Here is a 57,671-nt window from a genome sequence, read left to right on the forward strand (position 1 = left end):
TGATCAGGCGCTTTTTCATATCGTCGTCCACCTGCCCCTGGATTCGCACCAGGTATTCCCGGTCGATGACTGAGGAGGGGTGCATCAGTTTGTTGGCCAGCTCACCACTGTTGGTAAACAGCAGCAGGCCGCTGGTGTTGAAGTCCAGGCGACCGACCGAGATCCAGCGGCCGGTTTTCAGGCGCGGCAAGCGATCGTAGACCGTAGGGCGTCCTTCGGGGTCGTGGCGGGAGCAGATTTCACCTGTCGGCTTGTTATAGAGAATCACGCGCACACGATGTCCGTCGCTTCCGGTGATACGCTTGCCGTCAAATTCAATCTGGTCGTCTTCACTGACCCGCTCACCCAGGCCGGCCACTTCGCCGTTCACAGTGACACGGCCAGCCTCGATGGCACGCTCCATTTCCCGACGCGAACCAAGGCCGGCGCGCGCCAATACTTTTTGCAGTTTTTCGCCCATTGGCGCTGCGTCATCACTCATGGGTGGAGGTTTTCCGGGGATTGCTGTTCATCTTCTTCCTGTTCGTCGTGCGGCGCCTCATTGGCCGCGACGTCTTCTTTACCAGCTTGCACTGGGGCATCTTCTTGCTCTGCTGACCATTCGCCCTCTTCCGGTACAGGTGCTTCTTCAGGGTAGTCCTGGTCACCGCCGCTGTCCGTGATTTCGCGGTGAGGGACTGCGGGGTCTGCGGGTTCTTCCGCCGCCGCGGCAGGGGGCTCCCCCTCCTCGACCGGTTCCACGCCATCCGGGTCGCGGGTCGCTTCCGCGGCCGCCTCGCCCTCGTCACCCGCGTCGTCGGCGGACTCAGCCGTATCCTGCGCCGGACTGGTGGCTTCCGCCGCTTCACCCGTCCCGTCAGTATCGCTGTCGGTGGACGTCGCGCCTTCCGCTGGTGCCGGCGCGCCATCGCCCAGATCCAGCGCGGCATTCAGACTTTCGATATCGCGAATTTCCGCCAGCGTGGGCAGATCGTCCAGGCTCTTCAGATTGAAGTAGTCGAGAAACTCCCGCGTGGTTGCATAAAGCGAGGGCTTGCCAGGGACATCCCGCTGCCCAACCACCTTGATCCAGCCCCGCTCCGACAGGCTTTTCACAATGTGGGAACTCACCGCCACACCGCGGATTTCCTCAATATCACCCCGGGTAATCGGCTGTCGATAGGCGATGATGGCCAGGGTTTCCAGGGTCGCACGGGAGTATTTCTGCGGCTTTTCTTCCCACAGCTTGTTCACCCAGGGGGCCAGGTCTTCCGGTACCTGAAAGCGCCAGCCGCTGGCCACCTGCTTCAACTCAAAGCCGCGCTCTGCACAGTTTTCGGCAATCTCTTCCAGAACCTGTCTGAGCGCCGCTTTTTCCGGGCGCTCCCCCTCGTCGATCAATGACAGAAGTTTGTCTTCCGACAGCGGTTGTGCCGCCGCCAGCAGGGCTCCTTCGATTATCCGGCGCAGTAATTCCGGGGCGATACTCATGTTGTTGGATTCACTCACTCTTCACTGAACTCCGGTGCCGTGCGCGGTGGATACTCCGCACTGGGTGCGGATTGAGGCGCATCGTCAAGCGCCAGCTCCCTACTGGACTGAGACATTTCCGCCTCCCGGGACTGTTCCGGCGCCATCCCGCGTGCAGGGACTTCCTCATCCGCAGGCACTTCATCACCTGCGGGCACTCCGCCATCGGGATGGTCGTGTTCGCCAGACGCATCTTCCTGCGCGGAAACTTCCTCCTCAGAGGCTTCCGACACCTCGCCACGGGCGCGCACATGAATGGGTCCGAAGGCGTCGTTCTGAACCAGTTCCAGCAGGGATTCTTTCACCAGTTCCATCACTGCGAGGAAGGTCACCACCACTCCGAGGCGCCCCTCTTCCGCACGGAACAGGCTGACAAATGGTACGAACTGGCGGTGTTTGATCTTGTCGAGAACCTGGGTCATACGCTCCCGGGTAGACAGCTTCTCTTTTTCCACCTGGTGGCTTTCGAACATATCGGCGCGGCGCAGCACATCCGCCAGGGCGACCAGCACTTCTTTCAGGTCGACTTCCGGTTCGGGCCGGGTCAGCTTGCGGTCTGGACCGCTGGCATTGGCCTGATGGATATCCCGGCCCATCCGCGGTAATTCGTCCATATCTTCCGCGGCGGTTTTAAATCGCTCGTATTCCTGCAGGCGGCGAATCAGGGCGGCGCGCGGGTCTTCCCCTTCCTCTTCCTCCGCTTCCGGTGGGCGCGGCAACAGCATGCGGGACTTGATCTCCGCCAGCATGGCCGCCATCACCAGGTATTCAGCGGCCAGCTCGAAGCGCATGGAGGTCATCATCTCCACGTAAGCCATGTACTGGCGGGTAATATCCGCCACATTGATCTCGAGAATGTCCAGGTTCTGCCGGCGGATCAGATACAGCAGTAAGTCGAGGGGGCCTTCGAATGCCTCGAGGATCACCTCCAGGGCATCCGGGGGGATGTACAGGTCGCTGGGAAGGTCGGTGAAGGCCTTGCCTTCCACCACCGCAAAAGGCATTTCTCCCTGACGGGGGCCCGCGGAGGCGTCAGCCACGGCTTGTCCGACGCTGGCATCCGGGGCATCTTGGTCCTGCGCAGGCGCGATTTCCGGAGCCTCTGTGACTCCGGCACCTGCGTCGGGCGCCCCCGCGGCCAGCGCATCTTCCGCCACCGCCGGTTCCGACGCAGTGGACTCATCGGCCACAGCCCCGGTCTCAGCCACGTGGGAATCGGCCGCCACGACTTCTTCTAATTCTTCACTGGACACACAATCACCGGACATCTGAGGAAAAGCGCACCCCGCAGGCTGCGCCAAACGCGCGATTATACATCAGCGTCAGCCGAGAATTTCATCAATTGCACCACATCCCTGACGCACCAGTACTGGTTCGTCACCGGTGAGGTCGACGACGGTGGTGGCCTCCAAACCACAGAAACCGCCATCGATCACCAGCTCCACCTGATGCTCTAGGGTGTCGCGAATATCGTAGGGGTCCGTGAGGGGCTGATCTTCGCCGGGCATAATCAGGCTGCAGCTCATCAAGGGTTCGCCGAGCGCGCTGATGATCCCCTGCACGATCGGATTGTCCGGCACGCGCAGGCCGATGGTTTTGCGCTTGGCGTGGGCCAGGCGACGGGGCACCTCGGAGGTGGCCGGCATAATAAAGGTGTAGGGCCCCGGGGTGTGATTCTTCAGCAGGCGGAACATCTGATTGTCCACCTTGGCGTAACTGGCGAGCTCTGACAGGTCCCGGCACATCAGCGTGAAGTTGTGATTCTTGTCCAGCTGGCGCAAGGCACGGATACGTTCCACCGCCATTTTTTCACCCAGCCGGCAACCAATGGCGTAGGCCGAGTCGGTGGGAAAGACGATAACACCGCCGGAAGCCACGATATCGGCCGCCTGACTGATCAGACGCGCCTGCGGGTTTTCCGGATGGATCTGGAAGAATTGCGCCACTGCTACCCCCTGGTTCAGAAAGCGCAGGAATCACCTGCGCGAGTATTCATTGTTGGCGTCAGTTTGCCATAAACACCTCTGGTGAGCAGCCACCCCCGCCGCCCTACCCCTGCCACAAGCTCCAGACCGGGTCCGCCCCCGCCGGCAGATGCACACTGCCGAGAGCGCGCCATGGCTGCTCGGGCTGGTGAAAATCACTGCCCAGGGAGGCTAGGAGTCGGGGTTTGTGGGCCGGGTCCGGCGCAGCCACCTGGGCCATCAGTGACTGTATTTCCCGCGTCTGTACCGGGTTCTGCTGTCCGCAGACCACTTCCGCCGCATCTCCGCCAACCCCGTGAAAGTCTTTGAGCAGAGCGAGCAGGCGGGTGCGGGTCAGGCCGTATTTCAACGGGTGGGCAAGCACCGCTGCGCCGCCGGCCCCGTGGATGGCGGCAACGGTCGCCCCGAGCTCCGGCCAGGGCACCGAGGCATCGCCAATTTTTCCCTGGCCGAGATAGCGCTTGAACGCTTTCGCCGTATCACTCACATGGCCCTCGGCCACCATCCAGCGGGCAAAGTGAGGGCGCCCTATTTCATCGCCCCCGGCGAGGGCGCGCGCTCCCTCATAAGCGCCGCGGAAGCCCCGTTTTTCCAGTCGTTGCGCGATCTCCCGGGCCCGCTGGCGCCGCAGCCCGGCACGTGCGGAAATGGCCGTCGCGAGCGCATCGGACGCACAGTCAACGTTGAGCCCGACAATATGAACCACCCGTCGCCCCCAGCGTGCAGTCAACTCAATACCGGGCAACAGGGTGATCCCGGCCTCCGCCGCGGCGGCGCTGGCCGCGTCGATTCCGGCTACGGTATCGTGATCGGTGAGCGCCAACAGTGTCACACCTGCGGATTTCGCCCTCGACACCAGCGCCGCAGGGCTTAAAATACCGTCGGATGCGGTGCTGTGGCAGTGCAGGTCAACCTGACCTGACAATGCATTGTCAGTCACGAGGAGGCGGGCAGTGTCCATATCACAGTCCATAACGCATGCTAACTTGATTTGCGAAGGGCCCACCCAAACCGCTCTCGCGCAAGTGAAGCCACAACGGAACCGACCCGCGCGGCGACTGTCTCAGTAACTCGCAGGTAAAACCGCCAATGCCGCTGTGGCCGTGGTGCGGTTTCAACCGGTTCACCGGTTTCAGGGATAAGGCCCCGCACGGGGGAAAGTAACTTCGCCACTGACAGCTGTAGGGTCAGCCAGCGGGCATTATCACCGGAACAGAAGATGACTGATAGCAACCAGACAAATTCAGCGGCGGCTACGCCCGAGACCACCACTGAGATCCCCGCCGACAAGCCCCACAAGGAAAGCCTGCTGGGCAACCTGCTCCTCAATATCGTCATACCCACACTGATCCTCACCAAACTCTCTGGCGATGACTGGCTGGGCACCAAATGGGCGATCGTGGTAGCGCTGGCCTTCCCTCTGGGATACGGCCTGCGCGACCTGCAGCGCTCCGGCAAGATCAACTTTTTCTCGGCACTGGGCGTGATCAGTATTCTGCTGACCGGCGGCATGAGCCTGCTGGAGCTGGATGCGAAATACATCGCCATCAAGGAGGCCGCCATCCCCGGCCTCCTCGGCATACTCACCATCGCCAGCCTGTACACCCGCTGGCCACTGGTGCGCACCCTGATTTACAACGACCGAATTCTCGATACAGCCAAAATTGCCAACCGTCTCGCAGCCAAGAACAACGAGACCGCGTTTAATCGCACCCTGCAGCAGGCTTCGTGGATGATTGCCGGGTCTTTCTTTCTCTCGTCGACCCTCAATTACATTCTTGCGGAAGTTCTGCTGCAGAGCCCCCCGGGCACCGCAGCGTTTAACGAAGAGCTGGGCAAAATGACTGCGCTCAGTTTCCCGGTAATCGCCCTGCCTGCCACCATCATTCTGATGCTGGTGCTGGTGTTTCTGTTTCGCCGTATCGGCAAACTGACCGGGCTGACGCTGGAAGAGATCATGGTGCAGCAGTAACGCGCCCCACAGCGCCCGCTGCACCGGAAATACGACGATCGCCAAAACGATAACAGACCAGGATTCCAATACAGAATATGTGGTACGCCATCATCAGCCAGGATGTCGAAAACAGCCTGCCGCTGCGCAAGACCGCGCGCGCCGAACACATTGCGCGCCTGAACACCCTGAAAGACCAGGGCCGCCTGCTGATCGCCGGCCCGCACCCGGCCATCGACAGCGAAGATCCCGGCGAGGCGGGATTTACCGGCAGCCTCGTGGTGGCAGAATTTGCATCACTGGCCGGCGCGCAACGCTGGGCGGACGCCGACCCGTACATGGCCGCGGGCGTGTATGCCTCAGTCACCGTCAAACCGTACAAGCTGGTTCTGCCCTGAGGCGACCGCGACACCATAACAATTTGAGCTCCCGATTTTTCTGACCATGAAGAAACTGATTTCCACACTCACCGCCTCCGTGCTCGCGCTGGCTGCCAGCCACAGCCTGGCCATCAGCTCGGAACGCTATATCACCGATGAACTGCACGTCCCCATGCGCTCCGGCCAGGGCAATGAATTTCGCATCCTGCATCGCGGCCTGCCCAGTGGCACCAAGTTGACCCTCCTGCAGGACTCGCCGGATACCGGTTGGGCCCAGGTCCGCACTCCTGGTGGTGAAGAAGGCTGGGTACGCCGCCAGTACCTCGAGTCTGAGCCCGTGGCGAAAATCAAACTGGCACAGGCAGAGCAGCGCCTGCAACATATCGAGAGTATGCAGGGAGACCTTGGGGGGGAAGTACGACGCCTTGAGGAAGACAACACCAAGCTCACCACCGCGCTGAAAATCGAACAGGAGCGGGCACAGGCGCTGGCCAAAGAACTGAAGGAACTGAAGGCCCTGTCGGCCGATGCGGTTGCCCTCAACCAGCGCCACCAGAAGCTGCTCAACCAGCACGAACTCCTGAAACAGAAGCAGTCCATGAGCCAGGCAGAAATTCAGCGCCTGTCCTCCAGCGAATCCCAGAAGTGGTACATGTACGGTGCGATTTCCGTATTGCTGGGGGCAATTCTGGCCATGGTCGCTCCGCACTTCAAACCGCGCAAACGCAATTCCGAGTGGGCGAACTAGCGTTCCATTTTCCCTATACGGAAAGCTGCGGTTAGAATCTAAAGGCCCGGTCATCACCGGGCCTTTTTATGTTCGCCCTTTGTATTCGCCACTGGAAGAGAATATGAAACACCTCCCCTCCTTTCCCCTTCTGCTGAAAGCCGCTGTCACGGCGCTGATACTGGGCTTTTCCAGCCTCGCACTGGCGGCGACCAGCAACCCGCGCGTCGAACTGGAAACAGATCTCGGTACCATTGAGCTGATTCTGTATGCCGACAAAGCACCTGCTACGGTGGAAAACTTCCTGAACTACGTGGACAGCGGATTTTACAACGGCACGATTTTTCACCGGGTAATTCCCGGGTTTATGGCCCAGGGGGGCGGCTTCACATTCGATTTTCAGGAAAAGCCCACCAACGACCCGGTCAAGAATGAATCGGACAACGGCCTGTCGAACCAGCGAGGCACCATTGCCATGGCGCGCACCAGCGATCCCGACAGCGCCACCTCGCAGTTTTTTATCAACCTGGTGGACAATAGCCGCCTCGACGGCAGCGCCAGCAAGCCCGGCTACACCGTATTCGGCAAAGTGCTGCTGGGTATGAGCGTGGTACAGCAGATCGCCGCCGAGCCCCGGGGTCAGCACAAGGCCTTCCGCGATGCACCGAACATGGCCGTGCGTATACTGAGAGCAAAACGCAAGGGCTCGAGTGCAAAAGCGCCTTCCGCGGCCCCCCACAACAGTGGAGAACAAACCCAGTGATTGATCTCAGCGTCAACCTGAACAAAATTGCCCTGATTCGCAATTCCCGCGAAGGCAACTACCCGGATGTCGTCGCGCACGGACGTACCTGTCTGGATGCCGGCGCCAATGGCATTACTGTGCACCCGCGCCCGGACCAGCGGCATATCCGCCCCGGTGATGTGCGCGACCTGGCAGCGCTGTGCGCTGCACGAAATGTCGAATTCAACGTGGAAGGCAATCCTTTTGCCGGTGCTACCGGTACCTATCCCGGCTTACTGCCGCTGGTACTGGAGACCCAGCCGCAACAGTGCACCCTGGTGCCAGACAGCAATGACCAGCTCACCTCCGACCACGGTTTTGACCTGACCCGCGATGGCGCGCGCCTGGAACCGATCATCCAACAGCTCAAGGACGCCGGTATCCGCGTGAGCCTGTTTATGGATCCGGACAAGGCGCAGATCACCCTGGCAAAGGCGGTGGGTGCCGACCGCATCGAACTCTATACCGGCCCCTTCGCCGAGGCTGTCACACAGCAAAGCAGCGAGGTCGAGCGCATTTTTGCCGAGCATTGCGCCGCCGCAGAGCACGCCCTGCATCTGGGGCTCGGAGTCAATGCCGGGCACGACCTCAATCTGATCAATCTGCGCCGCTACCGCACCCTGCCCGGCCTGCAGGAGGTGTCCATCGGTCACGCACTGACCGTCGACGCCATCAGCATGGGGTTGTCCAACGCAGTGGCCGCCTATGTGACCTGTCTGGCGGGCGAATAATTGCATACCCTGAATATCATCGGTGCCGGCAAGCTGGGACAAACCCTTGCGGCGCTGTGGCACCGGCGCGGGACCTTCACCATCGGCGGTATTCTCAACCGCCGGCGAGAAAGCGCCGCGCGGGCGCAGGCGTTTATTGGCGCGGGCACCGTCATTGATACTCTGGCGCAAATGCCTGCCGCAGACCTCTGGTTACTGGCCGTGCCCGACGACCAGATCGCCGCGACCGCGGCGGCACTTGCACCGGTTCTCCGTGGGCAGAATACGCCACCACTGGTATTCCACTGCAGTGGGGCCCTGCCGGCGTCGATACTCTCGCCCTGCGGTACCCCCCGTGTAGCCAGCGCACACCCGGTACACAGCTTTGCGGATCCGCAACGCTCGTTGCGCGACATGCCCGGTGCCACAGTGGCACTGGAGGGTGCGCCGGAAGCCCTGGCCACACTGGCGCCCGCCTTTCAGGCACTGGACTGCAGTTGCCTACACCTCGACGCGGAACAGAAAGTGCTGTATCACACCGGCTCGGTCATCGCGTGCAATTACCTTACGGTGTTACTGGAGCAGAGCCTGCAGGTGTTTGCCGCGGCGGGAATCGATCGGCAAACTGCCGCGCAGATGCTGCAGCCGATCGTCCTGCAAACGGCGCGCAACAATTTTGCACTGGGCCCTGAGCAGGCACTGACCGGACCGTTGGTTCGCGGTGACAGGGCCACCGTAGCGCGACAGATCGAGGCCCTGGACAAAACCCTTCCAGACACCGCCGCGGTCTATCGGACACTGGGGCTGGCGGCACTACCACTGGCGAAACGGGCCGGCTTGAGCGAAGATGCGCGCCGCCAAATACAATCCCTTCTTGATGAACCGCTATCGTGACCGATTCCCCCGAATATCTGAAAAAGCGCGCCTTTTTCGACAGCCTGCTTACCATCTACGGTCGCAAACCGGTACTGGAGGCGCTGCAAGACCACTCCCTGCCGGTGCACAAGCTGCACCTGGCAGACAGCAACCGCAAGGATCAGCTGATCTCCCGTATCGAGCAGCTGGCAGCGGACCGGGATATCGAAGTGGCCCATTGGGACCGCAAAGGCCTGTCCCGAATCTCAAAAAATGCCCGCCAGGATCAGGGCGTGGCACTGGATCTGGCGCTGCCCAAGTACGGCAGTGCCGACCGCTTTCTGCAGGAAAATAGCGGCGCCCACTACGAGTTGCTGGCACTGGACGGAATCACCAATCCCCAGAACCTGGGCATGATCATCCGTTCCGCCTGCGCCGGCGGTATCGACGGCATCCTGCTGCCGAAAAAAGGCTGCGCCCAGATTGATCCGCTGGTGATCAAGGCCAGCGTCGGCACCCTGTTCAAAACCCCGATCCTGCGCTGTGATCAACTGGGGGCGACCCTGGCAAAGTTTTCGGAACACGGGGCGCGTGTGTGTGCCCTCTCCTCCCACGCAAAAGATACCCTGGGCACCCTGGACGCCAGCACTGCAACCATTTTTGTACTGGGCAACGAAACCCACGGTGTCAGTCCGGCGGTGGCAAAATCCTGCACCCATCGCATTCGCATCCCGATGCAGAATGATGTTGAAAGCCTCAATGTCGCCGTCACCGCGGCACTGATCAGTTTCCGCCACCAGTTCTGAAGATCGTCATATTCCCCCCGGGGTTTCACGCAGGAAACCCCCGCCCTTGGGCGCTATGCCGGCCCACCAATATCAACACGCCATTTTTCACGCCAATAATTGCCCTCCACCGCGTCCCCGCACTGGCAAAGTCGCCAAGATCAACTAAAAGTAACGGGAAGAAGTAAAAGTGCGCGATACCGCAACCAGCTTCTAATTTTCTTCTGACATGGAGTGCGTTCGATCTCAAGAAATCTGGCTGCGCACCCCATTAACCAACGCCTCTGACACCAGCGTAAAAAAAACGATCTCTGCTAATGACAATGCCAAGGAAGACTCCTATGCCTTTCAAATTCTTTACTCCCAAACTATCCGCGGGGATCACGCTCGCCGCCGCCATGATTGCCGGCAGCCAGGTGACCGCACAGGAAACCAGTTATATCGATATCATGGCCGTGGGCACACGGGTGGATAAGGACCGCCATACCGAGCGCCAGGGCGCCGGAGCCCGGGCCACTTACGGCTTCCAGACCAGTGGCAACTGGTTTACCGAAGTGCAACTGTTTGGCGTCAAACTGGATGAGGACGACAGCCTGTTCGAGCCCGAGGTACAACCAACCGACAATCCCTACATTTTTACCGGCAGCCTTACTCCCTCTGGTGATGTAGAGCTCGCAGGCCTGGGCATGGATGTGGTGTATCACTTCAACGGTCGCCAGGGGTACTCGCCATTCCTGCTCGGTGGTGTCGGTGTGTCTCACAACAACACCAAGTTCGATTACGGAATTCAGGAAACCAACGCCTTCGTCAACATCGGTGCCGGTATCGTCAGTGGCCCGATCAGTGATAACGGGGTCAAAGTGCGTGCGGAAGTGCGCTACCTGCGCGACTTCTTCGCCGGTGATATGAACGACTATCAGTTTGGTATCGGCATCAGCATTCCGCTGAACTGCCCGCCACCACCCGCGCCCACCGTGGCCTACGCACCGCCGCCCAAGGAAGAACCGGTCGAGCAGATCAACCTGGACGACGACGGTGATGGCGTGCTCAACCAGAACGACCGCTGTCCAAACACGCTGCCCGGCGCCAAAGTGGATGAATTTGGCTGCGTGGTGGCCGACCAGACCATCACCCTGGATAACATCCAGTTTGAATTCAATTCCGCCAGGCTCACCCCCCGCGCGGAAGCCTCGCTGGACATGGTGGTGCAGTCCCTGCGCAGCCAGCCCAACACGCTGGTCGAAGTGGCCGGACACACAGACAGCCAGGGCAACGACGGTTACAACCTGCGCCTTTCCGGACAGCGCGCAGAGTCTGTGCGCAAGTACCTGGTCTCCCGCGGGGTGAATACCTCACGTATTACCGCCAAGGGTTACGGCGAGACCAAACCCGTCGCGTCCAACGCGACAGAGGCCGGTCGCGCGCAAAACCGCCGGGTAGAACTGAACTTCCGTTGATTTGACCAACTGGTCCGGCAATGGGCATCCCCGGCACTCTCCCGGGGCCAATGCAGGGCAATAGCACAAAAGCCGGCATTCGCCGGCTTTTTTTATGCACAATCCACAGAAACTGTGGATATGTCTGTGAGCAACGTACGGGAAAACGCCGCCAGCCCGCATGACTCCGTTGTAACCACTTTGTGAAGAAAATTTAACCAAATTAAATTTTCATTACAAATCAGTCACTTACAAATGCTTTCAAAACAGGCTTGACAAATTTCCGCTGTAACTAAACCCCCGTTTCGGTTCACCCCACACTGTGGAAAGCTTTTTCGGCTAGCCCGAAAGAGCTATCAAAATTCAAGGTTTTTTTGCTACAGGAGACGCCAATCCGGCATCTGCCCACACAGCGGGCACAAATTGGACACTGGTCAACCAGTGGCACCAGATAGTCGCTAAGGGGAAGGGAGCAGGCGCCGCAGACCACGGCGCCACAGAATTGGCGTTGCGCTTGCCTCCCGCACCGTTAACGGGAGAAAGCGGCCAGTGGGTGGGTGGTGGTAATGGCCATCTGTACACGGGCACCCGGCTCCGCCTGCACTTCATGGCTGGTGCGCACTTTGAGTTGCACGCCGTCGGCAATCTGTACTGCAAACAGGCGCGAGCACCCCTCGTAGCGTACCCAGTCCACCACGCCATTGCCCATCTGCGACGGGATCAGAGACAGGTCATCCGGGCGCAACAGTAAATCCACCGGGCCGCTGGCACCGTCGATCGGAATACCGGGAGCAGGCCCCAGCGCGGTGGTTACCTGATGCCCCTGCAACTCGCCGGGAAGAAAGCTGGCCTCCCCAAGAAAGCGCGCCACAAATCGGCTCGCGGGCTCGGCGAAACAGGTTTCCGGGGTATCCAACTGCTCCAGCTTTCCGCCATTCAGGATTCCCACCCGGTCGCCAACCGACAGCGCCTCCTCCTGATCGTGCGTTACCCAGATAGCAGGAATACCCGCCGCCTTGAGCGCTTCGCGGATTTCCCAGCGCAGACTGTCTTTCAGCGCTGCATCCAGATTGGAAAGGGGTTCATCCAGCAAAATAAACGCGGGTTGGTGCGCAATGGTCCGCGCCAGCGCTACCCGCTGCTTTTGCCCGCCGGACAGGCTCGCGGGTTTGGCCTGACGGAAGTTTTCCAGCCCCAGCAGCTCCAGCCAATGGTCCGCCAGCGCGGTATCCTTCAGTCGAAAACACACATTTTCCTGAACCGTCAGATGGGGAAACAGCGCGAAATCCTGAAATACCATCCCCACATTGCGCTTCTCCGGGGGAACCGGCTGCTTCGCCGTGGACCGCCAGCCACCCAGGGCAATCTCCCCTGCGGATACGGGAATCAACCCGGCAAGCGCCTGCAGGATTGTGGTTTTACCGCAACCGGTGGGACCCACCAGCATCAACACCTCGTCCTTACCCAGGGCGAGATTGAGATCGTCCACCACACGGATGGAACCATAGTCGACAGACAGGTGGCTTACGTTCAGCATTACCGCAGTTACTTTCCTGAAACTTCAAGTTCGGCCCGGCGCTCTCCGGACAACATCAACGCCAGCCCCAGGGCCGACATCAATACAAGCAGCAATCCGGGGATGGCTGCGCGGCCAAAATACCCCGCTTCGTACACACGCCACAAGTAGGTTGCCAACGTTTCAAATCCGGTGGGCCCCAGCATCAGCGTGGCGGGCAGCTCGCGCATGGCCTCGAGAAACACCAGCGCCGCACCGGCGATCATGCCGCGCAGGGTCAATGGCAATGTCACCCGCTGAAACGCCTCCCGCGGGCTTGCCCCCAGTACCCGCGCGGCCTTTACCAGGCTGGAGTCCAGACCTTCTGCCGTCGAGCGCACGGAACCTACCGCCAGGGGCAGGAACCGCAGTACATAACACAGCACCAGTAACCCCAGGGTCTGGTACAGAAATGGCAGCTTGAGTCCCACATATACCAGCGCAGTCCCCATGACGATTCCCGGCACGCCGAACCCGAAGTAGGTCACCCGCTCCATAAAACGCCCGGCACGGCCGGCAATGGCCGCGTGGGCCACGGGAATTGCCAGCACCACCGCACACAGCGCTGCCAGAAAGGACGCATGGGCAGAATTCCAGGCATAACGGAGGTCAAACCCGGCACTGCCCTCACGTGCCAGCCAGACCGCAAAGATCGCCAGCGGCAGCACTACCGCCAGGAGAATGACCGGTGACACCAGCAGCGCGATCAGCAGGCGCTGAGGGCGGTCGGGCCACAGAGTCAGGTGGCGCCCCGGCTTCTCGCGACTGCCGCGGACCCGGGACTCAAGGAACAGCACCAGCCCCACAATCACCAGCAATTGCAGCGACAGCATCGCCGCCTGGCTCAGCCCGAACGCGTTGTATTCCACAAAAATCACCCGGGTAAAGGTGTCCAGACGCATGATTGCGGGAGTGCCAAAATCTGAAAGCGTGTACAGCGCCACCAGCAGGCCACCGGCGGCAATCCCCGTAGCCACCCGCGGCAGCACCACCTTCCAGAGGCTCATCCCCAGGGACATGCCCAGCGTACGCGCTGCGTTGACCAGGCTTGCATCCAGGCTCAATAGGGAGGCGCGGGTGGTCAACATGACGAATGGGTAGGAATACAGAATCATCACCAGAGACGCGCCGGGCAGCCCGTCCATCGCGGGCAGTGGCACCCCCAGCAGATTATCGATTTCCCCTCCCCGGCCAAAAGCCGCGTAGAGGGTAAAAGCGCCGATATAACTGGGAATCGCCAGCGGCGCCGCAAGGATGACCAGCCATAAACGCCGCCAGGGAAACTGCACGTACGCGGTGACCAGCGCCAGTGGAACTCCGATCAGCACCGACCCCAACACCGTAAACGCCATCAGCAACAGCGTATTCGAGAGTACGCGCAGGTTGTGGGCATCGAACAGCGCCGCCTCATCCGCGGCCAGGTCGATCAATACCCCAATAGGCAGAATGGCCAGCAGCGCAATCAGCGCTGCCAGCGGGTAGGAACTGGGCCAGCGGGTCATAAAACCCCGACGCGGCGCATCAGATTGAGGGTGGGACGTAAATCCGCCAGCTGGGTGAGATCCAGTTTGGGGGGAGAAATGGCACTGAGCGCTGGCAGCCCCTGTGGCGGCTGAACACCATTCACCAGCGGGATTTCATAGGCTTCCCGGGCCAGGTAGGACTGCACCTCACGGGTCAGCAGATAGCGAATGAAGTTGATCGGCAGATCGCCCTCACTCAGTGCGAGAATTCCAGACGCATTCACCAGGCAACCCGCGTCATTGTTGGTGAATGCCAGATCCACCTTCGCCTCGGGTTTACCGCTTTTCAGTCGCAGGGTGTAGTAGTGATTGGCGAAGCCAATATCCACTTCACCGCGCTCTACCCCCATCACAACCCCCAGCTCACCGGCGTAACTCTTGGCCCGTTCACTGACGCCCTTGAGCCAGTCGGCAGTGGCCTGCTCGCCCTCAAGCAGGCGCATCGCGGTCACAAATGATTGGAACGATGCATAGGCCGGGGCCCAGCCGATACTCAGGTCGCTGTCCGCCAGGGCCATGACACTGTCGGGAATCCGGTCGGGAGTTACCCGCTCGGTGTTGTACGGCAGGGTTCGAATGCGGCCGGTGACGGGCGCCCACTGAGGATACTGGAAACCGGGTTTCAGCTGGCCGGTCAACGCGGCCGGCAGTGGCCGCGCCAGCCCCGCATCGGCAACCAGGCCGATAGCCCCGGAATCCACCGCCCAGAAAACATCCGCACGACGCACCCCGGCCTTGGATTCCGCAACGATGGTGTTGGCCAGCGCGGCGGTAACCCCACGGCGCACCTGGAGATTGAATTTGGGGTTGCGCTTGCGAATGGCCTCGAGAACATTTTCGTAAAGCCCACCCTCGCCGCGCCCCAGGTAGAGAGTGAGATCTCCCTCCAGCGGCGGCAGCTGCTCCACGGAAAGCGCCATATTTTCCGTATCCGACGCCCAGGCGGAAACGGGCAGACACCCCACGGCGCCAGCCACGGCAAGACTGTTTAGACAGGCACTACGTAAAAAAGCTCTGCGCTGCACGGATGGTCCTTATTCGAATCTCTCTGGGCTTGGGTATCGGCGAAAACGTTCGTTAGAAAACGTCCTTGCGTTTTTTCTCGGCGGCAACCAGCAATTCTTTGGCGCGGTCGATTTTCACCTGCATGGACTCCACGACTTTTCGCACATCATCCACGCTGGCATTACCGTTGATTGCCTGCGGCAGGGTTACGTTGAAATCCTTCTCCAGATCTTCGACCAGCGCAGCGTCCTGCTCGATCAGCGCACCTTCCACACCTTCAAAACGGTGCAGGTAGGTGTCGTGCACGATGGTGGTGGCCGCTTCCGGCAATTGCTCGGCGTATTTGGCAACTACCCGGTCCAGGCGGAGCTTAATGTCTTCCAGGGTCTCAGGCATGGTGGTGGGCTCGGATTCCGTGGTCTGAATCTTTGCCAGTAATCCCCGCTCCTGAAACTGCGAGGCAAGCTTCACCGCGCCCAGTGCCTGCCAGAAAGCGCTGTTCAGCTTTTCCTGCTCGGCGCGCACTTCGGCCACCGGCTTGCCCGCTTCGATGGCCTGCTTGATGCCATAGATACCCTGCCAGATGTTCGCGTAGACAGGGACATAGTTGGTTTCGATCGCGGAATGGAAATCCACCTCTTCCCAGAAATCGATCAGTTGCTGGGTCTCCACCGCCTTCCGCCCCTTGGCTTCATAGCTATCTACCACACCGTCGTATTTACCAACCAGCCAATCCACCTCTTCGGAATACTGCCCCAGGTGACCTTTCAGATCATTCACGTGGTCGCCAATTTCGCCGTTAGCCGAGGCCTGAACGGCCGCCAGCATGGCGAGCAGGCCAAACACCAGCCCTTTTCCGCGGCTTATCCGAATTTGTTGTTGAGATTGCATGGTCACTCCTGAAGTTCTATTTCCGCAAATGATACTTATTATCAAAAACAAGATAAAGCGTCAAAGTTGGCTTTGCATCGCGCGCGGAAGGTTACAGCCAGGGATGTGGAGACTTTCTTGAGACTGATGGTGGAATCGAGAATCTGTTCGCACTCCTGTGCCGCGGAATGCTACCAGCCCGGGCGGGGTATTTCACCTACTTCATCGGGCCGGCGGCAGGCACCGGACTACCCCCGGCTTGCACGAAGCACGCGGAAACCGATAAATGAAAAGAGTACGGTCAACAGCGGGTTTAACAGGTTGAAGAAACAGAAAGGCGCAAACGCAATGGTCGAGCTGCCGAGGGCAGCGGCCATATAGGCACCACAGCTGTTCCAGGGTATCAGTGGCGAAGTAACCGTGGCGGAATCCCCCACCACCCGCGACAGCATGACCGGCGCATAACCGCGCTTCTCAAACGTCGGACGGAAAAGCCGTGCCGGCAGAACAATGGCAATGTATTGATCCGACGCGAGCACATTGGTTCCGAAACTCGTGGCCACCACGGAGGACACCAGTGCGCCAGCCGAGCGCGCCCTGGCGATGAGCGGCCCCACAAGACGCTGCAACAGCCCCGCGTGCTCAACCACCGCCCCGAACGCGAGTGCGGTGATGATCAGCCACACCGTATTCAACATACTTGCCATGCCGCCCCGGGACAGCAATTCGTCGACACGTGCATTGCCACTGTCCGCGGTAAAACCGGTGGCAATGGCGGCCCAGACACCTTTTACGTAGGCCAGCACGGTGGGGATATCGCTGTCGCCCGCCAGCGCCAGCACACTGTCCGGCGCGGTGATCACCGCCTGGCCACCCCCTACCAGCGCACCGATAAAGATCGTTACAAAAGGCGGGAAACGCAACAGCGCCAACACCACCACAACCGCCAGGGGTAACAGTGTCCAGAGGGATACGGTGGCGTGGGCACGCATGGTTGCGAGTACCGGACTGGCATCGAGATTCCCGGGTTCACCGAGCAGAGCGAACAGCGCCACCGCGAGCATCAGCGAGGGAACCGAGGTCCACAGGGACTCACGAATATGATCGAACAGATTTGCTCCCGCCGCGGCACTGGCCAGGTTGGCCGTATCCGACAGGGGGGATGCCTTATCGCCAAAGTAGGCGCCGGAAATCACCGCCCCGGCAGTAATGGCCGGCGACAGCTGCATACTGTGAGCGATGCCCATCATGCCGATGCCAATCGTGCCCGCCACTGTCCAGGAGCTGCCTACGGTAAAGCCCACAATCCCACAGATGATGGCGGCCGTGGCATAAAAATAACTGGGACTGAGTACTTTCAACCCGTAGTACACCATGGTGGAAATGGTTCCAGACATGGCCCAGGCGCCAATCAGGGCACCCACCGCCAGCAATATCAGAATGGCCGCCAATCCGGTTGAAATACCACCGACTACCGCCTGGCGGATACCATCTATAGACATCCCATTCTTGAACGCTACCGCCATGGCAATCAGCGCACAGAACAGCAAGGCAATCTGGTTGGGGCCGTAGGACGCATCGTCGCGGAACAGGTAATAGGAAAGACTCAGCAGGCACAGCAGGGCCACTACGGGTACAAGCGCATCCAGCAGCGACGGTGTTTTTACCGGCGGATTCGACACACCTGATTCATCGCTCATCTTTACTCACCCATCCATCAGAGAATTGTTCCCACCCCCACACGCCGCGCGCAACTACCGGGTACTACCAAAGCTTAGATTGCAGGCGCCAGATAGTGACCCATACTGAAAACATCCGGGTCGGGGCCACCCTAGAGCGTGTGGATAGGCGATCCGTGCTTCAGCAACACAGCAACTATCGCCGCGCGAGGAGTCATACGTGAACACCGGCAACGAATCCGACCAACCCCCATCACCAAGCCCCGAGACACAGGAAAAGCGCTTCAGCTTCCCCACTGCGTTCACCATCCTCTTTGGTCTGATCATTTTTGTGGCCGCGTTGACCTGGATTATTCCGGCGGGTGAATACACTCGGGAAATGAATCCAGAACTGGGGGAAGAAGTTCCGGTGCCAGGCACCTATCACGAGGTAGAGTCCGATCCCCAGCGACTGCTGATTTCCATGCTGATGGCGCCGGTCGACGGCATGTATGACACGGACACCAACGAGGCCCGCGCCATTGACGTGGCACTCTTCGTTCTGATGATCGGCGGCTTTCTCGGTGTGGTCACCCGCACCGGCGCCATTGATGCGGGCATGAGCCGCACCATGCAGGCGCTCAAGGGGCGAGAGATCTGGATGATCCCGTTTATGATGGCACTGTTCGCACTGGGCGGCTCCACCTACGGGATGGCGGAAGAGTCCCTGGCATTTTACGGCTTGATTATTCCGGTAATGATCGCCGCCGGTTACGATGCGGTCACTGCCGTGGCGATGATTATGCTGGGCGCCGGTATCGGTACTCTCGGTTCCACCGTCAATCCATTTGCCACGGTCATCGCCTCCAACGCCGCGCAAATTCCCTTTACCCAGGGAATCTGGCTGCGGGTGGTCATTCTGGTGCTCGGCTGGCTCGCCTGCGTCTTCTATGTGATGCGTTACGCCAAACGGGTAAAGGCCAACCCGGAAACCTCTCTGGTCGCCGATATGCGGGAAGAAAACCGCCAGCATTTTCTCGGCGGAAAATCGAGCCTTGAAGCCATCGAGTTTACAACCACCCGCAAGATCATCCTGGTCATTTTCGCGCTGACCTTCGCGGTCATGATCTGGGGCGTCTCCTCCGCAGGCTGGTGGATGGGGCAGATGTCCGCCCTGTTTCTCGGCGCCGCCATACTGATCGGCATCATCGCCCGCCTGGGTGAGAAAAATCTGGTGAACACCTTTCTCGATGGCGCCCGCGACCTGCTGGGCGTGGCACTGATTATCGGCGTGGCACGGGGCGTAGTGGTCATCATGGATAAGGGCAAAATCACCGATACGCTGCTCTACTGGGCCGAACAGGCTGTGGGCGACCTGCCCTCAGTGGCGTTTATCAACGTAATGTTCTGGATCGAGGTACTGCTGTCGTTCTTCGTGCCCTCCTCCTCGGGGCTCGCGGTGCTGTCGATGCCCATCATGGCACCACTGGCAGAATTTGCCGAGGTGAGCCGACATCTGGTGGTCACCGCCTTTCAGTCCGCCAACGGGTTGGTAAACCTGATCAACCCGACGTTCGCCGTAGTTATGGGAGGCCTTGCCATCGGCCGCGTGGGCTACGACCGCTGGCTGAAATTTATGGGTCCCCTGCTGCTGATTCTGGTGATCATGATCTGCGCCGTGCTCAGCCTGGGCGCGCTGTGAATATTTCGTGTCTCGTGTCGGGATATTCCACCGTTCGGGAAAAACTGAACTAAGGTTTTATATATCCCTGTTGACTGGCAGTCGCTGTTCCGCAATCCGGAGACTCCACCATGACAAAATTCGGTGTTCATTCAGAAGTCGGCAAATTACATACCGTAATGGTTTGCCGCCCCGGCCTGGCCCACCAGCGGCTGACCCCGGGCAACTGTCACGACCTGCTGTTTGACGATGTAATCTGGGTGCACGAGGCGCAGAAAGACCACTACGATTTTGTGCTGAAAATGCAGGAACGGGGCACCGAGGTACTGGAGCTGCACGATATGCTCGCCCAGACCATGGACGTGCCCGACGGGCGCAAATTTGTGCTTGATCGACGGGTCACCGCAAACAGTGTCGGTCCCTATACCGCCGAACTGATCCGTCCCTGGCTCAACGAAATGTCCAGCAAGCAACTGGCGGAGCACCTGATCGGCGGCATCGCCATTTCGGAACTGCCGGAAAATCAGGACAAGAAGCGGATGATCGACGCCTTCGGGGCGGAAGAGTTTATCCTGCCTCCGGTGCCCAACTCCCTGTTCCAGCGCGACCCCTCCTGCTGGATTTATAACGGGGTCACGGTCAACCCCATGTACTGGCCCGCGCGCAAGCCGGAAACCCTGTTGCAGCGGGCGGTCTATAAATTTCATCCGCGCTTTGCCGGCGCTGACTTCAAGATCTGGTGGGGGGATTCCGACACCGACTTTACCGGTGCCTCCATGGAGGGCGGCGATGTCATGCCCATTGGCCAGGGCATTGTGCTGATTGGCATGGGGGAGCGCACCACCCGGCAGGCCGTACTGCAGACCGCGCAGGCGCTGTTTGCCGCTGGTGCCGCGGACCGGGTGATCGCCTGCCAGATGCCCAAAAGCCGCGCCGCCATGCACCTGGATACCGTGTTCAGTTTTCTCGACCGCGACGCGGTAACCGTGTTCCGGGAAGTTGTCGATCAGATCCGCTGTTACAGCATTCACCGCGGCGACAAAAAGGGGCACTACGAAGTGCGCACCGAAGAAGCGTCGCTGCTCGAGGTGGTGAGCAAGGCCCTCGGTATCAAAAAACTGCGAGTGGTGGAGACCGGGGGCAATGTCTACGCCGCCGAGCGGGAACAGTGGGACGACGGCAACAACGTGGTCGCCCTGGAACCCGGTGTTGTGATCGCCTACGACCGCAATGTCTATACCAATACCCTGCTGCGCAAGGCCGGCATTGAAGTGATCACCATTCGCGGATCGGAGCTCGGCCGCGGTCGCGGCGGCGGCCACTGCATGACCTGCCCGATTGCCCGGGACCCTGCCGACTGATACGGCAGCGTTCTCCTCCCACAACCCCTCGTCCCTCAAGCCCCAGCGTTCCACAGGAGAGACCCGGCATGAGTTTCAATTTACGCAATCGCTCCCTGCTCACCGTTCAGGATTTCACCCAGCGGGAATTCAAATTTCTGCTGGATCTGGCACGTGACCTCAAGCGCGCCAAATACGCCCGCACCGAACAGAAGCACCTGGAGGGCAAAGCGGTCTGCCTGATTTTCGAGAAAACCTCCACCCGCACCCGCTGCGCCTTCGAAGTGGCCTGCAGTGATCAGGGCGCGACCGTCACCTACCTCGATCCTGCGGGCTCGCAGATCGGCCACAAGGAGTCCTTCAAGGACACCGCCCGGGTTCTCGGCCGGATGTTCGACGCCATCGAGTATCGCGGCTCCGCACAAACCGGTGTGGAAACCCTGGCCAAATACGCCGGTGTCCCGGTGTACAACGGCCTCACCGATGAATATCACCCCACCCAGATGCTCGCCGATGTGATGACCATGCGAGAGCACTGTGACAAACCGGTGCATCAGATCAAATACGCTTATGTGGGCGACACCCGCTCCAACATGGGCCATTCGCTGATGCTGGTGGGTTGTCTGATGGGAATGGATGTACGCATCTGTGGCCCGAAATCCCTGTGGCCAGATCAGAGCTATCGCAACATTGCCGAAGAGCTGGCAGAAAAGTACGGAGCCAAACTCACGATTACCGAAGACGCGAAAGCCGCGGTGCAAGACGTGGACTTCATCCACACCGATGTCTGGGTCTCCATGGGCGAGGCGAAAGAAGTCTGGAAGGAACGCATCAAATTGCTGATGCCCTACCAGGTCAACCGGGAACTGATGTCGGCGAGCGGCAACCCGCATGTCCGCTTCATGCACTGCCTGCCCGCCTTCCACGATACTGAAACCACCGTGGGAAAACAGATTGCCGAAGAGCACGGTATCGACAACGGCCTTGAAGTCACCAACGATGTATTCGAGTCCGAAGCCAACGTGGCCTTTGAACAGGCTGAAAACCGCATGCACACCATCAAGGCGTTGATGGTGGCGACTCTGGGAGACTGATGCCATGCGTGTTGTAGTGGCTCTGGGCGGCAACGCCCTGCTCAAACGTGGCGAACCCATGACCGCCGAAGTGCAGCGTGCCAATGTGCACCTTGCCGCCCAGGCACTGGCCCCCATCGCCCGCGAACACCAACTGGTGATCAGCCACGGCAATGGTCCGCAGGTGGGCCTGCTGGCATTGCAGGGCGCCGCCTACAAACCGGACGAGGCCTACCCACTCGACGTGCTGGGTGCGGAAACCGAGGGCGGCATCGGCTATATGATTGAGCAGGAGCTGGGCAACCTGCTGCCGCAGGACGTCCCCTTCGCCACCCTGCTCACCATGGTGGAAGTGGACCCGCAAGACCCCGGCTTCGAGAACCCCACCAAATTTGTCGGGCCCGTCTACGACAGACAGGAAGCCGATCAGCTGCAGGCAGACAAAGGTTGGGTGTTCAAACAGGACGGGGACAAATGGCGCCGCGTGGTGCCGTCTCCCCTGCCCAAGCGCATTTTCGAAATACGACCGGTCAAATGGCTGCTGGAGCGGGATACCATCGTAATCTGCGCCGGGGGCGGCGGCATTCCCACCATGTATGAAACCCGGGGAACAGAACGCAAGCTGGTGGGGGTGGAAGCGGTCATCGACAAGGATTTCTGCTCCGAACTGCTGGCCCGGGAGCTGGACGCAGACCTGTTCGTCATGCTGACCGACGCCCCCGCGGTTTACCTGGATTGGGGCGAGGCCACCCAGCGGGAAATCCGCCGCGCCACACCGGCATCCCTTGCCGATATTCCCTTCGCAGCGGGCTCCATGGGACCGAAGGTCAAGGCCGCGTGTCAGTTTGCCGAGAACACCGGCAAGCGCGCCGCCATCGGCGCGCTGGGGGACCTGCAACACATCATCGCCGGAAAAGCGGGCACCACCATCTCCGTCGAGGGCGATGGCATGCAGTGCGAGAATTGAATCGATTCTCGACACATAAATCCTCAAACTGGCCAATCCGGAGATGAATCCGCTGCCCGGATTTGCCCCTCGCCGCCCCCTGAAATTCCCCGGTGTCTTCGTGCGACACTGGTCATAAATCGGCCAGAAATTTGCTATAATTTCCCGGTTTGGGGCAGCGACCACCGCGTTCTGCCTGCTGCCTTCCGGTCACGCCAGACAACACGGACAGGTTCAGAGGCTCCCCGGTACACATAACGAATAATCCTGAGCGCATTTCATGCGTCCCCTGACCGGCTATCTATGACCACCGAAAACAGATCGACAATGAAGCGCGTGATTGCCGGTCTACGAGTGCGCCTGGCGCGTCTGCGGCCCCGTCACGTCCCCATCGCATTCAAGCTGGCACTGGTCATGACATTATTGCTGGTGCTGGGCATGACAACCCTCGGCCTGCTGATCAGCGACAAACAGAATCACCTGATTCGCACCCAGTTGCATGATTTTGGCAACGCCATGGCGGCCCAGCTGGCGAGTCAGGCCAGCGAACCCATTCTTTCGGAGAACAGTCTCAGCCTGAGCCTGCTCACTGCCAATCTGGGCGAGGAAGCGAAAGTGCTCGGCGCCAGTATTTACGCCCACAGCGGTGAACTGCTGTCCGCCTCCGGTATTCAACCCGCGCTTGCGTCCTCCGCACTGGCCTCCCCCAAAGGCGGTGCGCACCCGTGGTTTTACCGCGACCCGGCCGCAGCTCCCGAGCGGGTCATCAGCTTTGTAGCACCGGCCATGTATCAGGATGTGCGGGTTGGCTCGGTGGTGGTCACGCTGTCGGCCTCGCTGATGGATCGTGCCGCCAGCGAGGCCCGCACCGCGGTGATCTTCGCCACCCTGGCCATGATCCTGCTGGCCTCTCTTCTGGCCTACTGGTTGAGCCGCCGCCTGTCGCTGCCGATTCATCGCCTGATGGAGGCCACCGAGGCCATCGGCCGCGGCGACCTGGCAACCCGAATTCACCAACAGCGCAACGACGAAATTGGTTACCTGTTCGAAGGCTTCAACAATATGGCCGCCGGGCTGCTGAAAAAGTCTCAGGTTGAGCAGGTATTTTCCCGCTACGTATCGAAAAGTGTTGCAGACAAGGTGCTCGCCAACCTGGATGAAGTGCGGCTGGTGGATCGCCCCATCGAAGCCACGGTCCTGTTTGCGGATATCACCGGCTTTACCGCCATGTCGGAAGAGCTGGAGCCCTGCCAGGTATCTGAACTGCTCAACGAGTACTTCTCCTATATTTCCCGCGCCTGCGCACTCTATGGCGGTGTCGTCGACAAATTTATTGGCGACTGCGCAATGCTGGTATTCGGGGTGCTGGAAGATGATACCGACCACGCCTTCAACGCGGTGAGTTGTGGCGTTCTGATTCAGCAGATGGCGGCGCGGCTGAACCAGCAGCGACGTGCCGAAGGGCGCCCGGAAGTACATTTCCGTATCGGTATCAACTGTGGAGCCATGCTGGCGGGGAACCTTGGCTCGGATGAGCGCATGGAATATACCGTGGTCGGCGACGCCGTCAATCTTGCCTCCCGCCTGTGTTGTGAGGCAGCGCCGGACCAGATCATTATTCGGGAGCAACTCTTCAATATGTTGCAACCACGCATCGTTGCCCGCAGAGAGCAGGCTCTCTCAATACGCGGAAAATCTCTTCCGGTACAGGCCTATTCTGTACGCGATATCCGCACTGACGCCCGCAAGACGCTGGAAAGCAACCTGCAACAGATACTGCAACATCACACGCAATCACCAGTGCGGAGAGCTGTCGATCATGCCTGATCGCCGGCACGCGCCCGCGTGGTACCTGACAGGCCTGTTGCTGCTACCGCTCCTGCCGGGCTGCAGCCTGCTGCCCGTTGCCTCACCGTCACTACCGGGTTTTTCGCATCAGCAAGTCGCACAGGTTCGCCAGCAGTCTGCAGCTTTGAAACAGCTGCAGATGCAACCTCACCCCTCCCCCGCACAACAGCAGCAGACCACCGGGCTCGACGAAGCTTTGAAGGCGTTTGCACGGGACGCCGTGCATACGGCGACAGAACTGGAGGCGCAGAATGATTGGCACAGTGCCAGCGAGCTACTCAAAGGCGCACTCGACCTGCTGCCAGACAGCCCTACGCTCAACAGTGCCCTGCAGCAACTGCAGACCCGTCGTCACCTGCATGAAGACCGGGTGCGTATGGAGCTGGCAATTCACCGCGGAGAGCAACTATTAAAAGACGCGCATGCTTACCAGCGCCTGGAGCAGTTGCAGGGGCCAGGCGTCATGAGCTGGCTGGAGCTAAAAAACTTTCACCGCAAACGCAACGCATCCGCAAAGTCGCTACTGGAATACGCTCAGCGGGCATTGCAGCGAGAACAACGCACCGACGACCAGCTGGCCCGGCGCGCACTGACCGTGGCCCAGGGCCTTCTGGGGAGCGACTTGCAGCTGGCTGAGAACACGGCGTTACGAGATGCGATCCAGCGGCATCTGAACAGCGTGGAAACGCGGCTGCGACCGGCGCAGCCGCGCCGCGCAAAACCACCGCGCAAAAAAATGGACCCGCTACCCATTGCGGAATTGCAGCAGGCGCTGGCCCGTGGCGACCTGATCCGTGCACAGCAGCATTTAAACCAGTTCCAGAAAAAAGCACCGCGACACCCACAACTGACACCGCTGCAGGCGCAGTTCAACGCCCAGAAAAGTGCCCGCGTAGCGTCTGCGCTGAAAACCGGCAACGAACTGTACAGCCAGGGCGAAATTGAGCAGGCATTGGCGGTATGGCGCAAGGCACAAACCCTCGTCCCGGAAAATGTCGAACTGCGAGCCAATATCGCCCGGGCCGAGAAGCTACTGGAGAACCTGCGGGCGCTGTCCGCGCCGTTTGGGCACAAACGCTAAGCCGCACCAACCTCCCTCGCGCACAACCTTCCCGACGTTTACGACCATCACCCGGCACGACCGCCGTACCTTAAACCCCGCTTACGCCGGGACATTGGCCGCGAGATTGCGGTACTGTCCTCTGAAATACAGCAGCGGTTGCTCGGGGATATCGGCGGGTGACTGCAGGGCCTTCACTTCACCGATAACAATGACATGGTCGCCGGCGGCGTGTTCGGCGTGTATTTCGCAATCGAGCCAATGCAGGCAACCCGCAATCACCGGGTTACCCAGGGACGATCGCTGCCAGTCGATTCCATGCCATTTATCTGCCCCCTGCCGGGCAAATTGATTGGACACGGACACCTGCGCGCCAGAAAGTATATTCACCGCAAAGCGCCCTGCCCTGCGGATCTTGGGATAGCTGTATGAGTTTGCCATCACGCTGAAGGAAACCAGTGGTGGGTGCATCGATACGCTATAGAATGACTGACAGGTGAACCCTACAGGCTCCTCACCAGCCTGCGACGTAATCACGGTGATTCCGGAGGCATAGTGACCGAGGGCCTGACGAAAGTGCAGCGGCTCGATGGCCGTCTTGGATAGTGACATAATCCGTCCTGAATCTGGATACAACAGTGAGCGCCGGGACAGGCTCTAGATCGGGAGCTCAGGATCGAGACCTCCAGATCGAGAGCACTGCCGGAACAGCGCTAGCGCGACAGCTCTCCCCGGACAATCTCGGCACCGGCACTCAATGCGTTTAACTTGCCCTTGGCAACACTACGGGACAACGGCGCCATGCCACAGTTGGTACACGGGTAAAGTTTGTCCGCATCTACAAATTGCAGGGCTTCACGCAGGGTATTGGCCACCTCTTCCGGAGTCTCGATGTCATTGGTCGCCACATCAATAGCGCCCACCATCACCTTTTTACCTCGCACCAGCTGCAACAGTTCGATAGGCACCCGGGCGTTATGGCACTCCAGAGAAATCAGGTCGATACTGGACGTTTGCAGCTTGGGGAAGGTCTCTTCGTACTGTCGCCATTCCGAACCCAATGTCTCTTTCCAGTCCGTATTCGCTTTGATCCCGTAGCCGTAGCAAATATGCACCGCGGTCTCACAGCGAAGCCCTTCGATGGCTTTTTCCAGGGTGGCGATTCCCCAGTCGTTCACCTCGTCAAAAAACACATTGAACGCAGGCTCATCAAACTGAATGATATCGACACCCGCCGCCTCAAGCTCCCGGGCTTCCTGATTGAGAATCTTGGCAAATTCCCAGGCGAGTTTTTCGCGACTCTTATAGTGACCATCATAAAGCGTGTCAATCATCGTCATTGGGCCCGGCAGCGCCCACTTGATTGGCTTGCTTGTTTTCTGTCGCAAAAATCTGGCGTCCTCCACAAAAACCGGCTTTGGTCGGGACACTGCTCCGACAACCGTCGGTACACTGGCATCGTACCGATCGCGAATTCGCACAGTCTCACGCTTGTCAAAATCGACACCGGTAAGATGCTCAACAAACGTGGTTACAAAATGTTGCCGGGTCTGCTCGCCGTCACTGACAATATCAATACCCGCCTGTTGCTGTTCCTGCAGCGCGAGGCACAGTGCGTCCCGCTTGCCCTCCATCAACTCAGCGGTCTCCAGCTTCCAGGGGGACCAGAGTTTTTCCGGCTCGGCCAGCCATGACGGCTTGGGCAGGCTGCCCGCGGTAGAGGTCGGCAATAATTTTTGCATAGTAAAAATCTTATTTTCTGGTTGATCAAACAGCGTAATTGGCTGCCCACTGATCGAGGATACGTTTATACGGTTTTATAAACCGCTCTTCGGTGAACTTCCCCTGCTTTAACGCCAATTGATTGCGCTCTTCCCGGTCGTACTGAACTTGGGTCAAAGAATAATCGGTATGCTTCAGGCTGGGCCGAAAGATTTTCCCAGCGGCTGAATTCGCGTTATATATTTCGGGCCGATAGATTTTCTGAAACGTTTCCATGGTGCTGATGGTGCTCACAAGCTCAAGGTTTGAATAATCCTCCAGCAAATCACCAGCGAAATAAAACGCCAGGGGAGCAACACTACCCGGAGGCATAAAATAACGAACCCGCAACCCCATCTTCGCGAAGTATTCATCCGTTAATGAATACTCGTCGTTCCTGTACTCGACACCCAGCACCGGGTGCTGATTTTCTGTGCGATAGTATGTCTTACTACTTGAGACACTCAGACAGATTACCGGTGGCTTTTTAAAACTTTCTTTATAGGCATCGGAGCCCAAGAAAGACTTGAATATTTTTCCGTGAAGATCACCATAGTTTTCCGGGAGGCTGAATTCCTGTTTTCCCTTATTATGCTCCGACAGTAATACGCTGAAATCATAGTCCCGCACGTAAGACGAAAAATTATTGCCCACGATACCTTCAGTGCGTCTACCAGCTTTGCGATCGATAATATTCGTTTTCAGAATCTCTATCGTCGGAAAAGTCTCTCCATTACCTTGTACATCGATGTCCACGGAAATGATTTCGAGTACCACGGAATAGCGATCCGCATTCGGGTTATCCCAGTGCGCCAGGGCATTGAAGCGGTTGTCAATCATTCGCAACGCGTTGCGCAGGTTCTCCTGTCGACGCTCCCCACGGGCCAGATTGGCGAAGTTGGTTGTGATACGTGAACTGTCCGATGGACGGTAGTGCTCATCGAAAGCAATACGCTTGATGGCGAAGGTAAGCTCTTTACTCATAGCGGTCCGGTATCCTGAGTCCCACGATTAAGCCTGAATCAGACTCCCGTACTTCAGTGTTTCACCCTGTACGGGGAGCCCTCTGGCATCCGGTTTTCCGGCCTGCCGTCAGTCGATGTGTGCATTCTACGCCGAGCCCACCTTGAGTAAAATTGAAACAAAATCACAACAACTTTAGAAAAACTCACCATCCATATGGCCTTTGACGGGAAGATGCGGGTGCAATATCGGGTTTACAGGTGGCCAGCGGGCCGGGTTTGACACCGGGATGCGGAACAGCGGTAGCGATGCGCCCATCCCGGGCCAGGAGCCAAGAGGTCAGGGGTTGTAGACATTCAACCGCTAAGATATGGTTGTTACTAGCAACATAGACAGTGACATTCAGATGGAATCCAAGCTTAAGCGTGCAGAAGCTCTTTACGAAGCGGTCAACCAGCTGATCCGTGTGCATCAATTCCGTGATCGCGAAAGTATTTGCTGTCACAACGTGTCAGTCGCTCAATGCTATGCACTCGAAACACTGGTAAAGCTTGGCCCCTTGAGACTGAAAGGCTTAGCGGACGAAATGTGCCTCGATAAAAGCACTACAAGCCGTGTAGTTGACGCCCTGCTTCGGAAAGGCTACGTGCTCAAGACCCCGGATCCGGTTGATCAGCGTGCGGTTCAGCTGTCGCTGACTCCCGACGGCCGCGAGCTCTATCAAACCATACGCAAAAGTCTGATCGCAGAAGAGGCGTTGATGATCACGGATATGCCTCCAGAAGCGGTCGATGCCGCTCTTGAGCTCCTGGAAAAACTTACCGTAGCGGCACGGGCTCGTCTCGGCACCTGAGCCTTTTTTTAACCATATTGTTGTTACTAACAACTCTTTCTGGAGATATATGCATGACATCCAATACGAAAAACTTACCCGTCGCCGTCATCGGTGCGGGCCCGATTGGCTTGAGTGCGGCAGCGAATCTGATGGATGTCGGTCTCACTCCCATTATTTTTGAGTCAGGTAATCGCGCAGGCGCAAACCTAGCGCAATGGGGCCACGTGCGTATGTTTTCACCCTGGTCATACAATATGGACCCCGTTGCAATTTCCCTGCTCGAGAAAAAGGGCTGGACTGCACCAGCACTGACAGAGTTTCCCACCGGACAACAACTGCTGGAGCGCTACGTACTTCCGTTAGCGTCCCATGAAGCGATTGCTCCCCATCTGCATTTGAATACCCGTGTGGAAGCGGTGAGTCGCCAACATCACGATATTCTCCGCAATGCAGAACGGCCTCTCACGCCCTTCGTCGTACGCACTTCCAACACCGAAGGCGAACGCGACATTCTCGTCCAGGCAGTTATCGACGCGTCCGGTACGTACCAGACCCCCAACTGGCTTGGCGCTCATGGTATTCCAGCAGTTGGCGAACTTGCGGCTTCCCAATCGATTACCTATGGGGTGCCTGACATTTTGGGCGCCGCCTGTGAACAGTTCGCCGGCAAATCTGTACTCGTGGTCGGCGGTGGCCACTCGGCATTCAACGCCCTGCAGGACTTGATCAAACTTTCCGATCATTCTGCGGGCATGCGAATCCTGTGGGGAGTCCGTGGCTCTTCAGTATCAAATATCGTACGCTCACCTGAAAATGACGAGCTGCAAGAGCGTCGGCGACTGGAAATCCACATTCAAAAGTTACTTACCGAGGGGAAAATCGAGGTATTTACCGATATAGCAATCGAAAATATTAGAAGTGAAAACGGCAAATTATTCGTACAAAGCCGTTCAGGGCAATTGCCGCCGGTAGATCAGCTCATTGCTGCAACCGGGTTTAGGCCGGATCTTGCCCTATTGTCAGAGTTGCGCACCTCGCTTGACCCCGCGACAGAAAGCCCGGCGGGCCTAGGCCCGCTTATTGACCCAAACCTGCATACCTGCGGGTCGGTTCCGGAACATGGCTCTGCTGAGCTTTCACACCCAGAGTCGGGTCTTTATATTGTGGGAATCAAAAGCTACGGGCGCGCACCAACCTTTCTGCTGAAAACTGGCTACCGGCAAGTTAAGTCCGTAACAAAAGCCCTGGCGAATCCAAAAGACATTGACCGCCCTGCTACCGAACGCACCACGCCTTGTGATGCCTTGGCAGCGAACGGACCTTGCGCACAATAAGAACCCATCCCTCTGGCTGAAGTTGCTCTATGGCCCACAACGTCAACCAGAGGACACCCTATCTGCCACTATAAATATGGTGAGGTGCAGTGCCAACCTTGATTCAGCGATTCCCGCTATTCCTTATTGTGCTCGCCCAACTATGCGGCACCGCACTTTGGTTCTCCGTCAATGGCGCAGGCCTGGCCCTGACTCACGATATCGGAATCACCGAGGCTGATCTTGGGTGGCTGACCCTGGCTGTGCAGGCCGGTTTTATTACCGGCACCCTCGTAATTGCCACTACCGGCCTAGCAGATCGATTGCCTGCCAGCCGCATATTCACCATTTCTTGTCTGGCAGGTGCCCTGGCAAATGCCGGCTTTGCGCTGGTGGCGGCTTATCAGCCATATGACCTGCTCCTCCGGTTTCTCACAGGTCTAAGCCTGGCGGGGATCTACCCCCTGGGTATGAAGTTGGTGATCAGCTGGACGCCTAAATATATGGGGGCCGCGATGGCCTGGCTCGTTGGAATGCTAACGTTGGGCACTGCCCTGCCCCATTTACTGCGCGGCGCGACATTGGGACTCCCTTGGGAGTGGACGATTCTGGGTGCTTCCGGGTTAGCATTACTTGGCGGAGCGGTTATCTTCGCTCTGGGTGATGGTCCGCACTTACCGCCATCAAGTGGCAAAGCACCGCTGCGAGAAGGGTTTGCCGCTTTCCGGGAAAGGCGCTTCCGCGCCGTTGCCATTGGCTACTTTGGGCACAGCTGGGAGCTTTATGCGTTCTGGACACTTGTGCCGTTTATGGTGACACGCGAAATGCTCCGTCTCAACGCACCGGATTCCTCAATTCCGTTATTGTCATTCGCCATCATCGCAATTGGACTGCTGGGCTGCGTGGGCGGCGGGGTACTGAGCCGACACATAGGAAGCCTGCCTGTGGCGCGCCTGGCCCTGGCGTCCTCTGGGCTGGTCTGTATGGCTTATCCATTTCTTGCGTTTTTGCCACCCGTAATTGTCCTGGTTTTACTCGCCATCTGGGGGCTTACCGCTATCGCGGATTCTCCTCAGCTGTCGGCGCTGGCCGCTGAAACAGCGCCAAAAGAGCGAATCGGTTCGACCCTGGCCATGTTAAATACCGTGGGCTTTGCTTTGACCATCCCATCCATTGCCGTGACGACAGCACTGTGGCCATGGCAGGGGGTTTGGGTAACCTGGTGGTTACTTCCGGGGCCAGTGTTCGGGCTCTGGGCAATGCGCAGGCTGGGTCGACAAAAAACCGGCATAGATGTCTGCGACATCTCCTTCCATCTGCCTCCGGAGAGGTAAACCACCAACAGATCCAGGTGCCAACATGATAACCCTGGCACGTACTTCTCTTTCCAGACAGGAAATGCGGCATTTTCCGCGCACGGCCGCTGCACCATTGATTTCACCTGACCTATTCCGAGCGACTGGCCTGCTTTGTCAATCGTTCGATGACGCCAAAAACAGTCGAGGATCAGGGTTCGGCTGGAATGGATATCTGGCTCATGGCTTACTCGCAACGGTTTTATAAACGGCAAACACACATCCCGCGGGCGGAAAAATTGCTGGAAAACCTGAAGGCTTTGTCCGCCCCCTTCGGAGCCGAGCGATAATCACAGCTATGCTTTTACCGACGCGCATACCTTGAGGTGGAATATCGGTAGGTGCGCTCGTCGTGTTCAACCATGCTGGAGTGCGATTACAAAATGTGGACCAACCCAACGCTGGTCGCCGGTCTTGCACTGACCCTGGCCGTTGCCATCTGGGGCCTTGTGGATGCCCCCGCCCTTGGGCTCTTTGCCGCACGCGTTGTCGAATTCGCATTTCTGACCCGGGGCTGGTTTGTAATGGTCCTGATGAGCGCCATCGTAATCATGGCGCTTTATCTCATGTTTTCACGTTATGGCCGGCTTCGCCTCGGCCGGAACGACGAGAAACCGGAATTTTCCCGGGTCACATGGATCACAATGATGTTCGCAGCGGGAATGGGTGTTGGCCTGCTCTACTGGAGCGTTGCCGAACCCCTCTCCCATTTCGCCCTCGCCAGTGACTACGGCCCGGAACCAGAGGCCGCGCGCCGCGCTCTGTTAATCACTAACTTCCATTGGGGTATCCACGCCTGGGCAATGTTTGGCCTCACTGGCCTGGTCATCGCCTATTTTTCATTTCGCCGTGGTGCGCCTCAATTACTCAGCGCACCGTTAGCCATCACCTATGGCAACCGCCCCTGGACCCGCTACGTCGGTGTTCTGGTCAACGTCGCCGCAATCTACGCCGTTGCGATCGGCGTAGCGGGCTCCATCGGAATGGGTATCTTCCAGGTCCGGGATGGTATCGGCATTATGCTGGGCGGAGTGGCGACAGGGCCCTGGCTGACCGCGATTCTATTCGCTGCCCTTTGCGTAGGCTTCTTATTACCGCTAACCGTAGACCTGAATCGTGGCATGGGTCGATTGTCCAACGCCGCCTTCTCAATTGCGCTCGCGCTGCTGCTGTTCGTCGCAATCAGCGGACCCACCTACTATGTCATGAATGTGCTGGTCGATGCCTTTGGCGCCTACGTGGGCGATGTAATTCCGCGGGGGTTCAGAACCTATACTTTCTTCGACGACAAAGTACGGGGCTGGTTTGCGGACTGGACCCTGACTTACATGGTCTGGTGGATCTCCTGGGCACCCTTTGTCGGTGTTTTTATCGCACGTATCTCCCGTGGCCGTACCATTCGGGAATATCTCTGCGCCGTCATATTTCTACCCAGCCTCTTTTCGGTACTCTGGTACGGTGTGTTCGGCGGTCTGGGCTTCTACGAGACACTGGAAGGCAAGCGCGTGTTGATTGAAGCCGTCAAAACGAATATCGACAGCGCGACCTTCGTTTTGCTCGACATCCTGCCTTTAGCCTGGCTGACCCAGGCGGCAGTGATCGTCTCGGGGTTCCTCTTTGTCATCACGAGTGTGGTCAGTGCGGCGCTGGTACTTGCCATGTTCACCGACCGGGGGAACCCCGAACCGAGTACTCGCATCAAGCTGACCTGGGGCGGGATTGTGGCAGCACTGGGCTTGGCGATGATCCTGACAGGCAACATCGAGGTGGTACGGACAATTATCGTGATGGCAGCGCTTCCCTTTCTGCTGATATTGCCACTCCTCTACGTGACGCTGCTAAAAGCCTTAAAGTCAGAGAAACTGGAATAACTGCGCTATGTGGCTACTCGAGACGATGGTAAACATCCTGCTCTTTACCTACATTGGTGTATTGATCTGGCTATACACCTGCGACGGTGAGCAGCGGGAGCGCACAAAAGATTAAAAACCTCCTCCATCCACGCCGATTTCCCGGAAGATATACGCGCGCAGCGGGCGGTCATTAAATCCGCGATTCCCACAGCGCGCAGTGCCACCACAGACTCGAAACGTCAACCGCCACCCACTCCGACAGCAGACTTGGCCTCCAGAAACGCCACACACCTGAAAAGCTATAAAACGCGTGAGAACTTTAATTGGCGTAAATTTCCTCTAGATTCCGAGATCCGAAGCAAATACCCAAAGATCCCCACTGGTATCAAATGACTATTGGGCATATTGTCGATGGCGTACAGATGACAACGCTATCATCTTTCAGTGACAGCGCTGTCTGTTGTCGCTGATATGTCATGTGGCATTTGCCACCACTGCACGGGAAGAAGCCTCCGCAATTTCCCGTGTGGCGGCCGGCGCAACAGTTTGTATGGGTAAGTGGACTTTCTCGCGTAGCAACAACAGAGAAAGCAATAGTGAGATCGCGGCGGGGATTCGCGGGGTTTGCGCATTGATTCGCCGTTGGCCTTTTCGATTTCAAACCAAGATGTTTCCAACCAGGATAACGGTGAACAGCATGAAAATATCGACGTATTTAAGGCTGGTTGCGGCAACGCTGCTAAGCCTACTGGCCGGGCAGTCGTACGCGTACGACTGCGGCGGTCTTCAGGTTTATGTAGACGGCAGTACGTATAACGCAGGCGACACGGTACAGAACAATTCGGTGGCCTATAACTGTAAGGTGGGCGGTTGGTGCACGGTTGGGGGTCCCTACGCGCCCGGTGAAGGCTGGGCCTGGACCGAGGCCTGGTCCGATCTGGGCGCCTGTAACGGCAGCTCCTCATCCAGCTCCTCCTCGTCTTCTTCCAGCAGCTCCTCTTCCGGCGGAAGCTCCAGCGGATCTACCAGCTGCGGTAACTTGCCCGTGTGGGATGCGACGGCGGTCTATGTTGGCAACGATGCCGTGCAACACTCAAGCGTGAAGTACACCGCCAAGTGGTGGACCCAGGGAGACAACCCGAGCCAGAGTGGAGAAAATGGCGTGTGGCGCAACGACGGCGCCTGCTCCGGCGGCTCCTCAAGTTCCAGCTCCTCCAGCAGCTCCTCGTCCAGCTCCTCTGGCGGTTCCTCATCCAGTAGCTCGTCAAGCGGCGCCTCTTCCAGTGGCGGAAGCAGACTGGGCGGCTATTTCGTGCAGTGGGGCGTGTACCAGCGCAATTACCATGTGAAGAACATTGTCACCAGTGGCTCGGCTGAAAAACTGACCCACATCTATTACGCCTTCGGCAATGTGCAGAACGGCCAGTGCACCATCGGCGACTCCTACGCCGACTACGACCGCTTCTACAGTGCAACAGAAAGTGTGGACGGCCAGGCAGACACCTGGGATGCAGGTGCGCTGCGCGGCAGTTTCAACCAGTTGCGCAAGCTGAAACAGATGTACCCGCACATTAAAGTGCTGTGGTCCTTCGGTGGCTGGACCTGGTCCGGCGGATTCGGCCAGGCCTCGCAGAACCCGCAGGCGTTCGCGGACTCCTGTTACGACCTGTTGCACGACCCGCGCTGGGATGGCGTATTTGACGGTATCGACCTCGACTGGGAATACCCCAACGCCTGCGGCCTCAGCTGTGACAACAGCGGCTATTCCTCTCTGACCGATGTGATGGCCGCCATGCGCGCGCGCTTCGGTAATGAGCTGGTCACCGCGGCCATTACCGCTGATGGCACGGCCGGCGGCAAGATCGATGCGGCGGATTATGCGGGTGCTTCCCAGTATGTCGACTTCTACAACGTCATGACCTATGACTTCTTCGGCGCCTTCGACGCGGACGGCCCCACAGCCCCGCATTCCGCGCTCTACGACTATCCGGGAATTCCGAATGCTGGCTTTAATTCCGATAGAGCCATACAGGCACTGAAGAACAAGGGCATTCCCGCCAGCAAGCTCAACCTGGGTATCGGTTTCTATGGCCGTGGCTGGACCGGCGTCAGTCAGTCGGCTCCGGGAGGCTCTGCATCCGGCGCTGCCGCCGGTTCCTATGAACCGGGTATCGAAGACTACAAAGTCCTGAAAAACACCTGTCCGGCCACCGGACTGGTAGCAGGCACCGCCTACGCCTTCTGTGGCAACAACTGGTGGAGCTATGACACACCAGCCACCATCTCCGGCAAGATGCAGTACATTGCCGATCAGGATCTCGGCGGGTCGTTCTTCTGGGAACTGAGTGGGGACACCGGCAATGGTGAACTGATCGAAGCCATGCACAGCAATCAATAAGATGAAGTGATGCACTGCTCTGCGGGATTGGATAGCCCGCAGAGCAGATTGTTTCGTTTAGCAGACTGTAAATTCCAGGCGATCAATCGAGCCCGTCATTCGCGCTCGATCATTCCCACTCAATCGTCGCCGGCGGCTTGCTGGAAACGTCGTAGGCCACCCGCGAGATATGCTCAATCTCGTTAATGATACGGTTGGAGACTTTCTCGATCAGTTCGTACGGCAGGTGCGCCCAGCGGGCGGTCATAAAGTCCACGGTTTCCACGGCGCGCAGCGCAACCACATATTCATAGCGGCGGCCGTCGCCAACAACACCCACGGATTTCACCGGCAGGAACACCACGAACGCCTGACTGGTCTTGTGGTACCAGTCCGCGTTGTGCAGCTCTTCGATAAAGATGGCATCTGCTTCGCGCAGGATATCCGCGTACTCTTTTTTCACTTCGCCGAGGATACGCACGCCCAGACCCGGGCCCGGGAAGGGGTGACGGTAAACCATGTCATAGGGCAGCCCCAGCTCGAGGCCGATCTTGCGCACTTCGTCTTTGAACAGTTCGCGCAGGGGCTCTACCAGCTCAAACGCCATATCTTCCGGCAGGCCGCCCACATTGTGGTGGGACTTGATCACGTGCGCCTTGCCGGTTTTCGCCGCAGCGGACTCGATCACATCCGGGTAGATGGTGCCCTGGGCAAGGAACTTCACATCCTTCAGTTTGGTCGCTTCCTGGTCGAAGATTTCGATAAACGTATTACCGATAATCTTGCGCTTGGCTTCCGGCTCATCCACGCCGGCCAGGCGGGACAGGAACTCGTCTTCCGCGTCCGCGCGGATCACACGCACGCCCATATTGTCGGCGAACATCTGCATGACCTGATCGCCTTCATTTTTGCGCAGCAGGCCGTTGTCCACAAACACACAGGTCAACTGATCACCGATGGCCTTGTGCAACAGCGCGGCTACCACGGAACTGTCGACACCACCGGACAAGCCCAGCAGGACTTTCTGATCCCCCACCTGTGCACGCACCTTGGCAATGGAGTCTTCGATAATATTTTCCGGTGTCCACAACTTCTCACAGCCGCACAGCTGAATGACAAAATGTTCGTAGATACGAGTGCCCTGCAGGGTATGGGTCACTTCCGGGTGGAACTGAACACCGAAGAAATTCTTTTCCGCGTTGTACATACCGGCAATCGGGCAGGACGGCGTGGAGGCCATCAACTCAAAGCCTTCTGGCATTTTCACCACTTTGTCACCGTGGCTCATCCACACGTCCAGCAGTGCATTGCCGGCGTCATCCAGGTGATCCTTGATGTCGTGCAGCAGTGCGGATTCACCTTCCACTTTCACCTGCGCGTAGCCAAATTCGCGCACGTTACTGCCCTCTACAGCGCCCCCCAGCTGGTGCGCCATGGTCTGCATGCCGTAACAGATCCCCAGTACCGGCACCCCCAGATCGAAAACCGCCTGTGGCGCGCGCGGGGAGCCTGCTTCCGGTACAGATTCCGGGCCACCGGCGAGAATAATACCTTTGGGGTTGTACTCGCGGATCTCTTCGTCGCTCATGTCGAACGCACGGATTTCAGAGAACACGCCCAGTTCGCGTACGCGGCGGGCAATCAGCTGGGTGTACTGGGAGCCGAAGTCGAGGATCAGGATTCGGCTGGAATGGATGTCTTGGCTCATGGCTTACTCGTAGGGGTTAATAAACGGCAAACGGACCCTGAGAGGTCCGTTTGCGGTTCACTTCAACAGTGCACTTCTAATTTTCGAACAACATTTTGCGCTTGGTGCGCGCGACAGGAAATTAACGGCCGCCCACCGGGTAGTTCGGCGCTTCCTTGGTGATCTGCACATCGTGCACGTGAGACTCACCCATACCAGCGGCGGTTACGCGTACGAACTGGGGCTTGGTGCGCATGGTTTCCATATCAACGCTGCCGGTGTACCCCATGGCAGAGCGCAGGCCACCCATCATCTGGTGCACAATGGCCGAGATCGGGCCTTTGTACGGCACGCGACCCTCGATACCTTCCGGCACCAGTTTCTCGGCGCCCTTACTGGCGTCCTGGAAGTAGCGGTCGGAAGAGCCCTGGGTACGGGACATGGCGCCCAGAGAACCCATACCGCGATAGGACTTGTAGGTTCGGCCCTGATACAGCTCGACTTCACCGGGGGCTTCTTCGGTGCCCGCCAGCATGGAGCCCATCATTACCGAGTAGGCACCCGCGACAATGGCTTTGGATATATCACCGGAGAACCGGATACCGCCATCGGCGATCAGCGGTACACCGGTACCTTCCAGGGCCTTGGCCACTTCCGCAATGGCGGAGATCTGCGGTACACCAATACCGGTAACGATACGCGTGGTACAGATGGAACCGGGACCGATTCCCACTTTTACCGCATCTGCACCGGCTTCCATCAGGGCGGTGGCCGCTTCGCCTGTGGCGATATTGCCACCGATCACGTCGACCTGCGGGTGCATTTCCTTGATCCGGCGCACACGCTCGATCACGTTTTTACTGTGGCCGTGGGCGGTATCCACCACCAGTACGTCGACACCGGCCTCCACCAGTGCCGCCACGCGGTCGTCGGTATCCGGGCTGGTGCCCACCGATGCGCCAACCCGCAGGCGGCCATCGGCGTCTTTACAGGAGTTGGGATACTGCTCTGCCTTGTTGTAATCCTTGACGGTAATCAGGCCGCGCAATTCGAACTTGTCGTTGACCACCAGCACTTTCTCAATGCGGTGCTTGTGTAGCAGCTCGCGCACCTCTTCCGGGGCGGCGCCTTCGTCGCAGGTCACCAGACGCTCTTTCGAGGTCATGATCTTGGCAACCGGGATATCCAGGTTGGTCTGGAAGCGTACGTCGCGGCTGGTGACGATACCTACCAGATCCCCCTTCTCCATCACCGGCACACCGGAGATGTTGTGGTGGCTGGTGAGGGCGATCAGCTCGCGTACGGTGGCATCGGATTCGATGGTAATCGGGTCTTTCACAACACCCGCTTCGAACTTCTTCACCGCACGCACCGCAAGCGCCTGTTCTTCAATAGACATGCTCTTGTGGATAATGCCGATACCGCCTTCCTGAGCCAGGGCAATGGCCAGGCGCGACTCGGTTACCGTATCCATAGCAGCGGATACCAGCGGGATGTTCAGGGTGATGTTGCGAGACAGTTTTGTCTTCAGAGAAACGTCTTTGGCCGTGACCTCGGAATAACCGGGCACAAGGAGGACGTCGTCAAAAGTGAGGGCTTCGCGTGCGATACGCAGAGATTCAGACATGGACACTCAAACCTCTAGGGAGCGGGATTGGGTATCGGCGCGATTATAGCCGCAACCCGGCCCGAAACAAAAGACTATTTCTGATGGAATGGCAAATCTCTTTACCTGAGCGGGCATACTTGCAATATTGGTCGCCCCCCGTGATGTGTAAGAGTCCGAAATGCCAACTTCTCCCCCCAGCGTAGCCAGCCCTTTGCCCACCGACGGCCGCACGGTCATGACCGTCAGCGAGCTCAACCGGGAGGTCAAGCAGTTGTTAGAGGGTAATGTGCCGCTTTTATGGGTGGGTGGTGAAATTTCCAACTTCGCCGCCCCCAGCTCCGGCCACTGGTATTTCACCCTCAAGGACGCCCGCGCCCAGGTGCGCTGCGCCATGTTCCGCGGGCGCAACCGCAATGTCCGTTTTCAGCCCGCCAACGGCCGCGAAATTCTGGCGCGAGCCCGGGTGAGCTTGTATGAAGGGCGTGGCGAGTTCCAGCTGATCATCGAACACCTCGAGGAAGCGGGCTTCGGCGCACTGATGCGCCAGCTGGAGATGCTGAAGGCCAAGCTGCACGCCGAGGGACTGTTCGACCCGACGCGCAAAAAAGCCCTGCCCTACCTGCCCGCTACCATTGGCATCATCACCTCGCCTACCGGCGCGGCGGTACGGGATATGATCCAGGTGTTGGGGCGACGCTACCCCGCCGCCAGGATCGAACTGATTCCCGTCGCGGTGCAGGGACAAGGCGCTGTGCAACAGATCGCGCAGGCGATCCAACTGGCGGGCCGGCTGCAGCGCCATGACTTGCTGATCGTCGGCCGTGGCGGCGGCTCACTGGAGGATCTGTGGGCGTTTAATGAGGAAATCGTCGCCCGCGCACTGGCAGCCTGCCCCATTCCCACCATTTCCGCGGTGGGCCATGAGACCGACACCACGATTGCGGATCTGGCCGCGGATGTGCGCGCGCCCACCCCCTCCGCGGCGGCAGAAATCGCCAGTGCCAATGCAGCGGCGCTGCGTGAAGAGGTCGACGGGTACCGCTGGCGGTTAACCCGCGCAATGGAAATACAGTTGCGCCACCATCGGCAACACATCCAGCTGGTGGGCCACCGCATCCGCCACCCACGGGAGCAGCTGCAAAACCACGCGCAACGACTGGACCACCTGGAAATCCGGCTGAAGGCCGCGGTGCGCAACCTCTCCCAATCCCGCGCCCAACGCCTGGTACAACTGGAGCGCGCCCTGAACCAGGTCCACCCCCGCCATAAAATGGACGGCGCACATCAACAGCTCACGCACCAGGTCCGGCGCCTGCACAAGTCGATGGGTAGCCTGCTGCAACACAAGAAAGAACAGGCCGCTTATACCGCTCAACTGCTCAATAGTGTCAGTCCACTGGCGGTTCTCGACCGGGGCTACGCCATATTGCTGGATGAAAACCAGCGGGTCATTCGCAAACCGGGGGACGTCAAATCCGGTGCCCCGATCACCGCGAAGCTCAGTCGTGGGCAGATCTCCGCCCGGGTTGAATAGCCGGGCACATGCTCTCCTTTTCTAAATTTTTCAGTCCGGCACATTGACAACACCATTTCAGATGCCGGGACATTAGCATTGCGGGCCATGCGAACATGGAATTGCGGAGCTGCCCATGCCAATGCAACCCAAAACCCCCCGCCTTAGCAGTTACCTGCTGCACCTGCTATTGCTGTGCGCTCTGGCAATTAGCGGCTGCCACAAAGATCCAACAGACCCTCAGGCGGATGCCGAGGCGACCGAATCAGAAACCCCCTCCGACAAAAAAACCTCCGCGGACCGCACCTATCACAAGGGTCCGTTTGAAAATTATGTCGAGAAGGGCGACCTGGCCGCGCTGGAAAAGCGCGGCTCTATCCGCTTTGTCAATCTCGTCACCGGCCTCGACACCATGTTGCCCCGGGCTACGATCGTCACTCAGCTTTACTTTGATCTCTCCGGTGACCTGGCCAAGCGACTGGGCCTTGAACCCTACTGGGTTACTGCAACAACGCCGGAAGAAGCGTTGCAAATGCTGGAAGATGGCCGTGCGGATGTCGTCGCCGCCAATCTCACTCGCACTGAAGAGCGCGCGGAGCGCTATGACCTCAGTGAGAATATCTACCGGGTGCGGGAGCAGCTGATCGCCGGAAAAAATGGCCCGGACATTAGTTCCGTCGATAAGCTGAAGGATGTCACCATCATCGCCCTCGCCGATAGCACCTACATGGAGACAGCCAAGAAACTGGTGGAGAAAATCCCGAATGCCAAGCTCGAGCCCCTGGTGTTGAATGTCGGTGAACCTCTGGACCGGGTGTTCGATAAAATGAAGTCACGGAAAGATGCCGTGATGATTCTGGACAGCAACATCGTCGAAGGGTTTCTGTCGTATCGGGACGATCTGAAAGCCGGCGCCATGGTCAGCGAAGAAGAAGATATTGTGTGGGCCATGCGCAAAGGCTCTTCAGAGTTGCGCTTGCGTATTAACAACTTCCTGACCAAAAAACTGATCAAGGCACCGGTTGAACGCACAGCGGACTGGGATGCGATCAAAAAGTCCGACATCATCCGCTTCCTCACCTATAACGGCCCCACCAGTTACTTTATGTGGAAAGGCGAACTGATGGGCTTTGACTACGATCTCGCCAAGGCCTTCGCCAAAAAACACGACATCGAGCTGCAACTGATTGCGGTGCCCCCGGAAGAATCACTGATCGAATGGCTAAAAAAAGGCCGCGGCGATTTTGCCGGCGCCTCCATGACCATCACTCCAGAGCGCAAGGCGCAGGGTGTCGCCTTTACCACCCCATATTTTGAGACCGCGCAACAGATTCTCAGCAACAAATCAAAACCTGAGATCAAGACTCTCGACGATCTCAACGGACGCACTGTCACACTGCGCCCGACAACTGCCTTCGTCGAAACCGCGAAAGCGCTGCAAAAAAAAGGGATTAAACTGAAGATTGAATTTACTCCGCCGGAAGTCAGCTACGAAGCCATCATGAATATGGTGGCCAGCGGAGAGGCGGATATGACTATCGTTGATGCGCACGCGGCCAAAGTGCAGTCATTACTGCGCGATACACTCCTTGCCGGCCCCCTTGTCAGCGACCCACTACCCCAGGGCTGGATGGTCGAGGAAAAAAATCAGGCGCTACTGAAAAAACTGGACGCCTTTTTGAGCGAGTATGTGAAGAGCGAGCGCTACGCCAAAAAAGTGAAAACCTATTTCGAGCCTGACCGTACCGCCACCGCCAAGCTGCTCGAAAGCGTTACCCCTGACGGTGACTTGTCCCCCTACGACAAACTGGTGAAGCGCTCCGCCCGTAAACATGAATTTGACTGGCGGCTGATCGTGGCGCAGATGTGGCAGGAAAGCAGCTTCAATCCCAAGGCCGAGTCGCCGGTTGGCGCCCAGGGACTACTACAGGTGATGCCGCGCACCGCCGAGGAGGTGGGTTATCCGCCGCCCCTGTTCGACCCCAAACGGGGCATCGAAGCCGGGGTCAAATATCTCAACTGGGTGCGCGACCGGTTTGACGAGGACCTGACCCTGGAAAACAAGCTCTGGTTCTCACTGGCTTCTTACAACGCAGGTATAGGCCATCTGTACGATGCCCAGCGGCTGGCGGAGGAACTGGGACTGGATCCAAACGTGTGGTTCGACAATGTGGAAAAGGCGATGCTTAAACTATCCGAACCACGCTACTTCAAGAAGGCCCGCTACGGCTACGTCCGCGGCGCCGAGCCGGTGCACTACGTGCAGAATATCAGCAATATCTACAAGGCCTATACGGACCTGAAACCCGGTGATGTGGGCCAGATCCACCCCTGGGAGCTGCCCACAGTGGCCAACCTGTCTGCGCGGCTCGAACTCCTGCTGAATCAGTTGAAAGTGTCTGTCAGTTCACCAGCACCAACTTGCCAATATTCTCACCAGATTCCATTTTCCGGTGGGCATCGGCAACCGATTGCAGCGGATATGTGGCCGTCACGTGTGGACGAATCTTGCCTGCAGCAATCATCGGCCATACCTGCTGTTCCAGATCCCGGGCAATCTTCGCCTTCACCTCGGGCGGCTGGGGGCGCAGGGTCGACCCGGTCAGGGTCAGACGTTTCAGCATCACCGGTAGCATATTGATCTCGACTTTGGCACCGGCGAGAAAGGCAATGTTGACGATACGGCCATCCCGCGCCGCACACTGGATATTGCGATCGACATAGTCGCCGCCCACCATATCCAGAATGACATCGGCACCCTTACCATCGGTAGCCGACAACACCGCCTCAACAAAGTCCTGCTGCTGGTAGTTGATCGCCTGCTCTGCGCCGAGCTGTTTACACACAGTACATTTAGGATCACTGCCGGCCGTAACAAACACTCGCACCCCGAGGTTGGCTGCAATCTGGATCGCCGTGGTGCCGATACCGGAAGAACCACCGTGCACCAGTAACACCTCCCCGGGCTGCAGTTGCGCGCGGTGCATCAAATTACTCCAGACCGTAAAAAACGTCTCCGGCAGAGCCGCGGCTTCGATGTCAGTCAGCCCCTCGGGAATCGGCAGGCACTGCCCCTGGGGCGCCAGCGCATATTCGGCGTAACCACCGCCGTTGGTCAGCGCGCATACACGATCACCGACCTCCCAGCGCTCCACCCCCGGGCCGACCGCGGTCACCTCTCCAGCCACCTCCAGGCCGAGCACCGGAGACGCGCCTGCGGGTGGCGGATAAAACCCGGCGCGCTGCACAATGTCCGGACGATTGACACCGGCGGCTGCAACCTTGATTAACACCTCCCCGTGGCCAACCGCTGGTACTTCACTCTCGGCTACCACCATACACTCTGGCCCACCATGCTCGGGGACACGGATATACCGCATAGCTTTGCTCCTTTTTCTGCTGCTGTGACTGTAGCGGATTACCGCGGCAAAAAAAAAGCCCGGCAACTAGCCGGGCTGATCCAAACAAGAGTGTGCCTTACAGGTCGTAGGTCAGTTCAACACCCACCACTCGCCCCTTGTTGAGGGGCGTGAAGCTGGCTCCGATACCTCCGAGGGTAACGGGCAATTGTGTGTTGTTGCCTTCAGTGACTTCATTGAGCAGGTTTTTACCGAACAAGGCGAGTCGATAATTGCCCGAGTCGGGGACAAAACCAACGCTCAGATCGAGCATATCTGCTTCTGACAGCATCCCCGCATTGTTGTCGGTGTAGGGTGCAGCGTCCCGGTGGTTAAAGTTCACCCGAGACGTCAGCATCCCGAGGCTTCCCATCTGCAGATCATGTACCACGCCGACTCCGTACGTCCAGGGCGCCAGGCGCGGAATATCGAGTTCGAGATCCTGCCCGTCGACGACGCCATCCCCGCTGATATCACCGCGGACACTATCGTAGGCACCATCGACGTAACCAACATTCGCGGTGAACAGCAGGTTATCACTGGCCACCGCCATCAATTCAACCTCGGCCCCCTGGATGGTGGCGTCGGCGGTGTTGCGAATATACTGCACAACCGAGAATACGGGGTCCGTCAGGTTTTCTTCCCGCTGCATGTCGTCAATGGTGTTGTGAAACAGGGCGACGTTGGTGCGCAGCCGCCCATCCAGCCACTCCGCTTTACCACCAATCTCGACGGAGGTCTGCTCCTCCTGATCGGTGGGTCCCGGCTCGTGCAACAGGCCGGTATTGCGCATGTTGTAGCCGCCGCTGCGAAACCCCTTGGTCCAGTAGCTGTACAGTTGGGCACTATCCGATACATTCCACTGCAGGCCCACTTTGGGAGTAAACGCATCCCAGCGCTCACGATCATCGAAATCGTAGACCGCACAGCCGCCCAGATCGCACTGGGTAGTGGCAGTCACCACCGGATTGATGGTGGCGACTTTTGCCGACTTTTCTTCCGTGGAATAGCGCCCGCCAAGGGTCAGCACCCAGGCTTCGTTCAGATCAATATCGGCCTGAGCGAAAACGCCCAATGCTTCGTGCTCCTGCAGACCACCGCCGGTAATATCGAGATCATTCAGCGGCAACAGTCGATTCTCGAAATACGCCAGATCCTGGCTGAACCAGTACAGCCCGGTAGTCAGGGCGGTTGCACCGAAACGCCCCGCATAACGCAGTTCATTGCTCAGCTGGCTCTGGTCAATACGGGTGTTGGCGTGAAATGCAGTAATAGGCAGGGAGTCGATATCCCCCAGTCCCACGGCCGCGTACTCCCGCCAGGCGAGGATATTGGTGATGGTGCCGTCACCAAGGGCGACATCCTGGTTGAATTCGGTAATGACCTGAGACCACTCATCGTTCTGAAAACCGGGTTCATTCTGCGCGATCTCAAATGAGCCCTCGCCGTTGTCCCAGTCCGAGACATCGACGCCAAACAGAGGATAAGCGGGGAAGTTCGCCGCCAGTGCACCCCGGTTCTGGGCGACCGCACCTGCGGCGTCCATACGCCCGTGCTCCATGCGCACCAGCAGTTCGGTGGATTCACTCAGCTCGATACTCAGGCTGGGGCGGATAAACCAGGTATCTGACGCCCCGGCCTGGTCATCACCGGTGTACACATTTTCGAACCAGCCCTGATCATCATTGTAATAGGCCGTGATGCGACCGTTGACGCTTTCCGAGAGTGCACCGTTCACCGTAGCCGCGGCCACGGTATCGAGGTTATCGGTAGTCGAAAGTTTGAACTTGCTGGAGAACGCCTCGGAGGGGCGCGCCGTTCTGATTACCACCGCACCGCCGGTCACATTGCGCCCGAACAGCAGGCCCTGCGGCCCCCGCAGTACCTCAATACCTTCGAGGTCAAACATATCAGTCACGACACCGGCGTTGACCCCCATATACATTCCGTCGACAAAGACGCCCACGGTTGGATCAATGGAGGGAATCGAGCTGTTGACGCCCAGCCCGCGTACGGTGAAATTCGCTGTGTTCTTGACGGTACCAACATCTTCCAGCTGCACATTCGGCATCTTGAAAGACAGGCTTTGCAGGTCACGCGTCTGCAGCGCCTCCAGCTGATCGCCCGAATAAGCAGTGGCTGCGACCGGTACCTCCTGCAGCTTCTCCGCATCCGCGCGCTTGCGCGCGGTCACCTGAACTTCTTCCATCAGGGTATTCACCGAGCTCTCCGCGGCGCGCGCATCGCCAGCGCCACAGGCCACGGCAAGCACAAACACCGAACAGGCGGAGGCCAGGGTCAGGTTTGCGTGTTTGTTGCGTTCGGAAGTGGAAATAAGAGGGGTAGAAGGGGTCGTGAAAGCCTTGGAATTGCTTCCCATATTTTCTCTCCATTGCACTGAGTTATTTTTATGTAATGCCCAGCAACGGATTCAAACTAACCGGCACCGCTTGTCGCCAATACTGCTGACAACCCGATCTGAAACCGCGCTGTTTTTCGCCGGCACGCTCCAATGCCGGCAAGCCAAGACTACAAGAGGTTTTTGAGTTTCCAAAGTTTATTTTTATGGCTATTCATGCAGTCTATTGCACATTCGTCCAACCATAGCGCAGAAAGATAGTGCGAGAGTGCAGCGGCGCCCGGTCAGCCCTGGAATCAGGGGCTCAGCCGTTCCACCTGCCACTCGCCACCTTCCAGGGTGCGATAGACAAAACGGTCGTGCAGACGGGACGCCCTGCCCTGCCAGAACTCGATGGCATGTGGAACGACGCGGTAGCCGCCCCAGAAATCCGGGCGTGGTACCGCACCGCCTTCGAATTTTTTCTCGCAGGCCGCAAACTGCTCTTCCAGCACTTGACGGGACACAATGGCATCACTCTGGTGCGAGGCCCAGGCCGCTATCTGACTGTTTCGTGGGCGCGTACTAAAGTACGCATCCGCCTCAGCATCTGCCACCTGCTCGGCGACACCGCGCACAATCACCTGGCGCTCGAGAAAGTGCCAGGGGAATAACAGGGACACCTGCGGATTCGCGGTGATGTCCCAGGCCTTCTGGCTCTTCAGATTCGTGAAGAAGACGAAACCCGACTCATCAAACCCTTTCAACAGCACAATCCGCTGAGACGGCTGGCCACTGGCATCGGCAGTACTCAGACACATGGCACTGGGGTCGGAAATATTCGATTTGACCACCTCTTCCAGCCAACTGCGAAACTGGCTGATGGGGTCTCCTGCCAGGTCTTCCCGCTGCAGGCCACCCTGCAGATAATCTCTACGCCACTGATCAATTTCCATCGCTGTCATTTCCTTTACATCTCATTAGACCGTTCTGTGGCCAAGTGTACGCAGATTGCCGCGTAACCCCCAACCGGTGGCAAGACTTACCCACCATCGATCACCACAGGTGGTGGAGACGATCTCACCGCCGCCACTCAACACAGTCTCAGTTTAAAAATATCCTGCCGCCAAGGCAGCCCTATCTCAATTTTCCTGCGTTTAATCTTACAGGGATGCAGACTCTGCGGACGCTTGCAGCCCCTGCGGCGCAAGACTAGGCTCCGTTGCACACCCGCTTGCCAGGCAAGCCCAACAAAAAAGAACAGACAGGACAAAGGCATGTCTTCCGCAACCTCTTCCGACACACACAACACCGCGTCACCCAGCTGTGCACAGGTATTGATGCACCTGTTAAAAGGGTACGGCGTGGATACGGTGTTTGGCATTCCCGGCGTGCACACCATCGAACTGTACCGCGGTTTACCGGGCAGTGGCCTGACCCATATCACGCCCCGTCACGAACAGGGCGCGGCGTTTATGGCAGATGGCTATGCCCGCGCCAGCGGTAAACCCGGCGTGTGTTTTCTGATCACTGGCCCCGGGGTAACCAATGCCGCCACTGCCATGGCCCAGGCCTTCTCCGACTCCATTCCCATGCTGGTGATCAGCGCGGTCAACCGCCGTGAGGATCTGGGCAGCGGCCGCGGCCGCCTGCACGAACTGCCGCGGCAGCAGGACGTCACCCGCGGGTTCTGTGTGTGGCAACATGCCCTGACCAGTGCAGAACAGTTACCGGAAACACTCGCCCGCGCTTTCCAGGTGATGCACGCCCCCCGCCCCGGCCCGGTCCATATCGAGATTCCCATCGATCTGTTTCCCGCGCCAATGGCCAACGGAGCCACGACCCTGGCCGACTACCGGGCTGTTTTGCCGGCGGCCCTGCCCGCAGCGCCTGCGGAGACTATTGCCAATGCCGCCCGGCTGCTCGCAGAAGCAGAAAAACCGGTCATCCTGCTGGGGGGCGGCGCCCAGGAAGCCGGCGCAGCGGCCACAGCGCTCGCGGAGAAAATCGCCGCCCCGGTCTTCGAGTCGCTGGCGGCGAAAGGTATCGTCGATGAACGCCACCCTCTGTGCGGGGGTGCCAACCTGAGCTTTTCCAATGTGCGCGAGCGGGTAGAGAACGCGGACCTGGTGCTCGCGGTGGCGACAGAACTGGCGGAAACCGATCGCAATCTGGTGCGCGACAACTATCACTTCAAGGGCAAACTGATCCGCGTGGACCTGGATCCGGCACAACTGGTGTGCAATGCCAATCCAGACCTGGCCATCTGCGCCGATGCCCGCACCACCCTGCAACAGCTGGTGGATGCACTGGCCTCCGTCGACAAAAAATCGCAGAGGCAAAGTGCCGCAGAAGAAGTAGAGAAGTTACTGCGGGAGTGTCGCAGCGAATGGTGGCCGGGTTCCGAAGATCGCTATCCTTGGGTTGAAGCCCTGCGCGATGCGCTGCCGGAGAATGGTATCTTCGTAACCGATTCCACCCAGCTGGCCTATAACACCAACCATGCACTGCGCCTGTTCGAGCCCCGCAGCCATATTACCTGTACCACCGGTTACGGCACTCTGGGCTTCGCCCTGCCCGCCGCTATCGGCGCCGCACTGGCAAGCCCGCGGCCGGTAATCGGACTCATTGGCGATGGCGGTATCATGTTTACCCTGGGGGAGCTGGCCGCAGCGGTGGAACAGAATCTGGCACTCCCCATACTGGTCTGGAACAACAGCGGTTACGGCGAGATTCGCGATTTTATGGACGAGGCCGCCGTGGAGCAGGAAGGCGTGAATCTGCATGCACCGGATTTTGTCACTCTCGCCCGCGCCTTCGGTGCCGAAGGCTGTCGCGTCGAGCGACCGGAGCAACTGGGTGAAGCCATCGCAGACGCCTTCGCGCGCAAGGGGCCGACCCTGATCGAAATCACCGCCCCGGAATAATGCCCCGTAGGAGCCTGCTTGCAGGTGGAAAAGAGTCACGCTGTGTACGAGTGCAGCCTGCGAGCACGCTCCTTCAGCAGTAATACAGCAGCAATGCAGTCAAATATCGGAATACTCTCATGACAACAATCAATCAACTGCCCACGAAAAAACTGTATATCAACGGCGAATGGCACGATTCGAAAGGCGGCAGCCTGCACCCGGTCATCAATCCCGCCAGCGAAGAAACGATCTGTCAGGTCGTGCAGGGCACGATGGAGGACGTCGACGATGCCGTAGCCGCAGCGAAAGTGGCTTTTAAAGAGTGGCGCCACAGCCGCGCCGCCAAACGCCAGGCGCTGATGCATGCCATTGCCGATGGAATGGAAGCGCGCAAACAGGATCTGATTGAAGCTGTATCCCAGGCGCTGGGGTGCCCAGCCCACATCACCGAATGGCTGCATGTGGACGGCCCGATCTACGCCATGCGCTACTACGCCGACCGCGCCGCAACGATGGAAGAAACCGAAAAAGCCGGCCACTCCGTCGTGCTCAAGGAGCCGGTGGGCGTATGCGGCTTTATCACCCCATGGAATTACCCCCTGCACCAGTTCGTGGGCAAGGTTGCCCCGGCCCTCGCCGCCGGCTGTACCATGATCCAGAAACCCTCGGAAATCACACCGCTGCAGGACTATGTGATGGCGGAAATCATCGACGCCGCCGGCCTGCCCGCCGGAGTCTTCAACCTGGTTCCCGGCGCCGGCCCCATTGTCGGCGCGGCGCTTTCCAGCCACGTTGATATCGACATGGTGTCCTTTACCGGCTCCACACGGGCCGGCATCGAGGTCGCCAAATCCGCCGCTCCCACAGTCAAACGCGTCTGCCAGGAACTGGGCGGAAAATCCCCGCTGATCATCACCCCCGACGCGGACCTGGAAGCCGCCGTGCGATTTGGCTGTGAAGACGTATTCATCAACAGTGGCCAGACCTGCACCGCCCTTACCCGTATGCTGGTACCGTCCGAGCGCTATGAAGAAGCCGTGGAAATTGCCAGACGGGTGGCCGAAGAGGTTGCCATGGGCACCGGCGCCGACGACTTCATGGGCCCCCTCTCGTCCGCGCGTCAGCGCGACATCGTGCGCGGCTATATTGATAAGGGCATCGCCGAAGGTGCGCGCCTGGTTGCCGGCGGCAGTGAGATTCCAGAAGGCTACGGCAAGGGCTTCTACGTCAAGCCCACCGTATTTGCCGATGTCTCCAACGACATGACCATCGCCCGCGAAGAAATCTTCGGCCCCGTCACCTGCATGATCCCCTACCAAGACATGGACGAAGCCATCACCATCGCTAACGACACCGAATACGGCCTGTCCAGTGGTGTCTGGGCCAAAGACACCGAGTCCGCAATGCCCGTCGTACGCCGCATCGAAGCCGGTCTCTGCTTCGTCAACGGCGGCGAGTTCAACTACGACGCCCCCTTCGGTGGCGTAAAGCGTTCCGGCAACGGCCGCGAATTTGGCACCGCAGGCCTGCACGAGTTTATTGAACTGAAATCAGTACAACTTCCCACATAAAACTCTAACGCGCCGCTCCCCGCAGCGGCGCTGTTGACTGCCTGTTCCGCCATCGTTATCTTTGCTCCCGACATCAAGAGAGTGGCTGACGCCAACGCCAACCTGCCTACCGGGGCAAGGTGGTATCTCTTCACAGCGGGTACAAATGTACGGTCTGTGTAGAGGATGGGGCTCTCGCTGGACCGAATCGGTTTCAGCGCTGCAATCCTACCGGGATGCGATTTTTTCACTGACGAATCGCCTCTTCCGCCGTCAGCCCTCCAGAATTTTTGGAGGGAACATGTCCGAATTACAGCTATCCAGCACCGACGTTATCGAAATCCAGATCGCGCCCCAGCGCACCCGAACCGCCGTCCGGGCCGTCAAACGCAACGATCGGCAACTGCTGTGGCAACTACTGTTCGACACAACGGAAGACGCGCTGGCCTTCGCTACCCACTGCCGCGCCAGCGACGCACCGGTCACGGCTCACAAGGCCTGTGAACTGGTGGGATGACCAATATTAAACCTGAAGGGCTGGGCGAATCGTTATAAGAAAACGCCCATTCTACACTTACGGCTGATTTACCCGCGGATGTCCCGCGAAGGTTGCGATGCCGGGTACTGTTTTGCGAGACCGTCTGCGGCCAGGACGGCCGCAGCCGAGCCCCCAGGGATGGGTTCACGGCGTGTCTCGCAAAGCAGTACCCGGCAGCGCAACCGCCACTGAAGCTGAACGGTGGGGAACATGCTCTTCCCGAATGCCCTACTGCCAAAAGCACTGACAGGAGCCAATAACAACGCCATGTCCAAGCCCGAGCAATTTTTCCAGCACCTGCGCGACGAACTGAAACAGATCGAGGCCGATGGCCTCTACAAGCGCGAGCGCATCATTACCTCGCAGCAGAGCGCCGAGATTCAGGTCAATAACGAAGACCAGGTCCTCAACTTCTGCGCCAACAACTACCTCGGGCTCGCCAACCACCCGGACTTGATCGAAGCCGCCAAAGAAGGCCTCGACCAATACGGCTTCGGCATGGCCTCCGTGCGCTTTATCTGCGGCACTCAGGACATCCACAAAGCCCTGGAATTCCAGCTGTCTGAATTTTTACAGACCGAAGACACCATCCTGTACACCTCCTGTTTCGACGCCAACGGCGGCCTCTTCGAAACCCTGCTGGGCCCGGACGACGCCATCATCTCCGACGCCCTCAACCACGCCTCCATCATCGACGGCGTACGCCTGTGTAAAGCCAAACGCTTCCGCTACGCCAACAACGACCTGGCCGACCTCGAAGCTCAACTGCAGGCCGCCGACGCCGCCGGCGCCAAAACCAAACTGATCGCCACCGACGGCGTCTTCTCCATGGACGGCGTCATCGCCAACCTCAAAGGCATCTGCGATCTCGCCGATAAATACAATGCACTGGTGATGGTCGACGACTCCCACGCCGTCGGCTTCCTCGGCCAGCACGGCCGCGGCACCCACGAATACTGCGACGTCATCGAGCGCATCGACATTATTACCGGCACCCTCGGCAAAGCCCTCGGCGGTGCCTCCGGCGGTTTTACGTCCGGCCGCCAGGAAATCATCGACCTGCTGCGCCAGCGCTCGCGCCCCTACCTCTTCTCCAACTCCGTGGCACCGGCCATCGTCACCGCGTCACTGAAGGTGCTGGACATGTTGGTGGAAGGTGGCGAGCTGCGTGAAAAGCTGCAAGAAAACTCCCGTTACTTCCGCCAGCGCATGACCGAAGCCGGCTTCACCCTTGCCGGTGCCGACCACGCCATCATCCCGGTAATGATCGGTGACGCTGCCCTGGCCCAGAAAATGGCCGACAAAATGCTGGAGAGAGGCATCTACGTGGTGGGCTTCTTCTATCCGGTGGTCCCCAAAGGCCAGGCCCGCATCCGCACCCAGATGTCCGCCGCCCACACCCGGGAACAGCTGGACCGCTGTATCGATGCGTTTATTGAAGTGGGTAAAGAACTCGAGATTATCTAAGCAGTATTTATGAAAGCACTATCCAAATTAAAGTCCGAACCCGGCATCTGGATGACCGATGTCGAAGTGCCAAAACCGGGCCACAACGACCTGCTGATCAAGATCCGCAAGACCGCGATCTGCGGCACCGATATGCATATCTACAACTGGGACGAATGGTCGCAGAAAACCATTCCCGTCCCCATGGTAGTGGGCCATGAGTATGTGGGTGAAGTTGTTGGCATGGGCCAGGAAGTCGCCGGTTTCAAGGTCGGCGACCGAGTGAGTGGCGAAGGCCATATCACCTGCGGTCACTGCCGCAACTGCCGCGCCGGGCGTCGCCACCTGTGCCGCAACACCTACGGTGTGGGTGTGGATCGCCAAGGCGCGTTTGCCGAGTACCTGGTCATTCCTGCGCTGAACGCATTTAAGATTCCCGACAACATTTCCGATGAACTGGCATCTATCTTCGACCCCTTCGGCAACGCCGTGCACACCGCACTGTCCTTTGACCTTGTCGGTGAGGACGTACTGATCACCGGCGCCGGCCCCATTGGCATTATGGCCGCCGCCGTCGCCCGCCACGTGGGCGCCCGCCACGTAGTCATCACCGATATCAACGACTATCGCCTGGACCTCGCAAAGAAAATGGGCGCAACGCGCACCGTCAATGTCAGCAGGGAAAAACTCTCCGATGTGATGAAAGACATCGGCATGAGCGAAGGATTCGATGTGGGTCTGGAAATGTCGGGTGTCGCCGTCGCCTTCCGCGATATGCTTTCGGCCATGAACCACGGTGGCAAGATTGCCATGCTGGGGATTCCCCCGGGCGAGATGGCCATCGACTGGAGCCAGGTGATTTTCAAGGGCCTGATTCTCAAGGGCATCTATGGGCGGGAAATGTTCGAGACCTGGTACAAGATGGCCAGCCTGATCCAGTCCGGCCTCGATTTGTCTCCCATCATCACCCACCAGTTTTCCGTGGACGAATTCCAGCAGGGCTTTGACACCATGGGTTCCGGGGAATCAGGCAAGGTTATTCTGAATTGGGCGTCCTAAAGCCCTGACTCTCTACGGGCAGCGATATCGCTGCCCCGATTCAAAGCCCCAGTTTTTTGATCAATCGCGTACTGGTTGTCCCCTGTACCAGTAACGAAAACAACACCACGCCAAATACCATCGACTGCACCGTCCACCAGTAAGGCAGCTCCGTGGGCAGTGACAGCACCAGCGCTACCGCAATCACACCCCGCAAACCGCCCCAGCTCAACATCAAACGCCAGCTGTTTGGAATCGGCGGCCCCACAAAACGCGCAAAGGGCGCCACCAGAAAAACCGCCAGCGCCCGCGCTCCGATTGCAGCGACAATCGCAATAATCATCGCCAGCCATTGATGGGTGAACATGTCGAAGGTGATCACCAGCCCCATAATCACAAAGATCAGCGCGTTGAAAAACAACCCCAACCACTCCCAGGTCGGCGCGGCGTGAGCCAGGTAGGTGTCCTGCTGCTCCCGCAGACAGGCTCTGGTCACAATGGCGCAGATCATCACCGACAGGATGCCAGATACCCCGACCACATGCTCCGCCAGATAAAAGCTGCCAAAAGCCGCCAAAACCAGCACCATCAATGCCGCTCCCGCCGAGCCGAGAAACAGGATCACAATTGCCGTGATCAGACCACAGAGACTGCCCACCGCAAGTCCGCCAAAGAAGACCGCAGCAAAATACAGTGCAAAAGTACCCGCACCATGGATTGCCTCACCGGTCGCCACGCTACCTTCCATGGCGCTGTGGCTGGCAATACCGAGCGCAAACGCAAACAGCACAATCGCGACTGCGTCATTAAACAGGCTTTCCCCCTCTACCAGGGTCAACAGCTCTTCATTGGCGTGACTCTGACGCAGTCGTGCCACCACGGATACCGGATCTGTCGCCGCCAGGATCGCACCGGTAAGCAATGCGGCCAACCACGGAAAGCCGGAGGGGTGATGAATACCGTAATAGACCAGTAGCGCGGTAATCAGACAGCAGATCAATACGCCGAGAGTGGCCAGCAACAGAATTGGCCCCAGCCAGCGAAACAGGATATCCGGATCGATCTTCCACGCGGACTGAAAAATCAGTACCGGCAGAACCACAAAAAATACCAGCTGGTGCAGGTTTTCCGCGCGCAACCCGGTATCGTAATCAAGGACCGGCAACAGGATGCCAGCGAGGACACCCGCAATCAGGCAGCCAAGGGTGTCGTCGCGCTTCAAAATGCGCGCAATACCGAGGCCCGCAACCGCCGCCACCGCCATATACAATCCCTGCCCGACCAGGGTGGTGACACCTTCCATGCTCACGCTCCATCGGCATTGTGCAAAAACATTCAGATCTGATCGCGGTCGCTGGCGATCACCGCTTTGGGTTTGCCCTCCGGTGCCAGGCTGGTCAGCGGCACGGGCACGCCGCGCTCGTTGATCACCTCCACGTGAGCGCGGCGCAACCGGCGCGGTTCCGGTACGCCGCAGGAGTGCGCGATGGTGCCCACTTCGTATTCCATATTGCGGGCGTAGTGGTAGACGCGTTCGGCTTTATCCATGGGATCCAGCCCCTGCTGCAACTCCGGGTTGTGGGTGGTAACACCGGTAGGACAGGTATTTTTATTGCACTGCATGGCCTGAATACAACCGAGGGCGAACATGAATCCCCGCGCGCAATTTACAAAATCGGCCCCCATGGCAAGGGCCCAGGCGACCATTGAGGGGGTGAGCAATTTACCGGCGCAAATGATTCTGATGCGATCACGCAGGCCATATTCCGTCATCAAATCCACCACCAGCGGTAAACTGCGATTCAGTGGCAGGCCCATGTAGTCCATCAGGCTCTGCGGCGCGGCACCACTGCCACCATCCGCGCTATCGATGGTAATAAAGTCCGGCGCACTCGCCGCACCGCGCCGCAAAATCGCCTCACACAGCTCGTGCAGCCAATCGCTGTTTCCGATGACACACTTGAAGCCGGTGGGTTTGCCGGTGACCTCGCGAATATGATTGATCATATCCAGCAGGCCATCGACGTCGTGAAACTCCGGGTGCCCGTTGGGGCTGATTGAATCCTCCCCAACCGGTATGCCACGCACCCGGGCAATTTCCGGGGTCACCTTGACTCCCGGCAGGATGCCACCCTTCCCCGGCTTTGCCCCCTGCGAGAGCTTCAGCTCGAACATTTTGACCTGTTCGTGTTCGGCAACCTCGCGCAGTTTTTCGTCGGACAGCCTGCCCTCCATATCGCGCACACCATACTTCGCGGTCCCAATCTGAAATACGATGTCACAACCGCCAGCCAGATGGTGGGAAGACAGGCCCCCTTCCCCGGTATTCAGCCAAATGCCCGCTTTGGCCGCGCCTTTGGAGAGCGCAGTGACCGCGGGCACCGACAGTGCGCCAAAACTCATTCCAGAAATGTTGAAAATCGATCGGGTGGTGTACGGCTTGCGCGCGACTCCATCTCCCAGCGTGACCTCTTTCGGGGGCACCGCATCTTTGGCCAGGGTAGGGAAAGGATGATTGAGAAACACGACATCGCCCGGTTGATTCAGCGGACGGGTGGAGCCGAATGCAAGAGTGGAGTCTACATTTTTCGCTGCGCGGTACACCCAGCTGCGCTGGGCGCGATTGAACGGCATCTCCTCCCGGTCCAGGGCAAAGAAATACTGACGAAAAAACTCACCCAGGTGTTCGAACTGATAGCGGAAACGCCCCAGCACCGGAAAGTTGCGGCGGATCGCCTGTTTTGTCTGGCGGATATCCGACAGGTACAGGTACACCACATACAGCACCAGCACCACCAGCCCGAAGGCGAACAACATGGCAAATATCTGGAGTACCTTGACCGCAAAAGCATAGATAGCGGCGACAGCTTGAAGATCCATTCCCTAGTTCCCGATTACTCGTCGTTATTGCGTACTGACCGGTCATTGTAAGTGCTGGAGAGCACCCTTGCACCGTCTGCAACCTGGCAATAAACTGTACATACATACAGCCAGACACCCGATACCCGCCGTGGCCAACGACGTTCCCGACAATCCCACCCGCTCCCTCAAGGGCCGCGGTGCCATCAGTAACCTGGCGGGGCGCTTTGTAGATCAGGTTAGCAGCCGCGAGTGCGATGGCTGGGAGACCCTGCTGGAGCCCGTGGAGAGGATCGAGACGGTAGCGATCGAGGAAAAGGCAAAATCCATTATCGCCACCAACCAGTCACCGGACATTCCCTTCAGCCAGTCGATCAACGCTTATCGGGGCTGCGAGCATGGCTGCGTTTACTGTTACGCCCGCCCGGCCCACGCCTATATGGATCTGTCACCGGGGCTCGATTTTGAAACCCGGCTGTTCTACAAGCCCAACGCGGTGGAACTGCTGGAATCGGCACTGCGCAAAAAGACCTACCGCTGCAGCCCCATCGCCATGGGTACCAATACCGACCCCTACCAGCCCCTGGAGAAAGACAAGCAGATCACCCGCCGGATTCTGGAAACCCTGCAGCGCTATCGCCACCCGGT

Annotated in this window: 45 protein-coding genes and 2 pseudogenes (2 of these 47 only partly in view); 27 read left to right on the top strand and 20 right to left on the bottom strand. The window is 58.7% G+C overall.

Going from position 1 to position 57,671, the window contains the following annotated elements; genetic code table 11:
- The 5 genes and pseudogenes from rluB to LRR79_RS13560 form a co-directional block, all read right to left on the bottom strand.
- Positions 1 to 481, bottom strand: partial view of a 23S rRNA pseudouridine(2605) synthase RluB gene (gene rluB, locus LRR79_RS13540; RefSeq protein WP_231757718.1) — the 5' portion only. Its footprint begins 389 nt before the window's first position; 481 of the gene's 870 nt are visible here — the first part of the coding sequence; its start codon is at positions 479 to 481; the stop codon falls past the left edge of the window.
- Positions 478 to 1,488, bottom strand: coding sequence for an SMC-Scp complex subunit ScpB (gene scpB, locus LRR79_RS13545; RefSeq protein ID WP_231757719.1), 1,011 nt, complete (start codon positions 1,486 to 1,488; stop codon positions 478 to 480). The genes rluB and scpB overlap by 4 nt, the downstream gene beginning before the upstream one ends.
- Before the next feature lie 254 nt (positions 1,489 to 1,742).
- A pseudogene (locus LRR79_RS13550) lies at positions 1,743 to 2,651 on the bottom strand (segregation and condensation protein A); the annotation flags it as partial.
- A 180-nt stretch (positions 2,652 to 2,831) separates the two neighbouring features.
- Positions 2,832 to 3,455 carry an L-threonylcarbamoyladenylate synthase gene (locus tag LRR79_RS13555; protein ID WP_231757720.1) on the bottom strand — a complete coding sequence of 208 codons (624 nt, stop codon included), beginning with the start codon at positions 3,453 to 3,455 and terminating at the stop codon, positions 2,832 to 2,834.
- 103 nt (positions 3,456 to 3,558) lie between these two features.
- On the bottom strand, positions 3,559 to 4,455 hold the full coding sequence (locus tag LRR79_RS13560; RefSeq protein ID WP_231757721.1) for a PHP domain-containing protein: 897 nt from the start codon (positions 4,453 to 4,455) through the stop codon (positions 3,559 to 3,561).
- A gap of 258 nt (positions 4,456 to 4,713) precedes the next feature.
- On the opposite strand from LRR79_RS13560, the gene LRR79_RS13565 reads away from it, so the two are divergent.
- The 8 genes from LRR79_RS13565 to LRR79_RS13600 all read left to right on the top strand — a co-directional run bounded on the left by LRR79_RS13565 (position 4,714) and on the right by LRR79_RS13600 (position 11,143).
- Complete coding sequence (locus tag LRR79_RS13565; protein ID WP_231757722.1) at positions 4,714 to 5,466, top strand: VC0807 family protein; 753 nt, start codon at positions 4,714 to 4,716, stop codon at positions 5,464 to 5,466.
- A gap of 77 nt (positions 5,467 to 5,543) precedes the next feature.
- The gene (locus LRR79_RS13570) at positions 5,544 to 5,843 is read left to right on the top strand and encodes a YciI family protein (RefSeq protein WP_231757723.1); all 300 of its coding nucleotides are present in this window, start codon (positions 5,544 to 5,546) and stop codon (positions 5,841 to 5,843) included.
- A 46-nt stretch (positions 5,844 to 5,889) separates the two neighbouring features.
- A complete protein-coding gene (locus LRR79_RS13575; protein ID WP_231757724.1) occupies positions 5,890 to 6,573 on the top strand; it encodes a TIGR04211 family SH3 domain-containing protein in 684 nt (227 codons plus the stop codon).
- Positions 6,574 to 6,676: 103 nt separating this feature from the next.
- Complete coding sequence (locus tag LRR79_RS13580; protein WP_241301428.1) at positions 6,677 to 7,315, top strand: peptidylprolyl isomerase; 639 nt, start codon at positions 6,677 to 6,679, stop codon at positions 7,313 to 7,315.
- The gene (locus tag LRR79_RS13585) at positions 7,312 to 8,067 is read left to right on the top strand and encodes a pyridoxine 5'-phosphate synthase (RefSeq protein WP_231757725.1); all 756 of its coding nucleotides are present in this window, start codon (positions 7,312 to 7,314) and stop codon (positions 8,065 to 8,067) included. The genes LRR79_RS13580 and LRR79_RS13585 overlap by 4 nt, the downstream gene beginning before the upstream one ends.
- Positions 8,068 to 8,940: a Rossmann-like and DUF2520 domain-containing protein gene (locus LRR79_RS13590; protein WP_231757726.1), complete on the top strand. Its 873-nt coding sequence runs from the start codon at positions 8,068 to 8,070 to the stop codon at positions 8,938 to 8,940.
- Positions 8,937 to 9,707, top strand: coding sequence for a TrmH family RNA methyltransferase (locus LRR79_RS13595; RefSeq protein ID WP_231757727.1), 771 nt, complete (start codon positions 8,937 to 8,939; stop codon positions 9,705 to 9,707). The genes LRR79_RS13590 and LRR79_RS13595 overlap by 4 nt, the downstream gene beginning before the upstream one ends.
- Positions 9,708 to 10,027: 320 nt before the next feature.
- Complete coding sequence (locus tag LRR79_RS13600) at positions 10,028 to 11,143, top strand: OmpA family protein (RefSeq protein ID WP_231757728.1); 1,116 nt, start codon at positions 10,028 to 10,030, stop codon at positions 11,141 to 11,143.
- Between the two features lie 508 nt (positions 11,144 to 11,651).
- Here the strand turns inward: LRR79_RS13600 and LRR79_RS13605 are convergent.
- The 5 genes from LRR79_RS13605 to nhaC all read right to left on the bottom strand — a co-directional run bounded on the left by LRR79_RS13605 (position 11,652) and on the right by nhaC (position 17,775).
- A complete protein-coding gene (locus tag LRR79_RS13605; protein WP_231757729.1) occupies positions 11,652 to 12,659 on the bottom strand; it encodes an ABC transporter ATP-binding protein in 1,008 nt (335 codons plus the stop codon).
- A gap of 8 nt (positions 12,660 to 12,667) precedes the next feature.
- Complete coding sequence (locus LRR79_RS13610; protein WP_231757730.1) at positions 12,668 to 14,179, bottom strand: ABC transporter permease; 1,512 nt, start codon at positions 14,177 to 14,179, stop codon at positions 12,668 to 12,670.
- Positions 14,176 to 15,225: a substrate-binding domain-containing protein gene (locus tag LRR79_RS13615; RefSeq protein WP_231757731.1), complete on the bottom strand. Its 1,050-nt coding sequence runs from the start codon at positions 15,223 to 15,225 to the stop codon at positions 14,176 to 14,178. The genes LRR79_RS13610 and LRR79_RS13615 overlap by 4 nt, the downstream gene beginning before the upstream one ends.
- Before the next feature lie 52 nt (positions 15,226 to 15,277).
- Positions 15,278 to 16,096, bottom strand: a complete 819-nt coding sequence (locus tag LRR79_RS13620; RefSeq protein WP_231757732.1) for a hypothetical protein — start codon at positions 16,094 to 16,096, stop codon at positions 15,278 to 15,280.
- A gap of 227 nt (positions 16,097 to 16,323) precedes the next feature.
- Positions 16,324 to 17,775 (bottom strand): Na+/H+ antiporter NhaC, encoded by a 1,452-nt coding sequence (nhaC, locus tag LRR79_RS13625; protein WP_231757733.1) that lies wholly within the window; start codon positions 17,773 to 17,775, stop codon positions 16,324 to 16,326.
- 199 nt (positions 17,776 to 17,974) lie between these two features.
- Between nhaC and LRR79_RS13630 the strand changes: the two genes are divergently transcribed.
- The 6 genes from LRR79_RS13630 (at position 17,975) to LRR79_RS13655 (ending at position 25,702) form a co-directional block, all read left to right on the top strand.
- Positions 17,975 to 19,435, top strand: a complete 1,461-nt coding sequence (locus LRR79_RS13630) for a YfcC family protein (protein WP_231757734.1) — start codon at positions 17,975 to 17,977, stop codon at positions 19,433 to 19,435.
- A 110-nt stretch (positions 19,436 to 19,545) separates the two neighbouring features.
- On the top strand, positions 19,546 to 20,775 hold the full coding sequence (arcA, locus tag LRR79_RS13635) for an arginine deiminase (protein ID WP_231757735.1): 1,230 nt from the start codon (positions 19,546 to 19,548) through the stop codon (positions 20,773 to 20,775).
- A gap of 68 nt (positions 20,776 to 20,843) precedes the next feature.
- Complete coding sequence (locus LRR79_RS13640) at positions 20,844 to 21,848, top strand: ornithine carbamoyltransferase (protein WP_231757736.1); 1,005 nt, start codon at positions 20,844 to 20,846, stop codon at positions 21,846 to 21,848.
- A gap of 4 nt (positions 21,849 to 21,852) precedes the next feature.
- Positions 21,853 to 22,794, top strand: a complete 942-nt coding sequence (arcC, locus tag LRR79_RS13645) for a carbamate kinase (RefSeq protein WP_231757737.1) — start codon at positions 21,853 to 21,855, stop codon at positions 22,792 to 22,794.
- 306 nt (positions 22,795 to 23,100) lie between these two features.
- Positions 23,101 to 24,600 (top strand): adenylate/guanylate cyclase domain-containing protein, encoded by a 1,500-nt coding sequence (locus LRR79_RS13650; RefSeq protein WP_231757738.1) that lies wholly within the window; start codon positions 23,101 to 23,103, stop codon positions 24,598 to 24,600.
- Positions 24,593 to 25,702: a tetratricopeptide repeat protein gene (locus tag LRR79_RS13655; RefSeq protein ID WP_231757739.1), complete on the top strand. Its 1,110-nt coding sequence runs from the start codon at positions 24,593 to 24,595 to the stop codon at positions 25,700 to 25,702. Before LRR79_RS13650 ends, LRR79_RS13655 begins: the two co-directional genes overlap by 8 nt.
- 81 nt (positions 25,703 to 25,783) lie before the next feature.
- On the opposite strand, the gene LRR79_RS13660 is transcribed toward LRR79_RS13655, so the two are convergent.
- The 3 genes from LRR79_RS13660 to LRR79_RS13670 form a co-directional block, all read right to left on the bottom strand.
- Complete coding sequence (locus tag LRR79_RS13660) at positions 25,784 to 26,293, bottom strand: flavin reductase family protein (protein WP_231757740.1); 510 nt, start codon at positions 26,291 to 26,293, stop codon at positions 25,784 to 25,786.
- Positions 26,294 to 26,394: 101 nt separating this feature from the next.
- Positions 26,395 to 27,423, bottom strand: coding sequence for a methionine synthase (locus LRR79_RS13665; RefSeq protein ID WP_231757741.1), 1,029 nt, complete (start codon positions 27,421 to 27,423; stop codon positions 26,395 to 26,397).
- A gap of 25 nt (positions 27,424 to 27,448) precedes the next feature.
- The gene (locus tag LRR79_RS13670; RefSeq protein ID WP_231757742.1) at positions 27,449 to 28,426 is read right to left on the bottom strand and encodes a DUF1852 domain-containing protein; all 978 of its coding nucleotides are present in this window, start codon (positions 28,424 to 28,426) and stop codon (positions 27,449 to 27,451) included.
- Positions 28,427 to 28,811: 385 nt separating this feature from the next.
- On the opposite strand from LRR79_RS13670, the gene LRR79_RS13675 reads away from it, so the two are divergent.
- The 5 genes from LRR79_RS13675 to LRR79_RS13695 all read left to right on the top strand — a co-directional run bounded on the left by LRR79_RS13675 (position 28,812) and on the right by LRR79_RS13695 (position 36,159).
- A complete protein-coding gene (locus LRR79_RS13675) occupies positions 28,812 to 29,258 on the top strand; it encodes a MarR family winged helix-turn-helix transcriptional regulator (RefSeq protein WP_231757743.1) in 447 nt (148 codons plus the stop codon).
- A gap of 53 nt (positions 29,259 to 29,311) precedes the next feature.
- Positions 29,312 to 30,574 (top strand): NAD(P)-binding domain-containing protein, encoded by a 1,263-nt coding sequence (locus LRR79_RS13680; RefSeq protein WP_231757744.1) that lies wholly within the window; start codon positions 29,312 to 29,314, stop codon positions 30,572 to 30,574.
- Positions 30,575 to 30,663: 89 nt separating this feature from the next.
- Positions 30,664 to 31,887, top strand: coding sequence for an MFS transporter (locus LRR79_RS13685; protein WP_231757745.1), 1,224 nt, complete (start codon positions 30,664 to 30,666; stop codon positions 31,885 to 31,887).
- Positions 31,888 to 32,291: 404 nt separating this feature from the next.
- Complete coding sequence (locus LRR79_RS13690) at positions 32,292 to 33,779, top strand: BCCT family transporter (protein WP_231757746.1); 1,488 nt, start codon at positions 32,292 to 32,294, stop codon at positions 33,777 to 33,779.
- A gap of 679 nt (positions 33,780 to 34,458) precedes the next feature.
- A complete protein-coding gene (locus LRR79_RS13695; protein WP_231757747.1) occupies positions 34,459 to 36,159 on the top strand; it encodes a glycosyl hydrolase family 18 protein in 1,701 nt (566 codons plus the stop codon).
- 109 nt (positions 36,160 to 36,268) lie between these two features.
- Here the strand turns inward: LRR79_RS13695 and guaA are convergent, their stop codons facing one another.
- Positions 36,269 to 37,846, bottom strand: coding sequence for a glutamine-hydrolyzing GMP synthase (guaA, locus tag LRR79_RS13700; protein ID WP_231757748.1), 1,578 nt, complete (start codon positions 37,844 to 37,846; stop codon positions 36,269 to 36,271).
- A gap of 121 nt (positions 37,847 to 37,967) precedes the next feature.
- Positions 37,968 to 39,452 (bottom strand): IMP dehydrogenase, encoded by a 1,485-nt coding sequence (gene guaB / locus LRR79_RS13705; protein ID WP_231757749.1) that lies wholly within the window; start codon positions 39,450 to 39,452, stop codon positions 37,968 to 37,970.
- A 160-nt stretch (positions 39,453 to 39,612) separates the two neighbouring features.
- Between guaB and xseA the strand changes: the two genes are divergently transcribed.
- Complete coding sequence (xseA, locus tag LRR79_RS13710; protein WP_231757750.1) at positions 39,613 to 40,968, top strand: exodeoxyribonuclease VII large subunit; 1,356 nt, start codon at positions 39,613 to 39,615, stop codon at positions 40,966 to 40,968.
- 391 nt (positions 40,969 to 41,359) lie between these two features.
- Positions 41,360 to 43,021: pseudogene (locus LRR79_RS13715) on the top strand (transporter substrate-binding domain-containing protein); the annotation flags it as partial.
- Positions 43,022 to 43,349: 328 nt separating this feature from the next.
- On the opposite strand, the gene LRR79_RS13720 reads toward LRR79_RS13715, so the two are convergent.
- The 3 genes from LRR79_RS13720 to pdxH all read right to left on the bottom strand — a co-directional run bounded on the left by LRR79_RS13720 (position 43,350) and on the right by pdxH (position 47,639).
- A complete protein-coding gene (locus tag LRR79_RS13720; RefSeq protein WP_231757751.1) occupies positions 43,350 to 44,327 on the bottom strand; it encodes an NAD(P)H-quinone oxidoreductase in 978 nt (325 codons plus the stop codon).
- A gap of 97 nt (positions 44,328 to 44,424) precedes the next feature.
- Positions 44,425 to 46,725 (bottom strand): TonB-dependent receptor, encoded by a 2,301-nt coding sequence (locus tag LRR79_RS13725; protein ID WP_231757752.1) that lies wholly within the window; start codon positions 46,723 to 46,725, stop codon positions 44,425 to 44,427.
- A 275-nt stretch (positions 46,726 to 47,000) separates the two neighbouring features.
- The gene (gene pdxH / locus LRR79_RS13730) at positions 47,001 to 47,639 is read right to left on the bottom strand and encodes a pyridoxamine 5'-phosphate oxidase (protein WP_231757753.1); all 639 of its coding nucleotides are present in this window, start codon (positions 47,637 to 47,639) and stop codon (positions 47,001 to 47,003) included.
- Between the two features lie 321 nt (positions 47,640 to 47,960).
- On the opposite strand from pdxH, the gene LRR79_RS13735 reads away from it, so the two are divergent.
- The 5 genes from LRR79_RS13735 to tdh all read left to right on the top strand — a co-directional run bounded on the left by LRR79_RS13735 (position 47,961) and on the right by tdh (position 54,185).
- Positions 47,961 to 49,610 (top strand): 5-guanidino-2-oxopentanoate decarboxylase, encoded by a 1,650-nt coding sequence (locus LRR79_RS13735; protein WP_231757754.1) that lies wholly within the window; start codon positions 47,961 to 47,963, stop codon positions 49,608 to 49,610.
- A gap of 119 nt (positions 49,611 to 49,729) precedes the next feature.
- Entirely contained in the window at positions 49,730 to 51,163 is a 1,434-nt protein-coding gene (locus LRR79_RS13740; protein ID WP_231757755.1) for an aldehyde dehydrogenase family protein, read from the top strand.
- 280 nt (positions 51,164 to 51,443) lie between these two features.
- Positions 51,444 to 51,659, top strand: coding sequence for a hypothetical protein (locus LRR79_RS13745; protein ID WP_231757756.1), 216 nt, complete (start codon positions 51,444 to 51,446; stop codon positions 51,657 to 51,659).
- 288 nt (positions 51,660 to 51,947) lie between these two features.
- The gene (locus LRR79_RS13750; protein ID WP_231760034.1) at positions 51,948 to 53,147 is read left to right on the top strand and encodes a glycine C-acetyltransferase; all 1,200 of its coding nucleotides are present in this window, start codon (positions 51,948 to 51,950) and stop codon (positions 53,145 to 53,147) included.
- A 9-nt stretch (positions 53,148 to 53,156) separates the two neighbouring features.
- Positions 53,157 to 54,185, top strand: a complete 1,029-nt coding sequence (gene tdh / locus LRR79_RS13755) for an L-threonine 3-dehydrogenase (RefSeq protein WP_231757757.1) — start codon at positions 53,157 to 53,159, stop codon at positions 54,183 to 54,185.
- Positions 54,186 to 54,225: 40 nt separating this feature from the next.
- Here tdh and LRR79_RS13760 read toward each other — a convergent pair whose 3' ends face one another.
- Complete coding sequence (locus LRR79_RS13760; RefSeq protein WP_231757758.1) at positions 54,226 to 55,467, bottom strand: cation:proton antiporter; 1,242 nt, start codon at positions 55,465 to 55,467, stop codon at positions 54,226 to 54,228.
- 32 nt (positions 55,468 to 55,499) lie between these two features.
- Positions 55,500 to 57,044 carry an FMN-binding glutamate synthase family protein gene (locus tag LRR79_RS13765; RefSeq protein ID WP_231757759.1) on the bottom strand — a complete coding sequence of 515 codons (1,545 nt, stop codon included), beginning with the start codon at positions 57,042 to 57,044 and terminating at the stop codon, positions 55,500 to 55,502.
- Between the two features lie 130 nt (positions 57,045 to 57,174).
- Between LRR79_RS13765 and LRR79_RS13770 the strand changes: the two genes are divergently transcribed.
- A protein-coding gene (locus LRR79_RS13770; protein ID WP_231757760.1) for a PA0069 family radical SAM protein crosses the window boundary here: on the top strand, positions 57,175 to 57,671 show its beginning. The gene runs 592 nt beyond the window's last position; only the first 497 of its 1,089 coding nucleotides appear in the window; the start codon lies at positions 57,175 to 57,177; its stop codon lies off the right edge, out of view.

The sequence above is a fragment of the Microbulbifer elongatus genome, assembly GCF_021165935.1.
Lineage (GTDB): Bacteria > Pseudomonadota > Gammaproteobacteria > Pseudomonadales > Cellvibrionaceae > Microbulbifer > Microbulbifer elongatus.

Coding starts and splice junctions, on each gene's coding strand:
- LRR79_RS13570 (WP_231757723.1), top strand. CDS start 5,544: ATGTGGTACGCCATCATCAGCCAGGATGTCGAAAACAGCCTGCCGCTG.
- LRR79_RS13725 (WP_231757752.1), bottom strand. CDS start 46,725: ATGGGAAGCAATTCCAAGGCTTTCACGACCCCTTCTACCCCTCTTATT.
- LRR79_RS13565 (WP_231757722.1), top strand. CDS start 4,714: ATGACTGATAGCAACCAGACAAATTCAGCGGCGGCTACGCCCGAGACC.
- LRR79_RS13620 (WP_231757732.1), bottom strand. CDS start 16,096: ATGCAATCTCAACAACAAATTCGGATAAGCCGCGGAAAAGGGCTGGTG.
- LRR79_RS13735 (WP_231757754.1), top strand. CDS start 47,961: ATGTCTTCCGCAACCTCTTCCGACACACACAACACCGCGTCACCCAGC.
- arcC (WP_231757737.1), top strand. CDS start 21,853: ATGCGTGTTGTAGTGGCTCTGGGCGGCAACGCCCTGCTCAAACGTGGC.
- LRR79_RS13695 (WP_231757747.1), top strand. CDS start 34,459: ATGAAAATATCGACGTATTTAAGGCTGGTTGCGGCAACGCTGCTAAGC.
- LRR79_RS13640 (WP_231757736.1), top strand. CDS start 20,844: ATGAGTTTCAATTTACGCAATCGCTCCCTGCTCACCGTTCAGGATTTC.
- LRR79_RS13560 (WP_231757721.1), bottom strand. CDS start 4,455: ATGGACACTGCCCGCCTCCTCGTGACTGACAATGCATTGTCAGGTCAG.
- LRR79_RS13665 (WP_231757741.1), bottom strand. CDS start 27,423: ATGCAAAAATTATTGCCGACCTCTACCGCGGGCAGCCTGCCCAAGCCG.
- guaA (WP_231757748.1), bottom strand. CDS start 37,846: ATGAGCCAAGACATCCATTCCAGCCGAATCCTGATCCTCGACTTCGGC.
- LRR79_RS13670 (WP_231757742.1), bottom strand. CDS start 28,426: ATGAGTAAAGAGCTTACCTTCGCCATCAAGCGTATTGCTTTCGATGAG.
- LRR79_RS13760 (WP_231757758.1), bottom strand. CDS start 55,467: ATGGAAGGTGTCACCACCCTGGTCGGGCAGGGATTGTATATGGCGGTG.
- LRR79_RS13575 (WP_231757724.1), top strand. CDS start 5,890: ATGAAGAAACTGATTTCCACACTCACCGCCTCCGTGCTCGCGCTGGCT.
- guaB (WP_231757749.1), bottom strand. CDS start 39,452: ATGTCTGAATCTCTGCGTATCGCACGCGAAGCCCTCACTTTTGACGAC.
- LRR79_RS13740 (WP_231757755.1), top strand. CDS start 49,730: ATGACAACAATCAATCAACTGCCCACGAAAAAACTGTATATCAACGGC.
- LRR79_RS13580 (WP_241301428.1), top strand. CDS start 6,677: ATGAAACACCTCCCCTCCTTTCCCCTTCTGCTGAAAGCCGCTGTCACG.
- pdxH (WP_231757753.1), bottom strand. CDS start 47,639: ATGGAAATTGATCAGTGGCGTAGAGATTATCTGCAGGGTGGCCTGCAG.
- LRR79_RS13745 (WP_231757756.1), top strand. CDS start 51,444: ATGTCCGAATTACAGCTATCCAGCACCGACGTTATCGAAATCCAGATC.
- LRR79_RS13680 (WP_231757744.1), top strand. CDS start 29,312: ATGACATCCAATACGAAAAACTTACCCGTCGCCGTCATCGGTGCGGGC.
- arcA (WP_231757735.1), top strand. CDS start 19,546: ATGACAAAATTCGGTGTTCATTCAGAAGTCGGCAAATTACATACCGTA.
- LRR79_RS13605 (WP_231757729.1), bottom strand. CDS start 12,659: ATGCTGAACGTAAGCCACCTGTCTGTCGACTATGGTTCCATCCGTGTG.
- nhaC (WP_231757733.1), bottom strand. CDS start 17,775: ATGAGCGATGAATCAGGTGTGTCGAATCCGCCGGTAAAAACACCGTCG.
- LRR79_RS13690 (WP_231757746.1), top strand. CDS start 32,292: ATGTGGACCAACCCAACGCTGGTCGCCGGTCTTGCACTGACCCTGGCC.
- LRR79_RS13720 (WP_231757751.1), bottom strand. CDS start 44,327: ATGCGGTATATCCGTGTCCCCGAGCATGGTGGGCCAGAGTGTATGGTG.
- LRR79_RS13675 (WP_231757743.1), top strand. CDS start 28,812: ATGGAATCCAAGCTTAAGCGTGCAGAAGCTCTTTACGAAGCGGTCAAC.
- xseA (WP_231757750.1), top strand. CDS start 39,613: ATGCCAACTTCTCCCCCCAGCGTAGCCAGCCCTTTGCCCACCGACGGC.
- LRR79_RS13600 (WP_231757728.1), top strand. CDS start 10,028: ATGCCTTTCAAATTCTTTACTCCCAAACTATCCGCGGGGATCACGCTC.
- tdh (WP_231757757.1), top strand. CDS start 53,157: ATGAAAGCACTATCCAAATTAAAGTCCGAACCCGGCATCTGGATGACC.
- LRR79_RS13655 (WP_231757739.1), top strand. CDS start 24,593: ATGCCTGATCGCCGGCACGCGCCCGCGTGGTACCTGACAGGCCTGTTG.
- LRR79_RS13765 (WP_231757759.1), bottom strand. CDS start 57,044: ATGGATCTTCAAGCTGTCGCCGCTATCTATGCTTTTGCGGTCAAGGTA.
- LRR79_RS13610 (WP_231757730.1), bottom strand. CDS start 14,179: ATGACCCGCTGGCCCAGTTCCTACCCGCTGGCAGCGCTGATTGCGCTG.
- LRR79_RS13750 (WP_231760034.1), top strand. CDS start 51,948: ATGTCCAAGCCCGAGCAATTTTTCCAGCACCTGCGCGACGAACTGAAA.
- LRR79_RS13660 (WP_231757740.1), bottom strand. CDS start 26,293: ATGTCACTATCCAAGACGGCCATCGAGCCGCTGCACTTTCGTCAGGCC.
- LRR79_RS13650 (WP_231757738.1), top strand. CDS start 23,101: ATGAAGCGCGTGATTGCCGGTCTACGAGTGCGCCTGGCGCGTCTGCGG.